This window comes from Paenibacillus glacialis (genome assembly GCF_001637205.1).
Taxonomy (GTDB): Bacteria; Bacillota; Bacilli; order Paenibacillales; family Paenibacillaceae; genus Paenibacillus_AQ; species Paenibacillus_AQ glacialis.
Genome location: NZ_LVJH01000021.1, coordinates 1 through 57671, shown reverse-complemented (window position 1 = coordinate 57671; position 57671 = coordinate 1). Strand labels below are relative to the sequence as shown.

At 40.0% G+C, this 57671-nt stretch carries 50 protein-coding genes and 2 pseudogenes; 14 read left to right on the top strand and 38 right to left on the bottom strand.

Annotation, left to right across the window (positions count from 1 at the left end):
• The first annotated feature begins 186 nt into the window (after nucleotides 1-186).
• A complete protein-coding gene (locus PGLA_RS12005) occupies nucleotides 187-1287 on the top strand; it encodes a citrate synthase/methylcitrate synthase (RefSeq protein WP_068532991.1) in 1101 nt (366 codons plus the stop codon).
• A gap of 182 nt (nucleotides 1288-1469) precedes the next feature.
• Here the strand turns inward: PGLA_RS12005 and PGLA_RS12000 are convergent, their stop codons facing one another.
• From PGLA_RS12000 to PGLA_RS11990, 3 genes are all read right to left on the bottom strand, one after another.
• On the bottom strand, nucleotides 1470-2249 hold the full coding sequence (locus PGLA_RS12000; protein WP_068532988.1) for a DUF4097 family beta strand repeat-containing protein: 780 nt from the start codon (nucleotides 2247-2249) through the stop codon (nucleotides 1470-1472).
• Between the two features lie 112 nt (nucleotides 2250-2361).
• Nucleotides 2362-3024, bottom strand: a complete 663-nt coding sequence (locus PGLA_RS11995; protein WP_068532985.1) for a TetR/AcrR family transcriptional regulator — start codon at nucleotides 3022-3024, stop codon at nucleotides 2362-2364.
• Nucleotides 3025-3328: 304 nt separating this feature from the next.
• Nucleotides 3329-4051: a ThuA domain-containing protein gene (locus PGLA_RS11990; RefSeq protein WP_068532983.1), complete on the bottom strand. Its 723-nt coding sequence runs from the start codon at nucleotides 4049-4051 to the stop codon at nucleotides 3329-3331.
• Nucleotides 4052-4250: 199 nt separating this feature from the next.
• On the opposite strand from PGLA_RS11990, the gene PGLA_RS11985 reads away from it, so the two are divergent.
• Entirely contained in the window at nucleotides 4251-5201 is a 951-nt protein-coding gene (locus PGLA_RS11985; protein WP_068532980.1) for a helix-turn-helix domain-containing protein, read from the top strand.
• A gap of 106 nt (nucleotides 5202-5307) precedes the next feature.
• Here PGLA_RS11985 and rbsB read toward each other — a convergent pair whose 3' ends face one another.
• The 6 genes from rbsB to PGLA_RS11955 form a co-directional block, all read right to left on the bottom strand.
• Nucleotides 5308-6225 carry a ribose ABC transporter substrate-binding protein RbsB gene (rbsB, locus tag PGLA_RS11980; RefSeq protein ID WP_068532979.1) on the bottom strand — a complete coding sequence of 306 codons (918 nt, stop codon included), beginning with the start codon at nucleotides 6223-6225 and terminating at the stop codon, nucleotides 5308-5310.
• Nucleotides 6226-6240: 15 nt separating this feature from the next.
• Complete coding sequence (gene rbsC, locus PGLA_RS11975) at nucleotides 6241-7209, bottom strand: ribose ABC transporter permease RbsC (protein ID WP_068532976.1); 969 nt, start codon at nucleotides 7207-7209, stop codon at nucleotides 6241-6243.
• Nucleotides 7210-7211: 2 nt separating this feature from the next.
• Complete coding sequence (locus tag PGLA_RS11970) at nucleotides 7212-8693, bottom strand: sugar ABC transporter ATP-binding protein (protein ID WP_068532973.1); 1482 nt, start codon at nucleotides 8691-8693, stop codon at nucleotides 7212-7214.
• 18 nt (nucleotides 8694-8711) lie between these two features.
• Entirely contained in the window at nucleotides 8712-9110 is a 399-nt protein-coding gene (gene rbsD, locus PGLA_RS11965) for a D-ribose pyranase (protein ID WP_068532970.1), read from the bottom strand.
• Between the two features lie 2 nt (nucleotides 9111-9112).
• Nucleotides 9113-9991: a ribokinase gene (gene rbsK, locus PGLA_RS11960; RefSeq protein WP_068532966.1), complete on the bottom strand. Its 879-nt coding sequence runs from the start codon at nucleotides 9989-9991 to the stop codon at nucleotides 9113-9115.
• 114 nt (nucleotides 9992-10105) lie between these two features.
• Nucleotides 10106-11086 carry a LacI family DNA-binding transcriptional regulator gene (locus tag PGLA_RS11955; RefSeq protein ID WP_068532963.1) on the bottom strand — a complete coding sequence of 327 codons (981 nt, stop codon included), beginning with the start codon at nucleotides 11084-11086 and terminating at the stop codon, nucleotides 10106-10108.
• 226 nt (nucleotides 11087-11312) lie between these two features.
• Between PGLA_RS11955 and PGLA_RS11950 the strand changes: the two genes are divergently transcribed.
• Nucleotides 11313-12089 (top strand): 3'-5' exonuclease, encoded by a 777-nt coding sequence (locus PGLA_RS11950; protein WP_068532960.1) that lies wholly within the window; start codon nucleotides 11313-11315, stop codon nucleotides 12087-12089.
• A 171-nt stretch (nucleotides 12090-12260) separates the two neighbouring features.
• On the opposite strand, the gene PGLA_RS11945 is transcribed toward PGLA_RS11950, so the two are convergent.
• Nucleotides 12261-12722, bottom strand: coding sequence for a DUF6985 domain-containing protein (locus tag PGLA_RS11945; protein ID WP_068532958.1), 462 nt, complete (start codon nucleotides 12720-12722; stop codon nucleotides 12261-12263).
• Between the two features lie 506 nt (nucleotides 12723-13228).
• On the opposite strand from PGLA_RS11945, the gene PGLA_RS11940 reads away from it, so the two are divergent.
• Nucleotides 13229-17824 (top strand): S8 family serine peptidase, encoded by a 4596-nt coding sequence (locus tag PGLA_RS11940; RefSeq protein WP_068532955.1) that lies wholly within the window; start codon nucleotides 13229-13231, stop codon nucleotides 17822-17824.
• A 376-nt stretch (nucleotides 17825-18200) separates the two neighbouring features.
• Here the strand turns inward: PGLA_RS11940 and PGLA_RS11935 are convergent, their stop codons facing one another.
• On the bottom strand, nucleotides 18201-19796 hold the full coding sequence (locus PGLA_RS11935) for an amidohydrolase (protein WP_068532952.1): 1596 nt from the start codon (nucleotides 19794-19796) through the stop codon (nucleotides 18201-18203).
• 456 nt (nucleotides 19797-20252) lie between these two features.
• Between PGLA_RS11935 and PGLA_RS11930 the strand changes: the two genes are divergently transcribed.
• On the top strand, nucleotides 20253-20852 hold the full coding sequence (locus PGLA_RS11930; protein ID WP_068532949.1) for a hypothetical protein: 600 nt from the start codon (nucleotides 20253-20255) through the stop codon (nucleotides 20850-20852).
• A 90-nt stretch (nucleotides 20853-20942) separates the two neighbouring features.
• Here PGLA_RS11930 and PGLA_RS11925 read toward each other — a convergent pair whose 3' ends face one another.
• Nucleotides 20943-21692 (bottom strand): aldo/keto reductase, encoded by a 750-nt coding sequence (locus tag PGLA_RS11925; RefSeq protein WP_068532945.1) that lies wholly within the window; start codon nucleotides 21690-21692, stop codon nucleotides 20943-20945.
• Between the two features lie 181 nt (nucleotides 21693-21873).
• On the opposite strand from PGLA_RS11925, the gene PGLA_RS11920 reads away from it, so the two are divergent.
• On the top strand, nucleotides 21874-22551 hold the full coding sequence (locus tag PGLA_RS11920) for a spermine/spermidine synthase domain-containing protein (RefSeq protein ID WP_068532942.1): 678 nt from the start codon (nucleotides 21874-21876) through the stop codon (nucleotides 22549-22551).
• On the opposite strand, the gene PGLA_RS11915 is transcribed toward PGLA_RS11920, so the two are convergent.
• On the bottom strand, nucleotides 22548-23057 hold the full coding sequence (locus PGLA_RS11915; RefSeq protein WP_245699823.1) for a GNAT family N-acetyltransferase: 510 nt from the start codon (nucleotides 23055-23057) through the stop codon (nucleotides 22548-22550). The two genes, PGLA_RS11920 and PGLA_RS11915, sit on opposite strands and share 4 nt — an antisense overlap.
• A 124-nt stretch (nucleotides 23058-23181) precedes the next feature.
• On the opposite strand from PGLA_RS11915, the gene xerS reads away from it, so the two are divergent.
• Nucleotides 23182-24267: a tyrosine recombinase XerS gene (xerS, locus tag PGLA_RS11910; protein WP_068532937.1), complete on the top strand. Its 1086-nt coding sequence runs from the start codon at nucleotides 23182-23184 to the stop codon at nucleotides 24265-24267.
• A 139-nt stretch (nucleotides 24268-24406) separates the two neighbouring features.
• Here the strand turns inward: xerS and PGLA_RS11905 are convergent, their stop codons facing one another.
• A complete protein-coding gene (locus PGLA_RS11905; protein WP_068532934.1) occupies nucleotides 24407-24967 on the bottom strand; it encodes a hypothetical protein in 561 nt (186 codons plus the stop codon).
• 289 nt (nucleotides 24968-25256) lie between these two features.
• Here PGLA_RS11905 and PGLA_RS11900 point away from each other — a divergent pair, with 289 nt between their 5' ends.
• Nucleotides 25257-26513, top strand: coding sequence for a DUF5050 domain-containing protein (locus tag PGLA_RS11900; RefSeq protein WP_068532933.1), 1257 nt, complete (start codon nucleotides 25257-25259; stop codon nucleotides 26511-26513).
• Between the two features lie 449 nt (nucleotides 26514-26962).
• Here the strand turns inward: PGLA_RS11900 and PGLA_RS11890 are convergent, their stop codons facing one another.
• From PGLA_RS11890 to PGLA_RS11835, 13 genes are all read right to left on the bottom strand, one after another.
• Nucleotides 26963-27868: an aminoglycoside phosphotransferase family protein gene (locus PGLA_RS11890; protein WP_068532928.1), complete on the bottom strand. Its 906-nt coding sequence runs from the start codon at nucleotides 27866-27868 to the stop codon at nucleotides 26963-26965.
• A gap of 265 nt (nucleotides 27869-28133) precedes the next feature.
• On the bottom strand, nucleotides 28134-28406 hold the full coding sequence (locus PGLA_RS29560) for a GNAT family N-acetyltransferase (protein ID WP_342671690.1): 273 nt from the start codon (nucleotides 28404-28406) through the stop codon (nucleotides 28134-28136).
• A gap of 98 nt (nucleotides 28407-28504) precedes the next feature.
• Nucleotides 28505-28723, bottom strand: a complete 219-nt coding sequence (locus PGLA_RS29555; RefSeq protein ID WP_342671689.1) for a GNAT family N-acetyltransferase — start codon at nucleotides 28721-28723, stop codon at nucleotides 28505-28507.
• 64 nt (nucleotides 28724-28787) lie between these two features.
• A complete protein-coding gene (locus tag PGLA_RS11880; protein ID WP_068532924.1) occupies nucleotides 28788-28982 on the bottom strand; it encodes a hypothetical protein in 195 nt (64 codons plus the stop codon).
• A gap of 333 nt (nucleotides 28983-29315) precedes the next feature.
• Nucleotides 29316-30578, bottom strand: a complete 1263-nt coding sequence (locus tag PGLA_RS11875; RefSeq protein ID WP_068532921.1) for a molybdopterin molybdotransferase MoeA — start codon at nucleotides 30576-30578, stop codon at nucleotides 29316-29318.
• A 156-nt stretch (nucleotides 30579-30734) separates the two neighbouring features.
• Entirely contained in the window at nucleotides 30735-31514 is a 780-nt protein-coding gene (locus tag PGLA_RS11870; protein ID WP_068532918.1) for a DUF4247 domain-containing protein, read from the bottom strand.
• An 11-nt stretch (nucleotides 31515-31525) separates the two neighbouring features.
• Nucleotides 31526-32032, bottom strand: a complete 507-nt coding sequence (locus PGLA_RS11865; protein WP_068532915.1) for a DUF4178 domain-containing protein — start codon at nucleotides 32030-32032, stop codon at nucleotides 31526-31528.
• A 30-nt stretch (nucleotides 32033-32062) separates the two neighbouring features.
• A complete protein-coding gene (locus PGLA_RS11860) occupies nucleotides 32063-32467 on the bottom strand; it encodes a DUF350 domain-containing protein (RefSeq protein WP_068532913.1) in 405 nt (134 codons plus the stop codon).
• Nucleotides 32468-32602: 135 nt separating this feature from the next.
• A complete protein-coding gene (locus PGLA_RS11855) occupies nucleotides 32603-33268 on the bottom strand; it encodes a PspA/IM30 family protein (protein ID WP_068532910.1) in 666 nt (221 codons plus the stop codon).
• 93 nt (nucleotides 33269-33361) lie between these two features.
• Nucleotides 33362-33709 carry a prenylated flavin chaperone LpdD gene (lpdD, locus tag PGLA_RS11850; RefSeq protein WP_068532908.1) on the bottom strand — a complete coding sequence of 116 codons (348 nt, stop codon included), beginning with the start codon at nucleotides 33707-33709 and terminating at the stop codon, nucleotides 33362-33364.
• 42 nt (nucleotides 33710-33751) lie between these two features.
• Nucleotides 33752-34684 carry a dihydroorotate dehydrogenase gene (locus PGLA_RS11845; RefSeq protein WP_068532905.1) on the bottom strand — a complete coding sequence of 311 codons (933 nt, stop codon included), beginning with the start codon at nucleotides 34682-34684 and terminating at the stop codon, nucleotides 33752-33754.
• Entirely contained in the window at nucleotides 34677-35372 is a 696-nt protein-coding gene (locus PGLA_RS11840; RefSeq protein WP_068532903.1) for a dihydroorotate dehydrogenase electron transfer subunit, read from the bottom strand. Before PGLA_RS11840 ends, PGLA_RS11845 begins: the two co-directional genes overlap by 8 nt.
• A gap of 264 nt (nucleotides 35373-35636) precedes the next feature.
• Nucleotides 35637-36659 (bottom strand): NADH:flavin oxidoreductase/NADH oxidase, encoded by a 1023-nt coding sequence (locus tag PGLA_RS11835; protein ID WP_068532901.1) that lies wholly within the window; start codon nucleotides 36657-36659, stop codon nucleotides 35637-35639.
• Between the two features lie 132 nt (nucleotides 36660-36791).
• On the opposite strand from PGLA_RS11835, the gene PGLA_RS11830 reads away from it, so the two are divergent.
• Nucleotides 36792-37649 carry a polysaccharide deacetylase family protein gene (locus tag PGLA_RS11830; RefSeq protein ID WP_068532898.1) on the top strand — a complete coding sequence of 286 codons (858 nt, stop codon included), beginning with the start codon at nucleotides 36792-36794 and terminating at the stop codon, nucleotides 37647-37649.
• 277 nt (nucleotides 37650-37926) lie between these two features.
• On the opposite strand, the pseudogene PGLA_RS26745 reads toward PGLA_RS11830, so the two are convergent.
• Both PGLA_RS26745 and PGLA_RS11820 read right to left on the bottom strand, forming a co-directional pair.
• Nucleotides 37927-38122, bottom strand: a pseudogene (locus PGLA_RS26745) (alpha/beta hydrolase); the annotation flags it as partial.
• Nucleotides 38123-38407: 285 nt separating this feature from the next.
• On the bottom strand, nucleotides 38408-39067 hold the full coding sequence (locus tag PGLA_RS11820; RefSeq protein ID WP_068532894.1) for a helix-turn-helix transcriptional regulator: 660 nt from the start codon (nucleotides 39065-39067) through the stop codon (nucleotides 38408-38410).
• Nucleotides 39068-39233: 166 nt separating this feature from the next.
• On the opposite strand from PGLA_RS11820, the gene PGLA_RS11815 reads away from it, so the two are divergent.
• On the top strand, nucleotides 39234-40616 hold the full coding sequence (locus tag PGLA_RS11815; RefSeq protein ID WP_068532891.1) for an MFS transporter: 1383 nt from the start codon (nucleotides 39234-39236) through the stop codon (nucleotides 40614-40616).
• A 397-nt stretch (nucleotides 40617-41013) separates the two neighbouring features.
• Here the strand turns inward: PGLA_RS11815 and PGLA_RS11810 are convergent, their stop codons facing one another.
• The 8 genes from PGLA_RS11810 to PGLA_RS11770 all read right to left on the bottom strand — a co-directional run bounded on the left by PGLA_RS11810 (nucleotide 41014) and on the right by PGLA_RS11770 (nucleotide 52046).
• On the bottom strand, nucleotides 41014-42873 hold the full coding sequence (locus PGLA_RS11810) for a cache domain-containing sensor histidine kinase (RefSeq protein ID WP_068532888.1): 1860 nt from the start codon (nucleotides 42871-42873) through the stop codon (nucleotides 41014-41016).
• Between the two features lie 14 nt (nucleotides 42874-42887).
• Nucleotides 42888-44462: a response regulator gene (locus tag PGLA_RS11805; RefSeq protein WP_068532885.1), complete on the bottom strand. Its 1575-nt coding sequence runs from the start codon at nucleotides 44460-44462 to the stop codon at nucleotides 42888-42890.
• Between the two features lie 783 nt (nucleotides 44463-45245).
• Entirely contained in the window at nucleotides 45246-46922 is a 1677-nt protein-coding gene (locus tag PGLA_RS11795) for an extracellular solute-binding protein (protein WP_068532880.1), read from the bottom strand.
• 68 nt (nucleotides 46923-46990) lie between these two features.
• Nucleotides 46991-47866: a carbohydrate ABC transporter permease gene (locus PGLA_RS11790; protein ID WP_068533235.1), complete on the bottom strand. Its 876-nt coding sequence runs from the start codon at nucleotides 47864-47866 to the stop codon at nucleotides 46991-46993.
• Nucleotides 47867-47929: 63 nt separating this feature from the next.
• Nucleotides 47930-48910, bottom strand: coding sequence for an ABC transporter permease (locus tag PGLA_RS11785; RefSeq protein WP_068532878.1), 981 nt, complete (start codon nucleotides 48908-48910; stop codon nucleotides 47930-47932).
• A 736-nt stretch (nucleotides 48911-49646) separates the two neighbouring features.
• Nucleotides 49647-50276: a hypothetical protein gene (locus PGLA_RS11780; RefSeq protein WP_245699821.1), complete on the bottom strand. Its 630-nt coding sequence runs from the start codon at nucleotides 50274-50276 to the stop codon at nucleotides 49647-49649.
• A 255-nt stretch (nucleotides 50277-50531) separates the two neighbouring features.
• Nucleotides 50532-51395, bottom strand: coding sequence for an alpha/beta fold hydrolase (locus tag PGLA_RS11775; RefSeq protein ID WP_068532875.1), 864 nt, complete (start codon nucleotides 51393-51395; stop codon nucleotides 50532-50534).
• Nucleotides 51396-51461: 66 nt separating this feature from the next.
• A complete protein-coding gene (locus PGLA_RS11770; RefSeq protein WP_068532872.1) occupies nucleotides 51462-52046 on the bottom strand; it encodes a TetR/AcrR family transcriptional regulator in 585 nt (194 codons plus the stop codon).
• 624 nt (nucleotides 52047-52670) lie between these two features.
• Here PGLA_RS11770 and PGLA_RS11765 point away from each other — a divergent pair.
• From PGLA_RS11765 to PGLA_RS11755, 3 genes are all read left to right on the top strand, one after another.
• Nucleotides 52671-53027: an MmcQ/YjbR family DNA-binding protein gene (locus PGLA_RS11765; protein WP_068533229.1), complete on the top strand. Its 357-nt coding sequence runs from the start codon at nucleotides 52671-52673 to the stop codon at nucleotides 53025-53027.
• A gap of 1220 nt (nucleotides 53028-54247) precedes the next feature.
• Entirely contained in the window at nucleotides 54248-54829 is a 582-nt protein-coding gene (locus PGLA_RS11760; protein ID WP_068532871.1) for a TetR/AcrR family transcriptional regulator, read from the top strand.
• A gap of 25 nt (nucleotides 54830-54854) precedes the next feature.
• A complete protein-coding gene (locus tag PGLA_RS11755) occupies nucleotides 54855-56057 on the top strand; it encodes an MFS transporter (protein WP_068532869.1) in 1203 nt (400 codons plus the stop codon).
• 44 nt (nucleotides 56058-56101) lie between these two features.
• Here the strand turns inward: PGLA_RS11755 and PGLA_RS27950 are convergent, their stop codons facing one another.
• Nucleotides 56102-56287: a hypothetical protein gene (locus PGLA_RS27950; RefSeq protein ID WP_161487878.1), complete on the bottom strand. Its 186-nt coding sequence runs from the start codon at nucleotides 56285-56287 to the stop codon at nucleotides 56102-56104.
• Between the two features lie 345 nt (nucleotides 56288-56632).
• Here PGLA_RS27950 and PGLA_RS28895 point away from each other — a divergent pair.
• Nucleotides 56633-57671, top strand: a pseudogene (locus PGLA_RS28895) (IS3 family transposase); the annotation flags it as partial.

The window sequence follows — 57671 nt, the reverse complement described above, 5'->3', positions numbered from 1 at the left end:
CCCTCTTAACTAGTTCCGTAAATGCAGCCCCCAACAATTGATATTTGGACGCTTGACCTCATTGGTTGATAAAAAATATTTATCACTTAGTTAAATGGTAATAATTATACATTATCATCAATCGGGTGTACACTAGTATTAAGTTATCCAATATTATCTATTACGTAATCAAAGGAGCAGACCATGATGGCTAAGGTTACTGGGTTGGAGGGTGTTGTTTCTGCAGAAACAGACATTAGTTTAGTGGATGGAGAACAAGGTCACTTGGTGTATCGAGGTTATTGGGCTAAGGATCTTGCTGTGACAAAGAGTTATGAGGAAGTAGCTTTTTTGCTTTGGAATGGGCGGTTGCCAGAGCGAGATGAATTAGATCAGTTAGAACAACGAATGGCTAATTTAAGGAATATACCGGAATACATCTGTAGGATTATCGATTTACTTCCATTATCGGTTCCAATGATGGCTGTATTGCAGACCACAGTAGCAGCTCTTGGGGAAACAGAAAGTTCAACTTGGCCACCAACATTGCAACAAGCAGAGCGTTTGTCGGCGATCCTGCCAACGGTCATTGCCTATAGATATCGTAAATCACAAGGTTTAGCCATTGTAGAACCTGATCCCAAGTTAGAACATGTCGCTAATTATTTATATATGCTGACAGATCATCTTCCCGATGAGTCCCATACAAGAGCATTAAATGCCTACTTAATTCTTGGTATGGAGCATGGCATGAATGCATCGACATTTGCTGGTCGCGTCATTCTCTCTACACAATCAGATATGAGCTCGGCCATATGCGGAGCAATAGGGACAATGAAAGGTCCACTGCATGGTGGAGCTCCCTATGAAGTAATTGCAATGCTTGAGCAAATAGGAACTAAGGATCGCGCTGAACCGTGGATTCGTAACATGTTGGACAATGGAGAGCGATTAATGGGATTTGGTCACCGGATTTATAAAACCAAAGATCCTCGCGCTGAAGCTCTCCGTATCGTCACTCTCAATATGACAGGACAAGATCCTTCCTTCGATTTGGCGATTCACGTTGAGAATACTGCCATTCGTTTACTTGAAGAATACAAACCAGGACGTCGATTGTATACGAATGTGGAATTTTATGCGGCAGCTATATTGCGTACAATTCAGCTCTCTCCTGATCTGTTTACACCTACATTTACAACGGCAAGAATTGTAGGCTGGACAACACATATCCTTGAACAAGCAAGCGTTAATCGCATTTTTCGTCCTGAGTCTGTGTATACCGGATCAATGCCTGCATTGGGGTAATAAAAGCTGTCAATGGAATGGATATTTTCCAAATGAAATCTAAGAAAAATATAAGAAGCTCAAGCATTATTTCGGATTGAGCTTCTTATAATTTACAAGTCTTGTTCGTAAATGTGGCTTCATAAGTCTAGCTTTTCACCATGTATTCAAAAAAGTTCTTACAATAAAGCTGTTAACTTAGTTCAAACTCTCTCCAAAGTGAACTTTCCACCCCTAACCTCAGCGTTAAATTGACTTAATCCGTTCTTATAGCTGTAACTTTCACCGTCACTGCTCAGAGGGAAGTCACTTTTAAAGTTACCCGAAACCTTTTTGAATTGAAATCTAAAACCCTCGTTTTCAGGAATAGATACCGTTACATTGGCAGCTGTCGAAATTGATTGTATCCGCTGTAACATCGTTGACGATCGCACAACTACACTCCTGCCGGTTGAATGGGCATTAAATTCTAAGAACTCGCCAGACAGATTTACTGGCGATGAGGTAGTATGTATATTGAGTTTCTCAATTTCTAAGTTATCACCTGAAATATGACATGCGGTTGCATGGATATCTAGCTCAATCATTTTACCTGAAAGCTTAGCTTTACCGGATGTTATGTTACATCTACATCTATTTACATCTACATGATGTATAGACAAATGGCTTCCAACGCTTTCGATATTCATAGCATTAAATTTCTTCTTTGGAAGATGAATTTCTAAATCTGTTTTGTGCACATTGAATCCAATGTTAATCTTTTGTTTTCTTCCATCGGTAATAGTTAATTCACCGTTATTCACATTAAACTGAAAGAGTTTACTTTCAGGAAATCTCGTACCCGCGCTCTGGATAATAACTATTTCTTCGTTCTCACTCTGAAGAATACGGATATCTCCCGTGATCCAGTTGATTGAAATGTCCCGGATCGTCTCTTGCATGCACTCCCTTTTTCGAACAATGGATTCTACCTGAGCGAACATACTCACCACTCCTAACTATTTATTTATGCTGACAATTGGACCTTCCCGATATTCCTATTAACCACCACTTCATAAGATGTGTATCACCGGGGTCGTACTCTTGAGTTTGATTTTATTGTCCATCTTGTCTGTAGGCATCGATATCAGAATGACGTTCGGTAATCCTCTGTATCAATTGATCACTAACGATATCAACACCCAACACCTTCATCATATATTGTAAGAACTTCAACCGATTGACTGTCTCAGAAAGACTACGTTCAAATAGAACCGGATTGATCCATATGTTCACAAGCAATATTAATACTTCCGCACATTCAGTAGGGTAATCTGTCGTAATTGACCCATCTACTTTCCCCTCCAATAGGATAGCTGCGATGATAGAGGCGTCTTTGTTTACACCTTCCTTCATTCCTGTCACCACAAATTGCGGATTTTTAATTTGCGTGCTTAAGACACGATCTAGGGAATGTGCATCTTGATCTGCCATAACATTCTCCAATATACTAATAAGTTTCTCGCGAGCGTTAGCTGCTTGCGTATTTTGAATCAGAACATTCATCATTTGTGCAGTGTAGCTAAATTGTCGATTCATTACTGCATCCAAAATTTCCTCTTTAGATTTAAAATGATGATAAATAGCACCCTTTGACATTCCCAACGCCTCAATAATATCTTGCACACTTGTCTTCTCATAGCCTTTGTCTGTAAATAACCTTGCTGAGACGGATAGGATTTGCTCTAACGTCTGTTCTGGATATTTATTTCTCGCCATATTGTCTCTCCTTTAAATACCAACCGTTGGTATGTATATTATCGTACACATTTATTAATGTCAAGATTAGGATGCGATGCGACTTATACTTTAATAGTTGATTTAACACTACTCGACCTAGAATCCAGTGATAGATGGAACGGAAAATGAGTAGCTAATACGCTTCACTTATACGCCGTTGTTGGGCAACTTCTGGGAATCAATTGTGAATTTATAATAACTCATTAAAAAATGCCAGTGTCCCCGATATATCAGGAACTCTGGCATTACATGTATGATTAAGGCTTGTATAACCTTGAATCGTTTATTTTGCTTGTATTGTTTCTAATGGCTGTGCATTTCCATAGACCGGACGATTGCGATCTACAGGCTGTGCCCATTTCACTGCATTCACAATGACGCGTTGAATGTCTTTGTTATAATATGTTGGATACGTTTCATGTCCCGGTCTGAAATAAAACACTTTACCATTTCCACGTGTAAAGGTACAACCGCTTCGGAACACTTCTCCACCTTCAAACCAACTTGTGAAGATAAGCTCGTCTGGTGCAGGAATATCAAAATGCTCTCCATACATTTCTTCTTTTTCTAGTTCGATAAACTCCCCAATTCCTTCCACAATCGGATGGCTTGGCGCCACAACCCAAAGACGTTCCTTTTCATCCGCTTCACGCCATTTCAAATCACAGCTTGTACCCATTAATGCTTTGAAAATTTTGGAGAAATGCCCAGAGTGAAGGACAATCAAGCCCATTCCATCAAGCACGCGCTGCTGTACTTTTTGGACAACTTCATCTGTTACTTCTCCATGTGCAAGGTGTCCCCACCAAATTAATACATCCGTATTGTTTAATACGTCATCTGTTAATCCATGTTCTGGTTCATCCAACGTAGCCGTCCCAGCTTCATATCCTGCTTCATTTAAAAAGCCTGCTATAGCACCATGAATTCCATTTGGATATATTTCCGCAACAAGCGGATTCTTTTTCTCATGACGATTTTCATTCCATACGGTTACTTTTACCATTGGTTGAACACTCCTTAATCTTCTATTAACTGTACTCATTATAAAAAATTTGAGCTGTTAATGAAATACTGAATCATGGCAATTTTATATTCAAAAGTGTCCTCAATTTCTTTAATACATCAAAATACAAGGTATAGATATCAATCATTGGATCATATATATCCAAAAGTGATATACTCCCAAAAGGAGGTTATGCTTCATGTCCTTATTAGAAACCAATATTGATACGCATTCCGATGCTATTAATGAAGAAGTCATCTATCAGAATCCGCTGCTGTTTCTAAAAATATGGGAAATATCCTTAGAGGCTCACTATAGCAACGTTGTGGAGAAACACCCATGGCACTACCACAAAGAGGTAGAATTTCTTGCTGTCATTGAAGGCCACTTAGGTGTTCAAAGTAAGGGCGATTACGTTGTTCTTGGTCCGGGTGATGTTATGGTATTGGGAGCTTCGCAGCCACACCGTTCCCATAAACCTCTTACAGAAGTACTGCACTATGTGGTGCTTCAAATCGATTTGAGCAAACATTTTGACCAGAGCACCATGCCATATCTATACTGCTTCTCGGAACTGACTCAACCACTGGATATTCTAAACTATATTTTTAAAGAAAATGAGTCTGCGAAACGGGAAACCCATGCTTTTATTATGGAAATATTTAAAGAATCTCAAACACGGATGAGAGGCTACGAAATTGCTGTCAGCTCTACGATCAAGAGAATGATGCTATTACTGTTAAGAAGCGATAGTCGCAACGTATTGAACTATACAGGGGAATCCGAATTGAATCGATTAAGACCCGTACTTGATTATGTAAACGAACATTTGAACGATAAACTCTGCGTCGAAGATGCTTGTACTTTACTTAATTTGAGCTATCACTATTTTATTAAATATTTCAAGAAAAGCATGGGCATCTCTTTCGTGGATTACGTCAATTATAAAAGAATCAAACGATCTGAGCTGTTATTACTTACAAGTGAACTTAGCATTATGGAAGTTAGCTACGAGGTCGGCATTTCGAACATGGCCCAGTTCTATAAACTGTTCAAACGCCATAATCAGTGCTCGCCTAGGAAATTCAAACAGCGCATGCGAAGCGAGTCCAAAGGTACGATGGAAGCCATGCCACAAATTAAATCATAGATAGCTATGGTTACCCGAAAATTAAAATAGCACTGCCCTCACCTATAAGGCGAGAGCAGTGTTTTTGATGAAAAACGACTTAACTTAACGTCAATTATAACTACATTTACTCTTTAACGACCAACTTAAGCGGTGCAGGTATCAACTTCTCCACCGTTTTACCTTGAAGAACATCTTTAGCCGCTTGCACGGATAGTTGTCCGATTAATTCGGGTTGTTGGGCTACGGTTGCAGTTAATTTGCCTGCTTGGATTGAGTTCAGCGCATCTATGTTTCCATCGAACCCAATTACAGCTATCTTCTTGCCTGAGCTTTGAATCGCTTCAATCGCACCGAGTGCCATTTCATCATTGTGAGCGAAGACAGCTTGGACACCTGGATTTCCTTGCAACAGATTTTCCATAACCGTTAAGCCTTTGGTTCGATCGAAATCTGCAGATTGCTTCGCAATCACATCAAGCTGTGTATCCGAAATTGCATGGAATCCTTTACCACGTTCACGAGTAGCTGATGCACCAGGTACACCTTCTAACTCAATAACTTTAGCACCTTTACCGAGTTGTTCTACGATATACTCTGCTGCCAATGTTCCACCTTTTACATTATCTGATGCAACGAGTGCTTCAACTTTCCCTTTTTCAGCGGAACGATCTAATGTAATGACTGGAATACCTAAGCTATTGGCTGTCTGTACTACCGTAGAGATAGCAGATGAATCCGTTGGATTGATTAACAGGGCATTCACACCTTGTTGCATTAAGTCCTCTACGTCATTACTTTGTTTGGCAGAATCATTTTGCGCATCGATTACGATGACTTCCATACCTTGCTTTTTAGCTTCCGCGACAACGCCATCTTTTAGAGATACAAAGAAAGGATTGTTCAAAGTTGAAATCGATAGTCCTAGCTTCATATCTTCCAAGTTACCACTTTTATTAGGCTTAGCCCACTCGGGTGGCTCTAAAGAACATCCTGTCATCAGTACTAGTAGTAAAGAAACAAGAATTAATGTACCTTTTTTCATGTTGGAATCCCCCTCTTATGCGGCTTTCTTACGGTCTATTAACACAGCAATCGCTATTACAATCCCTTTAACGACCATTTGGTAAAACGAAGATACGCCGAGCAAATTCAATCCATTGTTCAATATTCCGATAATTAGCGCACCAATTAATGTACCTACAATACGTCCACGCCCACCTGTTAAGCTCGTACCCCCTAATACAACAGCTGCAATGGCATCTAACTCATATGATGTACCAGCAGTTGGTTGCGCCGAGTTCAGCCTTGAGGTTAGAATCGCACCTGCCAACGCGGATAACATACCTACTAGGGAATAAATCATGACTTTAACGCGATCTACTTTAATACCTGAAATGATGGATGCCTTCTCGTTACCACCAATCGCATACGTTTTGCGACCAAATGGAGTTTTGTGCAATACCACCCATAAGACGAAGAATACGATAATCATCGTGATTGCAGGAACTGGAATACCTAAGAAATATCCACGCCCAAACAATTGGAACATCATGCTGTCTCCAAGACCTGTGATCGGATTACCATTCGTATAGACAAGGGTTAATCCGCGGAAAATAGTCATCGTTGCTAACGTTGCAATAAACGGAGCCATTTTACCTTTGGTAATCATGAGACCGTTGACCATCCCCATAACACCACCCAGTAAACAACCTATAACAATCGCTAATATCGGATCTAATCCCGAGAGCATAAGGTTTGCCATGATCGCACTAGATAATGCGAGAATGGAACCTACTGATAAATCAATCCCCCCTGTCAAAATAACAAAGGTCATACCGAATGCGATCAATGCATTAATGGCTACCTGTCTTAGCAGGTTCAATATATTAAGCGGTTCCAAGAAACTTGGATTTAACACGGTTACGATGATAATCAAGATAAGAAGCCCTAGTAAAGGACCTAGTTTCTGTGTTATTTGCCCGATCTGAAAGCCCTTTTTCAATTGTTCATCTTTGCTAGTCGTCATAACTATTGTCCCCCTGTAGCTAACGTCATAATGTTCTCTTGCGTAGCTTCCTGTTGTGAAACTTCACCACTGATTTTCCCTTCATGAACGACGATGATTCGGTCACTCATCCCTAATACTTCCGGGAGTTCAGAGGATACCATAATAATCGCGACACCACGTTCCGTTAATTCATTCATGAGTTGATATATTTCTCGTTTTGCCCCAACATCAACCCCACGCGTCGGTTCATCCAAAATGAGAACACTTAGCCCAATGCCGATCCATTTCGCGATAACCACTTTCTGTTGATTACCCCCAGATAGATTGCGAACTAATGTTGCGGAGGACTGTGTCTTGATCTGCAAACGTTGAATAAGAATGTCTACAAATTCTTGTTCTTTCTTATCAATGATTAATCCTTTGGGTGCGAAACTATACAGGTTCGTAAGTACCATATTGTCTCGAATAGAGAAATCAAGTACTAAGCCTTCATCTTTACGATCTTCTGTAACAAATCCTATGCCAGCCTTCATAGCATCATCAGGATTACGGATCGAAACCTTTTCGCCTCGGACCCAGATCTCACCTTGGTCTAATGAATCTAATCCGAATATCGTTCTCATCATTTCTGTACGTCCAGATCCCATTAATCCAGAGAATCCTATAATTTCGCCAGTCCGCACTGAGAAATTCACATCTTTGAATTGGCCCTTTTTAGAAGCATTTTTGACTTCAAGCACAACTTTTCCCGGATTTGATGTACGTTCAGGGTAACGGTCTGTGATTTCTCTACCAACCATCTTTTTGACTACATCGTCAAAATTAGTATCTGGAATAGCCTTTGTATCTACTGTCTTCCCATCTCGCATCACAGTGATTCGATCACATATCGCAAAAATCTCTTCCATCCGATGAGAAATATAGACGATCGAGACGCCTTCTTTTTTTAGTGAAGCAATGACTTCGAACAACTTCTGGATTTCTCTCTCTGTTAATGCAGCCGTAGGCTCGTCCATTACGATCACTTTGGCATGTGTCATTAAAGCTTTGGCAATCTCAATCATTTGCTTCTCACCAACAGAACATTCGCCTGCTTCACGATTCAAAGGAATCGTAACGGAGAGTTTTCGAAATTGTTCATTTGCTAACGCTTTCATTTCATTCATATTTAACAATCCAAATTTAGATGTCCGCTCCTTACCAATGAACAAATTATCTAGCACGGTCATATCCGGCCACACATTAAGCTCTTGATGAATAAAAGCGATCCCACTTCGTTCCGCCTCTTTCGGATTTGCAAAGTACGTTTCCTGACCATCTATTACGATCGTTCCTTGATCACGCTGGTGGAGTCCAATCAGAATGTTCATCAGCGTAGATTTACCAGCTCCATTCTCACCCATGAGGGCATGAACTTCACCAGCCTTAAGCTCAAAGTCCACACCCGTCAGTACACGGTTAGCACCAAAGGACTTATGAATACCTTGCATTGTAATGTGCATAATCGTAGATCCCCCTCATTAACCGAAATAGACACCGGCTTGTAAAATGCAGTTCGCGTAAGGTTTAGCCTCGCCCGTACGAATGATAACTTTGGCATTGTGGGTTAGTAACTTGAATTGCTCATGTGAAACGTCATCTATAGGTATTTCCTTGAATTTGTGATTTAAGTATTGCGATGTTTCTACGTTGGCAGAAGCTAACTCCTTGGCTACGATCACTTTTTCAATGACCATGTCCTCTGTGATCATATCGACAACATCTTGAAAGCTAGGAACGCCAAGTGTAAGTGCCAAATCAATCTTAGGAACACCTGCGGGAACGGGAAGACCAACATCGGCAATGACAATGGTATCGGTATGGCCTAAGTCAGTTAATATTTTGCAAATATGACTGTTCAATGTCCCATGTTTCTTCATAACTAGAGGCTCCCCTCTACTTCTGCACGTGTTGGCATACCACCTTGAGCACCGAATTTTGTAACGGATAAGGAAGCAGCTCGATTACCGAACTTCACACTATCCTGCAATGATTTCCCTTCAGCCAGTGCGACGGCAAATGCTGCATTAAAAGTATCTCCAGCTCCAGTCGTATCTATAGCATCTACTTTATAAGCGGGAACAAGGACTTCTTGCTCTCCATCGTAAAAGCGTACGCCATTACTGCCTTCCGTAATAAATAGCTTGTTAGGATATTTCCGTAATGCCTCTGTTGTACTCATTCCAGTAAATAAAACGGAACATTCATGTTCATTCGGAGTCAAATAGCTGGCATTCTCTATAATCGAGTCACTGATGGGACGTGCGGGAGCAGGATTAAGCAACATCGGTACATTGAATTCACGACAAATGTCACTCACATAGGATACTGTTTCTTCGGGTATCTCTTGTTGTATGAGTACGATATCCGCAACTCGGATAGTATCAAGTGCTTTCTCTACAAAAGCAGGAGTAACATGATCGTTTGCGCCTTTTACGACAATAATACTGTTATCGCCTTCAGCTAAAATGATATGCGCTGTTCCACTTTCCACACCTGTAACCGGTTCCACATACGCTGTAAGAACACCATTGGATTTGAAATTATCCAATAAAGCTTTACCATAATAATCGTCACCTATGCACCCGATCATTGTAACTTCAGAACCGAGACGAGCCGCTGCAACAGCTTGATTTGCTCCCTTACCTCCGGGAACTGTTTTGAAGCTTTCTCCAAGAACAGTCTCCCCAGCAGAAGGACGCTTCAATGAAGTCACTACCAAATCCATTGCACTACTTCCGATCACACAAATCTTAGCCATAGTTATCAACCTTTCTAATGATATTATCTATATAGATTGAACTAAAGTTTGCGTTCACAAGTTCAATCATTCCTAAAGAGAATCATGAATATGGGAGTTCGTCTTTAGTTCAATCTATATAATTGTTCTAGTCGTTTCCCGTTCTACGAAGCTTACGGGTAATTGAATGATTGAATCCTCTACCTTATCTTGTTCAATCAGCCTAATTAATAACCCAGCTGCTTCACGACCCATATCATACGCCGGTTGGCGAATGGTGGATAACGAAGGAGATAACAAGCTACTTAGAGGGGTATCATCATATCCGATAATCTGCACATCTTGTGGAACTGCTTTGCCTAAACGATGTGCTTCTTGAAGGATTGCTGTCGCCACGATATCGTTACTCGCAATGACACCATCCGTATCCGTATGTTTATCGAACAATTCCTTGGCCCATTTCCCAGCTTCTCCGTATGAAAAAGATGACGTCTGGATCACATCGTAAGTCATTCCCAATTCTTCGAGTACTTCTATCGCACCTTGAAACCGATCTTGGGCTGGTTTGATATGTGCCGGACCTTGTAATATAGTAATTCGTTTACTTCCTCGCAAAATGATTTCACGAGCAGCGATACGTCCGCCTTCTCTACCATCTGCGTATACGGAAGGACTTTCATTAGAAGTACGATCAAGAAATACGATCGGAATTTTCAATTTATGATAAGTATCGCTGTCTGGGAAATTGGTTGATGAAATGACTCCGATGACATTATTTTGCACAAAAGTTCGAATGTAATCCAATTCTTTATCTTCATTCTCATCGCTATTCCCAAATATTAACCGATAACCATTCTCTTGCAACAGATCCTCTACCCCTCGTGCTAACTGCGGAAAAAAGGGATTGGTAATGTCAGGCAATAGTAGACCGATTAATTTAGATTTCCGTTTATATAAAGAACGAGCTACTTCATTTGGTGAATAATTCATCACATTAATCGCTTCTTCTACCTTTTTACGCGTATCTACATTGACATAACCTGATTCATTGATGACTCGTGAAACAGTAGCCACTGACACGCCAGCAATTTTTGCGATATCTTTTATTGTTGTCATTCGTATTTTCATCTCCAAGTGTGTAACCGGTTACATTCGTTACTTTATTAAATTATCACATATTCATTTCATTTACAAGTTTTTATTAATTGGAACTATTAAATTGCTAATATGGTCCGCTGTTGTCTTCCTCTACTTCTTCTTATCATCGTTATAACTGATTAACCATAGACACTACCTATTCTCCCTGATAAAATAGAACAAGTTATAGAACGGAGGCACCATTGTGGATTATGTTATTTTAGATATTGAATTCAATGGCCGCAAATTTGCAAGCGACCTACCCATGGAAGTGATCGAGATTGGTGCTGTCCGATTGGACTCACAATTGCGTGTTGTGGATGAATTCTCTGCATTAATAAAACCCGTATATTTCTCTAAGCTAAATTCCTTTATTAAGAAGAAAACAGGAATTCCTCAAGAAGATATTGATCAAGCAGCTGGATTTCGAAAAGTCATTACTGACTTTATGAACTGGTTAAATCGTAGCAAATCCTTCCTTCTGTTCACATGGGGCGGCGAGGATTTAAAAAGAATTATATATGATACGCGTATGCACAAGATGGACGATGCTTTCTGGATGGCAGCCAACTACTTCGATTTATTGAAGGGTTATATACGTTATAAGAATGTTACGAATGATGTTAGTGTCGAAGGCGCTCTGCTAGATCTCAATATTGCTCCCTCAGGATCCGCACATCGTGCATTAGATGACGCCAAAATGACTTCTGAGGTATTCCGGGCTATATTCGATAAGTTAGACTTCGAACACACGCAACAGTTCAAAGATGTATATTCCAATGCGAAAGAACGAAGATTGGTTAAGAACTCGATCCGTTCGATGACATTGCAAAAAATACCGCTCACTTGGGAAAACCTCTTTGAACGATATCTTTTAAATAAGACATCTCTTGAAGATCCAAGAAAGCTTACAGAGTTACAAGAATATTTCAACATTGAGATTACGAAGATGCAGCAGTCGGCAGCGATCTCTGCGAAATAGTTATATGTTAAAAACCACTATGGGAGAGAATTCCATCGTGGTTTTTTTCTAATTTACAAGAATATCCGAGTAGACTAAAGCTACCCAATTTATCTATAACGTACTGCATGCAACTCTGGATTTACCTGTCTTGATGTGGTAAAGATCAGCCAATGTTCTGTGAGTAACGGTTTAGGCATAGTTCCATTCATCCTTTTCCGTATAATCACCCCACGGATCTTCACCGTTATAAGCACCTACATACAAAACCTTATCGTCTCTAACAATCCATTGCATGCCATGTTCTTCTTCCCATGTACAATTCAGTTCCATATCAATGACGGGCTTATCGCCCTGCTCGGGAGCGGAAATGTTTAGACTACTTGGATAAATAGATTTAAATACATCTCTAGCATTTTCAAAAACCTGCGCCTCTTCACCTATCATATCTAGGAACGCATTACAATATCGAATAGAAGCTTCGGATAATCCGTCGATCACATCATCAGGGAGTGCATTTAGATAATTAGCACATTTCTCAACATAATTCATGTCTACCTCATCCGCAGAGAAGCTTATATATTTATTGAAAATCTTAAAATAAACCTCCCCTTCTAATCCACCGTCAACGTTCTTTATATTTCTTAGTAACATAATACCGCTCCTTTCTTCATTTTGAAAAAAATAGATTCTTATCTTTTATAGTAGATTTCTATCCTGCATATTCGAATCCTCTTTTAAAATATATATTATCATCTTATGCTCGTTGTATAGCTCATGAATCGGATTCAAATAAGGATCTACTCCTCTTAATTCCTCATATTTTAATATATTTCGATATTCAACTAAGAATCTGGATATAAGTAGAAACACCTATATATTCACCCTATGAACAAGTTTTATTACGAAACACTTCGACTTATGCCGACGCCACACACTCTAAACTCCCTTATTACGACACGAATATCCGACGTGATCTTTAAAAACCCATAAATTAACAACTAGTTCTAAGGTCTCATATCAAGGGATTGTAAATTCTGTAAAATATAATATATAATTAACATTTTTTCATTTTTTTAATATAAAGGAGGATTAGGGGTACTCGATAAATATATTGTAAATTCAAACACAATTTCACTTATGATGAGGGAGGCTTTATTTTGAAAAAGGGTACAAGTATAATTCGTAGTTATTTCATATTCTTACTTAGTATATTACTGGTACTAGGGATTGGATTCTCCAATGTCTCGTATGCTATTGATGTTGAAGACTCTTCAAAGGTTAATGTACCCGTTCAATCAACACTCAAACCTCTTGGTAATTTAGACATTAAGGATCGGGTAAAACTACCAAAGCTCAAAAACCTTGAAACTTTTGGTCTTAATGCACAATCAAATTCAGAGTCTCCGCAAAATTATGTACTAGAGTCCGATAGTGATGAGCCTATTACGGTAATCGTGGAACTAGATACTGAACCAACAACGGTTTATGAAGCTACGGTTCCATCTGGAGCTAGATCTAGTCTATCTAGTCATACAAATGCGCTACGTAAGGAACATTCAGATTTCAAATCTGCGGTCAAAAGTAAATCTATCGCACAATTTAACCGCGAATACACGAAAGTATTTAATGGATACTCCATCACACTTCCTGCAAATCAAGTTGATCAATTACTTGATCTTCCAGGTGTTAAATCCATTTACCCTAACGATGAGTATCATGCGCTAGATATCGTTCAGTCAGAAGGGTTCACACCTTCCATGGATGTGAGTGCACCTTTCATTGGCGCAGATAAGATGTGGGATTCAGGTTATACCGGTAAAGGTATCAAGGTTGCTGTTATTGATACAGGAATTGACTACAATCATCCTAGTTTGAAAGATGCTTATAAAGACGGTTACGACTTTGTAGATGATGATAGCGATCCTATGGAAACCTTACCAGATGCAACGAAACCAATAAAAAATGGTAACACATATGATACATCTCACGGCACTCACGTCTCCGGTACAATTGTAGGACAAGGTGATCCTGAACATCCTGATGCAGGTAAAGGCTGGGTTAGGGGGGTTGCTCCTGGGGCTGATCTATATGTATATCGTGTTCTCGGACCTTATGGTACAGGAACAACAGAAAATATTATTGCAGCCATTGAGAAATCCATTGTCGACGGAATGAATGTTATCAATCTATCTCTTGGATCGAAACTTAATAATCAGTATAGCGCCGCTTCTAAGGCAGCAGATAACGCTTCACTCGCTGGTGTTACCGTTGTTCTAGCAAATGGTAATAACGGACCTAATGCGAGCACGGTAGGAAGTCCGGCATCTGCTCAATTAGCTATTTCTGTAGGAGCCTCCTCTCCTCCTGTGCATACACCCGTTTTCGAATCAACACAGGTAGGTCGAATTTATGCACAACTCGCAACTTACGCTCCAGAGTTAACACCAGTAGGTCAAGATCTAGATCTGGTCTATGCTAATCTTGGTTCAAAAGAAGATTATAAGAATTTAGATGTTACGGGTAAAACCGTTCTCGTATCTCGTGGCGTTCTTTCTTTTGGTGATAAGGCAATTAATGCCACTGCAGCTGGAGCAAAGGCTCTTATTATTCATAATAATACAGCTGGCGAAATCGCTGCTCAATTGGGTGCACCAGGAAATTATGTCCCAACTTATACGATTAATCAAGCAAACGGGCTTGCATTAAAAGATGAAATAACGAGTGGGAATACTCACATTACATTTTCAATGATTGATGAACAAGATCTAATGGGAGATTTCAGCTCAAGAGGTCCTTCGTTGCCTTCCTATTCTATTAAACCAGACCTTTCTGCTCCAGGTGTTGGTATCCGTTCTTCTATTCCTTCTTATACAGGTGACTATACTGATGCATATGAAGATCTACAGGGTACGAGTATGGCTGCTCCTCATATTGCAGGTGCAGTGGCTTTAATGCTTGAGAAGACAGCAGATGATAATCTAGACTTAAATCCAGATCAGATTAAATCACTACTAGCTAACAACTCGGTTCCTATTAAGAATCGCCAAGGCGAACCTTACGCAGTTAATGAGCAAGGCGCTGGTCGTGTTAGTTTAGTTGAAAGTTCAAAAGCAGAGGCTATCGTTAAAGTAAAAGAACCACTGCCGAGTCAGCTTCAAGGCGATGCTAATGCAACATATTATACAAGCAGTGCTTCATTTGGCCAGCAAAGAGCAGGAAGCCATGACTCCAAGCTCATCACGATTGATAACATTGGTAATTCTGAGCAACAATACGATATTAAATTGGATTGGTATAACAACAATGGGGTCATCGTGAACCCTGATGTGAACACATTAAATCTTAACCAAGGAACACCTAGCAATTCGTTCAACCTTGAATTAGATATCCCGGCAAATACTCCAGATGGTGAATATGATGGGCAAGTTGTTCTTACACAAAAAGGAAATGGTCATCAACTAAGAGTTCCATTTGCTGTTTTTGTAGGACGAAGCTATGATCGCGATGAGATTACAGACATCGACTTTTCCGAAGTTGTGTTTTCTCCTAATGGGGATAGTATCGTAGATACAACAGATATCTCATTTGCTGTTAATGAACCGTTAGATAACTTCTTTTTCATTGTTTACGACGGAAACACTGGTGCTCCCCTTGGATATACTTATTACTCACCGGACGTAAAGCCGATTCATGAAGTGGATTATCACAAATTCACATGGGATGGCACAATCTTCGATTTAGTTAATGATGCTAAAATATCGTTAACTGATGGTTATTACATCATTGCGCCAGCCCTCTTGGATACAAGTGAAATATTAGATGAATCTGCTTATGGATTCCTCGTTGACCTAAGTGCACCTGAAATCGACCTAGATAGCGTAACCCTTATTCCTAATACAGTTCAACCTGAAATAGGTACGATATCTGGAGATATAATTGATGATTTACAGTTTCAATTGATTGACCCAAATACACTCTTGTCAGAATTAGTCTCAGTAGGCGCTGTTATTGAGACCTCCGATGGATTGCAGCAAGTGAATGGTACTGTTGATGAGGATGGTCATTTCGAAATAGATGTACCCCTTCAACAAGGTGATACCAAGTATTACTTATTTGTATATGATTCGACTGGGAATGGCTTACGGACCCCAGCCAAAGTCATTCAATATCCCATCGTTCCGGACAGTAGTCAAGTGAACTTATCCGCTTCTAAGAAAGAAGTTCTTGTAGGAGAATCATTTGATGTTAACGTTAATTACGATGTGACAGAAGCTGTCTACTCAGCAGCATTTAAATTGACATTCGACTCCCAACTCGCTTTGAAAAAAGTTACTTCAACAGTTACCAACGATGTTTATACTGATGCAGACTTCTCACTACTAGACATCACCGATGTAGCCGGAACGGATAAGAAACAATTAAAATATAAAGTGTCTCTTCCGAATGGCGGAACTCAAGGTTCATTAGTACAGCTTACATTCGTTGGATCAAAACAAGGAACGTATCCCACTAGCATTTCAAATGTTGCACTACTAGATGTTAATAATATACCAGTCCAAGTATATGGTTTATCGCCAGCTGTAGTTAAAGTAACTAAACCGAAACAACCGGATCCAGATGGTTCAGGTTCAGGCTCAACATCACCATCCTATTCAACCAATGTTAATACTTCACCAACACCTAAGACACTGAAATTCAAACAAGGCTCCGTCGTTGAATCCGATAAGAGTGGGAAACATAATGCGGTCTTTACCGTAGCCGCCTCTGTTATTACTGAACAACTCAAGAAAGCAGATGCTAAAGTAGTTACATTAGATATTAGTGATGTTCCGGTAGATAGCTATGACACATTTAATGTTCATATGGATAGCCCCTTAGTGACTCAACTACAAACCGCAAAGAAAGATCTAGTCATTGTTGGAAAAGGCTTTGAAATTACAATTCCTTATCTATCCATCGCTAATTTCACTTCAAAAGATGGATTCAATCTATCTCTTTCTTTTGCAAAAGCAGATAGTAGTAAATCGATCAAAGCACCTGAGGGAGGAACCGCTAAGCTAACTTCCCCTGTCCTCACAATTCATGAAGCATTAACTAAGCTTACTGCACCAATCAAGATCACACTAAATCTTGATAAAGCGAACTACACTGATCTTCTCAAAGTGGGTGCATATTCCCTTTCATCAAGTAATGTCTGGACACATATGGGAGCTGGAAATCATAGCACATCCACTTCCATTTCGTTCTCTACGACAACGTTGGGATCTTTTACATCAGCAGAAGTACAAAAAAGCTTTACAGATGTACTAACTCATTGGGCTAAACATGAAATCGAAATTTTAGCGTCTCAGTTCTTAGTCACAGGGAAAGGCACAACAAGTACATTCAAGCCAAATGATCAAGTCAATCAAGCTGAATTCAAGACGATTCTTGATCGACTACTATCTTCAACTTCAACTTGGGCAGATCGAATCGCAGAACAAGGAGCCCGAGGTAATATAACACGTGAGCAAGCTGCAATACTTCTTGCTAGTGCACTTCGTGGGGATTCTAAGGATGCAACTGTAACTGAGCTTGTTTTCCAAGATACTGCAAGTATTTCTAGTAAAGCTCTCGAAGCCGTTGCCTTCGTAACTAGTAAAGGTTACCTTAAGGGAGATCCTAACCAGAACTTTAATCCAAAGGGTAAACTTACTCGAGCAGAAGTTGCTATCATCGCTTACAGAGTATTACTCGATTTACAAACGAAGTAGATGACGTTGCTATACTGATTGGTTTATGTAATGTAAAAAACGATCACTTCCCGGCCTCATATTCCGGTGGGTGATCGTTTTTTCGAATTATCATTAACTCGAGTCATCCCCTTGATATTTGAAAGGATATTTAGGATGATTCCCTTTAGTCAAATAGATACAACAATATGATGTATCTATGAGGATGAACTAGATGTAAGTTTGATAATGTAGTTCTGTTGTGAATTTTTCATATGATGAAATTTTATAATTATAAGGAAAAAGAAGACTCTCCTCGATCAATTTAATCTAAGAGAGCGTCGCAATTGTAGGGTCTATTTATAAGGTGTTTTTGTTGGTTCTACTTGGTTTGAATTAACGCAATAACAACTCTTCTTTAATCCCTCTGATATACGATGCATTCGTCAATCACGGTCATAGCTATTCCCTCTTTTAACCACGTATTTGGTGTATTGAGAAAAGGATCTATTTTCAAAATTGTGAAATCCGCTACAAAGCCTTCCCGTATCATTCCCCGGTCATGCTCATGCCCGCTCGCATAGGCACTTCCTGTCGTGTACAAGGATATAGCGTCGAACACACTTAAACGTTCATCTGGTTGATAGACAGTTTGCGTCAGATCAACTGAATTCATCCTAGTAACAGCCGTATACATTCCTAGAAGCGGTGAGACTTGTTCAATCGGTGCATCCGATCCCCCTGCACAATGGAGCCCAGCGACGAACATCGTTTGCCAAGCGTACATATGTAGGTCCGTATCTACACTTATTCGCTCCATCACCCATGGGTAATCAGATGACACAAAGCTTGGTTGAATATCAATCACGATCGGTAAGTTCTTCATTCGCTCAAGCGATTCTTGACTTAACAATTGTCCGTGAATCAATCGATCTCTTGTTCCTTCACATGCTGAGTACCGTTCAATCACTTCTAGGACCTTCTCCGCAGCTAAATCCCCGATCGCATGAACTGCAATTGGTAATCCATATGATCGTGCTTTTTGAACCAACTCACTGAGTTCCTCATCGGTATGAATCGCTATTCCATGGCTGTTAGGATCATCCGCATAGGTGCCACTTAACAGTGCTGTTCGACCACCTAATGCGCCATCTACGAAGATTTTCATCGCTCCACATTCCAAAAATGGTGAATCTATGTTCATGGCTAGTTCCGCGTTCCTCCACTCATCCACTACCATATGGTGTACAAGTAAGTGAGTTCTAAATTTCATAGGCTCTTCGTGAATAACGTGATTGAACGCGCTTATCGTTCTCGTGTAGCTCCCATAATAACTTAAATCTTCTGTATGAGCACCGACTAGCCCCTGACTCCAAGCATGTTGGATAGCTAATTTCAACGCTTCTTGTAGATACGTTTCCGATGCAGCAGGAACAGCATGAAGGATGATGTCTTGAGCATTCTCTTTAAAAATGCCATCGTGCGTCATACTGTCAGTTGTTGTTACACCATCCGTATTTGTTGTCTGCATACCCACTATCTGTGCCGCTTCCATCGCACGTGTATTCACCACTAATACATGTCGACAAATGCGCCTTAACATGACAGGGTGATGTGGGGCAACTTCATCTAGAAGTTCTCTCGTTATATGGCTAGTATCCATCCAACGGTTCTCATTCCATCCTTCAGCAATAATCCAAGACCCTTCAGGCATCAAGTCAACGCGATCCGCGACAGCTTGAAGCACCTCCTCTCTGCTGTTCATACTGGACAGATCTAACTTAAGAAAGGTTTCTCCAAGTCCAATTAGATGCATATGACTATCCACAAATCCTGGAAACATCGTATTCCCTTGCAGATCAATGACTTCATCGATATAATCTTGGAATCTACTCTCTAATTCTTCTTTGGTACCTGTAGCAATGATCGTGCCATGCTCGGTATAGACAGCCTGTACGATATGCTCTTTGTGTTCCATCGTATAGATGGTTCCGTTACACCAGATCTTACCCATGATCTATCTCCTTACCTGATATTTATTTGTTATTTAATATAGGATTATAGACATCCAGTGTCAAATAACGTCAAATTAACGGAAAATATGTTAATAACGAGAACTAAGTCAGTAACATTTCCAGGAGAATCAACAGTTACTATTTTTATTGACTAGAACACTTTTTGATTTTATATACCTTTTTTTCTTAAATCGTTGTGATTAGATACATGAGAAAGGTAAATTTAAGCGATTGAGTAACAAAATATATGAATAGATATACTGTTATGAATTTTTCATATGATGAGTTTTTATCTAAGTAATCATTAAAAAGGTTGGCCTTCGGAACATAAGGACCAACCTTTTAAATTAGAGCAATCTACTGAATACCATTGTTAATTGTCGAATTCTATCGTGGATATATTTTCCTAATTCTGATAAACTAATTTTTGACAAAATACGTCTTACGGAGGGCTTATGAACACTTTTACTAAAGTAGCATCATCTATATTTATCGCAGCACTATTGATCACCGGTTGTTCTTCTAACAATGCAGATGAATCTGTGACCAAGGTAAACGATACTAAGGCAGAAGATACTACTAACGTGAACACGCTAACTACTGTTCCAGCAGCTAACCCAGCAAAAGAAGTCAAAGAGACAAAAAAACCAGTCAATGAGAAAGAGAAAAAGAAATTAACTACAGAGGAAGCATTAGCTTTGAAGTATGTTACGGTCTATTTGAATGGGACAGACATTGAGAAAAAGAAACTGTTCGTTCAAGAAGATGTCCATCCTGATATGCAAGCATTATTTCAAATGGCCCAATCTAATATTACCGACGAAAAAAAACGATTTGTGAATCCAGAGGTAGTTGAATCAATTCCATTCGAAAACAAAGGTAAAAAGGGATCATATGTTCTAATCCAATCAACAGATGGCACGGGAAAGACAAAAGAGATTATTATCTTAACAGCGGACGGAAAAATTGCTTTCGGTTATAACAATTCTAATAACGCAAACGAGCAAAAGAATTTTGATACGATTAGAGCGGCTTTTAAAACATCGAAGAAATAAATATCTTTTCTGTTTTGAAATTTTTTATCTGTTTCCACATAAAAAAGGTTGGCCTTTATATTCCTAAGGCCAACCTTTTTCAGTATAATACTATGTTTTCCCAACCCAATCCTCGTGTTCTACCTCCTTCCAACGAGCACGAATATCTTTGTATACGTCTTGAGCAAGAGCCCCCCGCTTGAGAAATTCAGCGTTCTTCTCCCAACGATCCGGATTATTTGTATCCACAATTGCCGTAGCTACACCTACTGTACTTAATGCGAAACGCAGAGTAATGTCGATGCTTTCCTCCATGTTCTCAAGGAAATCATAATTCAATTCCCGAAGTCGTTCCCAATAAACATAAGGATAGGCAGTTGTAGGTAATTCATCATACCGCCATAAAGCATCTGTCGTATCTCCGCTATAACCGATAAATCGTGTCTTACCTTGTTCGTTAGCGCGCTTAAGAACCTCAATAACATCACCTTGTCGTAACACTTCCTCTGAACAGCTATGTAAGTGAATGACATCCACATATTCCGTATTTAATCTTTTTAAGCTACGATCAATACTTTTCTCTAGAAGTACTGGGTCCCAATCTGGATAATCGAACCCCGCTGCATATCCACACTTCGTAAATAAATAGAAATCATCTCGACGGGAAGCCAATGCTCTGCCAAAGAATTCTTCACTTTGTACGTAATATTCGGCGGTATCTATCACATTCACACCCGTATCTAAAGCGCTGTTCAACATCTTGTCCACTTTATTGAAATCCTGCTCCATCCCAAACGCTGCACCGCCCAAGCCAAGAGCACTTACTTTCATTCCTGTCTGTCCGAATAACCGCTGTTCCATCTTGTAACCTCCTTCATCTTTCAACCCTTGTCTATCATATTAAAGCTCATACTCCATTAACCAACTCCGTCGGTAATCTATATTTCAACCAGAGTGCAATAGCAATGTCTCACGTCATTGACTTTCAAAAAAATCTAATCATAGAATTAAAGTGTAACTATCCTACTAGGAGATGAAGTCAATGAACCATTATGATTTACCACTTGAAGTGATAGAGAGACATGCCACACCTCGCGGTGAAATACAACTCCAACGAAGAGGCACATTCTTTGAAATCATTAGTAACGGTACTTTTCTGATGGCTACATATAATGGTGAATCAGAGCGACTACTCCTTCGTGAGCCATTGAAGCGCACATCACATCCAACGTCCGTTCTCATCGGTGGGCTTGGTGTTGGGTATTCTCTACAAGAAGCTCTTTCAGATCCCCGTGTAGAGAAAGTCACCGTTATTGAGATTGAAGATACAATCATAGAATGGAACCATACGATACTATCCACCGTCTCGGGAGGCGCTGTTAAACATCCCAAAGCTCGCATTGTGCATGCCGATTGCTTAGAGTGGCTTAGACAAAACGATGAACATTTTGACCTTATTTGCTTAGATATCGACAACGGTCCAGACTGGCACGTGTACGTTCAAAATGAGACTTTATACAGTAATTATGGTCTTGCCTTGTTAGCACGTCATCTTCAACCAGATGGATGCCTATCTTTCTGGAGTGCCACTTCTTCACCTGAATTCGTTACAAGCCTGAAGCAGCACTTCAAGGTGGTCGATGTACTCTATGTACCACAGGAACGTGGAGAGCCAGATGCTATTTTCCTAACACAACATCCTATTGTTCAAGCGGTTTAAGATTTGAAATACTGACTGAGGTTTCCGTTGTCTGAACGCGTCTTTTGTATGAAATCACCACGAGTGTAAGCACTGATCACCTTTTGCCAGAACGCTTGCGCCGTGGTGTTATTACTCACTTGAGTCACTTTCCAATTGCCTTTATAATGCTCAAAAAGCTCATTCGCCGCCCAAGTTCCTAACCCGCTCCGACGATACTTTTTCATAATAAAAAATTCCGTCATATAATAATCCCCCTCTAGAGGATTCTGAAGTTGTTCAATTAATGCAAATCCCGCTGGGTTGTTTAGGCACGTGATCAGATAAGCAAATCTGCCATCCCTGTTATTTAAATAGGTGTACAGATCTGGATAAGCATTGAACTTCCCGTTAGATGTGACATCCATATCCAAGTAGCTCGTGAAATCATACAAATAGAACTGCATTAAGTGATCGATAACTTCCTTACGTTCAGGGGGAACCAATTCCATCTTCATTTCCACAGTATCACTCCATTTTATTATCACTATATTACTTTATACACCCTTCTCGCAATGTATACCCTTACACAACACTTTACACGACTAAGACAACTCTCTTTTCCTATGGTAAAATAGTATTTAGAGTTCTAACCAACAAGGGGTGATGTCAGTGAATATTCAAAAGATAAGTGATCGCAATAGACTAGATGAAAAGGTTCTTGACATGCCTTGGTTCGTGCAGCAATTCATAGATTATAAGTTGCCTGATCTGTCGCCATCAACACTACTAGAATATATTCGTGATTACGAAACATTCTTCAATTGGTTACGAGGGGAGCTTCTCTCTGAAGCCGATCATAATAGAAAGATATCTCTGACGGAACTGGAAATGTTACGTATGGAGAATATCGTGAGCTACAGACTTTATCTGACGACTCGTCGTGAAGGTGCCAATGCTAAAGTCACGATCTCTCGTAAGCTTTCTTCCCTACGTTCGCTGTTTCATTACTTAAGCCAGATTGCCGAAGATGAAGAATTCTACCCGCTCCTGAAGCGGAATATTATGGCGAAAGTAGAAGTCAAACGCATTCACAAACCCAAGGACACCGCCGCTAAGTTAAAAGGTAAAATCCTTGAAGATGAAGAGTTACTTGAATTCATAGGATATATTCTCGAAGGTTATGGGGTAGACATTGCCAAGAATAAACAAGCCCTATACTCATATGCGCTAAACAAGGAACGAGATGCTTGTATCGCTAGCCTTATCCTAAATTCAGGACTACGTGTCTCTGAGGTTATTAATCTGAATATGGATGATCTGGATTTCAACAATAAAATGATATACATATTCCGAAAAGGTAATAATGATGAAACATACAAAACACCCGTCTATTTCCGTGAACAAGCGAAGGATGATTTAGCCCTTTACCTTAGTCTTAGACATGTACGATATCATGCTCCTAAGAAAGAAAAGGCCCTTTTTCTTACCGTACCTAACGGACAACAAGAAGGTAAACGAATGACGAAACGCGCCGTTCAAGCCATGATTATTAAATACGCTACACGCTTTGGCAAACCCTTCCTTACCGTTCATAAATTACGCCATTCTTTTGCCACTGACTACTATCTTCAGAATGATATCTATAAGACGAAAGAACAGTTAGGCCATGCGTCTACTGAGACGACCGAAGTATATGCGCATCTAACCGATAAGACGATGTCTGAAGCGATTGAACGCCGGGCGGAGTCCACGTAGCGTTTTAGCGTATACGACATATATTGTCAGAAATAATGTTAACTGTCTTATCCGCAAAAGATGGATTGAGTCATCAGAAATATATCTGATGCTCAATCCATTTTTAATTTTTGCATATCGGTTCAACATACTCTCAGAACTAGGATTGGCGAATAGAGAGACGTGCAGCTACACCAGCCGGATTATCTATCGTTCTACGGCCGCCAAAGTTAAAGGCTATAATAACAATGTCGTTCTGACCTCTTCGCAAAAAGCGCCGTACGTCAAAAGTACGTCCAGGATTAAAGAAAGAAACCGTAGCCTGTGGAGTATCATATACAACGAATCGTCCATTGATAAGCACGATGGCGTAATTATCTACAGACAGTAAAAGGCTTGCGTTTCGAACTCTTCTTCTTGATGAGAGTGTGAACTGTTTGGAGACAACGGCAACCTCAGCGCCCAGATCACGCGAACTCCAAACGTAACTTGCATCAGGAACCTGAACCCAAGCCGGATTTCTATCAATTTCCTGTGCATTAAACCAAGTATCATCCGTACCGATGACTACATTACGCTGGGTGATGATAATGTTATTTCCGGCTTTATTCTTATGGAACCGGGATAATTGCTTTCTATACATCACCATTGCAGTAGATCTTGTAATTTTCTTTACACTGCGCACCGCTTTTTTGGTAATTGAAGATTTTAGTACTCTCATTTAATCCTCTCCTATCAATTTTGGATATAACACATTCATATCCTATGATCGATATAAAAAAATGCTAGTACACCAGCCTTTCGTTAGACGAACTTAATCAAAAATGAGCTAAAATCTATAGATAGATGCAACTTCCCAATATGTTGGAACGTCTTAATAGAGCCTGGAAAGTAATATATAGGTGGTTACCTGAACAATTGTACGAACATCAACACTACTTTCGATTTCTCAACGTATGTAACTACCAATATGACATTACATAACAAATTCAAGAAAGAAGGTCTCTCTTTTGAAAAAATGGATGTTGGTTCTACTTTCCTCTTTTTACTTGTTAGGTTCAGCTACAAGTTTCGTTAATGCGGCTGAAACTCCACCAATTACTGTCACTGTAAATGACCATCTGATTACATTCGATGTGAAGCCGATTCATGATCACGGTATAGTTCTTGTTCCCCTTAGATTTGTAGTGGATGAACTTGGCGGCAATATAACCTCATTGAATAACAACGAGTTGATCTTATCCAAGGGAACCACAACGATTACATTAAACATTGGCTCTAAGATCGTTAAGAAGAATCAAGAGCAATTCACGCTTACGAAGGCACCCATATTAGTAGACAGTAGAACGTTAGTACCCCTACGATTTCTCTCCGAAGCATTTGGTGCAAGCATAAAATACAGTAATAATAACGTGTCCATTGTTACTCATGAGTCACCTATTCTATCCCCTGCTATCCGTGGTAATTCTATCGGAAACCTTAACAACGGGGGATGGTATGCAAGTTACGAAGATTGGATATTTTTCAACAACCCACTTGACCAAGGCACACTTTATAAGGAAAAGTTAGATGGAACTGATCGGCACAAAATAAACGATGATGTATTTGTTGATAACCTAAATATGATTAACGAAAAGCTATACTACGTAAGTGGAAACACTATTTATAAATCAGATATAGACGGGACTAACCGAGAGATTGTGATGGAATTAGGATTGGGAGGACCACACTTGATGTCTGTTGTTGGCGACTGGATTTATTACACAAAAGGCACTTCTATGTTTATGCCACTGTACCGCATCCAAACTGACGGAACATCTAACCAATTACTTGAGAAGAATGAAGTATCAAGTATCGCAGTGGTAGATGGGAAAATCTATTATACTATGTATCTCAGTAAACTATTTATCATGGATGTTGACGGAAGCAATAAAAAGAAATTATTGGACGGTTCTTTCTCTAACATAGTTGTTAAAAATAATACGTTATACTTCAATTACAATAAAAATATTTACACGATGGGCACAGACGGAACATCCCTAACAAAAATATCAGATCACAATGCTCAAAATATTAACGTGAGTGGTGACTGGCTATATTACAGCAATTATTCCGAATACAGCAAGAAGTTATATCGAATCAACCTTATTGACCATACAACACAAAAACTCGGAGATGATAAAATATCTAATCTTCACATCTTAGATAACAAGATTTTCTATGCTAATCCTTTTGAAAGAAAAATGAAAGAAATTACTATTGATTGATTGTTTCGTTAATAGCTGCGCATAAAAATACGGATCTCCTTTTTAATAGAAGATCTGTATTTTACCATTTCTTCTTAGTCTAATTGCCTTTTGGAGATTTTGATTTAATCAAACATCTAGTTATCCAATATCCAATTGTCCAGATGAATACATACACGAACACGTATATAAATGCTGAACTATTTAAGAATACAAACATGATTACTAAATAAGTTATTATGGAGACTGATAACGATAAAATGACATTCGTATGTGTTATTGCACATGAGACCCCTTGTAAGATAAATACTACCGGAAAAATTATGACTAATCCGTCGATAATTAATGACTTAGCCTCTAGGTCTGACAAACTGAACATATTTGTAGAAGTCATTATGGAGATAATAGCCATTACCAATGCAGGAAATAAAGTAATTATGATATTTTTCTTCTTCATAATTAATCCCCCTCTATTTCTCTCCGATTATTTGATCTAACTGACTCAGAAAATCTTCCGTAAGTTCTAGTTGTCTAGTTGCAAATTCCAAATCTCCATGACCTGAAAGGGCGAAATCCAAATTACCTAAAGTAGACATCAGTATTCGTGCGGTGATAGCAAATCCAAAAGCTTTTAGATCGGAACTACTATCGATATGTTCCAACAAGTAACTAAAAGTTGGCTCTTCAAATCCGTTAAACAACACAAGATTACTAACAAATGATGCTACGTCCCAATAAGCGGGCATCAATGATACATCTTCAAAGTCCGTCCATATCCAGCCTTCAGGACTCGGTAATAAGTTTCTCGCATGGGCATCTCCATGACACGGCACTAACAATTGGGGCTCGACTCGCATCTGTTCATCTACGCTTACAAACATCTTTAATAAGGTTTGTATCCGCTGGTCGGAATAATTCCTCAATCTAACAGCCGATCGGCATGTCTTCTCCCAAACACCAAGTACTGGAAGTTCGTCAGAGAAATCCATCATAGCTACTGAAAGTCTGTTAATCAGTCCAAGAACCTCACTCGTTGTAGGAGGATGTAATTGAACAGGGGGTACATAGTTCCAATACGTCATCCATGTCCCACCTACGTCGTACGGTCGTGCATCGGTATGGTTAGAAGGAAGTAACACGGGAATTCCTTTGGATTGAAGGTGACGTGCTACCCGTAACTCCCGATCAAGTATCATGTATGCGTAGTCTGCATTTTCTTCTGATATGATAGTGGCTATTCGGGCCACAATTGGATATGGAGCCAAGTGAATGATCATGTTCCCACCATCACTAAGCTCAATAGGAATAATATTAGTTAATCCTATTTCTTCTGCAGTTGATAACACTTTTGAAAGAAGTTTGCTTTTATTCGACACTAGCACAGCTCCTTAATTAACATATAAAATCATCTTAGCGGAATGGGCTATGTATAGGTATACATCTTCCTATGAATCGAGCAATACTTAGTCGTACAGTTTGAGCTCCTTACTGTTGTTCTGTCCACAAGAGTAAGAAGTCCAGATTTAATGGGGTGGATGAGAAGAAAATCATCTGTAACAGTTTCAACGAAATAGGTGTCATCTTCACCGCCATTTTCCCTCCAAAGCGATAGTTACCTTTTCCTTCTGCCTAGTAATCTATCTACTCTTTTTTACGCTTAGCTAGTTTATATATATTATATTCCTCGATATCTAACTCAATGATGTCCAGAAAATCAAATCCGCTTTTTTGTATGACTCTATTGGATGAAATATTACGAATTAGAGCTAAAGCAATGAGTTCTTCCACGTTGGTATTCTCAAACAGATATTTAACTACGCCTTGTACAGCTTGGGTGGTATACCCTTTATTTGTATGTTTATTCGATATTGCATACATAATTTCTCTATTAGGAGGAGGCAACTCCTCTTTGATCCCTGTACAACACCATCCGATAAATCCACCGGTTTTCTTCGAAATAATGGCTAAACGAAGACGGAGTTCTCCGATGTTCCCACCCTCTGCTACAACGTTTAAAAACTGCTGTTTTCTGCTATTTCATAATGAACTAACCAATCTAACCTTTGCTCTTTAGGTGCATTCCAATCAGGCAGGAATTCAATTACTTCTGGTTCATGGGTGATGGCAACCATTTCGTCCAAATCCTCAACTTTATACTCACGCAAAATAATATCTTTACAATCAATCGTTAACTGATTGTTGCTTAAATCGAGGTGCTTATATGTATTCATTTCTGTCTCCTTCTTTATTGAAGTTAATCAGCTTAATGAATTTGATTTAATTTCTAATTCTTCTTTAGTATAATTTCAAAGTTAACCAAATAGCTACACCTATTGATATAAGGGCAGCTAATGATACAAAGATGACATAACCTGTTTTAGTATTATTAGCCGTATGATTATCATAAAACGTAGGTTTTCTACCGACCCCAATCCATAACTCACCAATTAAGTTCACTACGACAAGAGCAAAATTTCTAATCATTTTCACCCATACCACCTCCGATTATTAATCCCAATTATAACATAATATCCCTACCATTGGCATTCTGATGGCAATGTATTCCTATCAACCATTCAACCTAACTTCGGTAAGCAACATGCTCGATTTGAAGTTCCACCAGGTAGAAGTGCTTCATTATCTCAACTTATTTTTCTTGCAAAACCAGGCTCAACCAATTCGTACAAATTAATATTCTCTTCTAATTCTCAAAGTACTTTAGTATAAGCTTAAGTAATCTCTTTTCAAACAGAAGAAGACTACCCATCAATATTATTGACGGTAGCCCACTTTCATGATCCATTATATCCACGTGAAGCACATTTATCTCAACATCAACATTTGAACTTTATCTCCACTCTTCATCCCTTGTTGTCCTGGTGGTACGACGATTAGGCAATCACTATCCTTAATTGTTATCATGACACCAGATTCATCTATACCTGATGGCATGGCGTAAACGACACCTTCTCTAATCTCAGTCTTTCCGCGAACGTACCGTGTGAAATTGTTTACCTTAGAATAATCAGCACCCAATATCCCACTCCACTCCGTTAAATAGGGCTTCTGATCACCCATCATACCTCTGATGCTAGGTCGAACAAATAATTCACATCCAACGAAGCAAGCTCCCGGATTTCCGGAGAGAGCAAATAGTAACTTGCCATCTTTAACCGCTGCTGTTGTCACGCTACCTGGACGCATTGCGATTTTGTTGTACAACATTTCAACACTATCACCACGTACGAGGTCACCCATAATATCAAAATCACCAACCGATACACCACCACTAGTTACGACCATATCATACGCATGAAGAGCCTCTTCCACTTTCTCACGAGCTAGAGACAAATCATCCATAATAGCATCTAGAATAACGGGTTCCCCTCCAGCCTCGATCACTTGAGAAGCGAGCATATACGTGTTGCTGTTACGAATTTTCCCTGGTTGTAAAGGTTCATCTACCGATAACAATTCAGATCCTGTTGAGAAAATAGCTACCCGAGGACGACGATATACAGCCACATGATGAATGCCAAACGTCGCTAATACTGAAATTTCACCTGCTGAAATCGTAATCCCTGGACTAAGGATCAATTCTCCTGCCTGAAGTTCCAAACCGATGGGGGTTAAATTCTTCCCGATTTCAATATAACGTTTCAATCCGACAACAGATCCACCTTCATCCTCACGTATCTCTGTCATTTCGAACATCACGACCGCATCTGCCCCTTCTGGGACTTGTGCACCAGTCATAATACGTGCAGCCGTTCCTGGAATGATTGTTTTGTCAGATACCGTACCACAAGGAATCTCATCGATCACTTGAAGCCATATCGATTGATCATTGCTACAGCCCTCTGTGTCTGCAGAACGAATGGCATACCCATCCATTCCAGACCGGCGAAAATGCGGATATGGATGAGGCGCTGAAATCTCCTGCGCTAAAGTTCTTCCGTGACTCTCTTGCAATGTAACCATTTCGGTCTCGCCCACACTTATATATTGCGAAATCATGGATTGAGCAACGTTTACCTGAAGTGCTTTACGCTTAAATTTAGAGTTATTATGTATATCATCAGCCATGGTGTAACCTCCGATGGGAATTGTAGTTTCTTCTATAACATATCATTTTCACAAAAGATAAAAAAGACAGTATACGAAAACATGCTTCGTACACTGCCTATAGATGGAACAGTTCATTTATCAAAAGTTAGAAATCAACAAAACATTGTCGACTCTTTACCTTCTTTTACTTCGCCTACTAATTTTACCTGAACCAGACTTGGTCTTAGGCTTACTGATCGATTTCTTGGACTTATTAGAGCTGCTAGATGAACCAAAGATACTGGACCCTCCGCTATCGCTCCCTCTCTTTATCGTTCCCCTACTCGTATTGGAATCGTTGGCACCTCGGCTGAAGATCGTATCATCTTTACCACTAGAAGTGCTACTATTGCTCTTTCCACGACGTGTAATCGAACCTTTTTTCTCAACGGTTAGTGGAGGCGCGATTTTCTTATCATCCACCGTTGCCTTACGATAGGTGCCCTGTTTCGGTTTATAGACATTTTTACTTGAATATCCTCGATAGGAACCACTACCACCCATAGAGTCGAACAAATTCCCTATGATACTTGCTGCTATATAGCCTTGCAAGAAGCTCGAATCATAGTTTTTCTGTACATATTCTTTGGAATCCACTTCGATGAGCGTATCCTCTTTTTTGTCTGGGTCCTGTTGCAAATGATACCATTCTTTATCGTAGACAAGGAACATTCGCTCAGGATCTTCTGGTGAGATCTGATCCGGCTTACGTTCATCAGTAAGATCTTTAGCTACTTCGGGTACCGTCTGTCCTACAGCTCTATATACATATGAGGTTGCCGTACCCTCTTTATTCACAGATTCAAGCGGATAGGTTTTCGATAAATCCCCCGATGATCCACAACCACTTAATAAAGATATAAGTAAACTAAGAACAATCAATAATTTCATCGAAAGAACTGAGCGTTTCTTCACATGATCCTCTCCTAGCTTGCGCGAATGACTTTAACATCTGCTGAAATTAAGCTTTCACCTTCATACATCATGAAACGCCCATTCTGCCATTCAATACGAAGCAGAAAATTATCATCAGATTGGTACTGCCATACGTGCTGCTCTCCGCCTTGCATAAATGGTGCTCTTCCAGTAACTAACACATTTCCTTCGTATTCTTCCTCAAGATGAAAAGATCTTTCATCCAAATCAATGATACTTGGAACCTCGTTAGGATTATCTAACCTACCATCAATGGGTTTATACAACGCATACTGTAAATTCTCTCTTTCTTCAATATGAAGATAAGCGAGGTCCTGACCATCCTGTAACGTAAGTACTACGGCATTACGACTTCGATTGTGGACTCTACCCACAACTTCATATGTCACAAGAGATACTTCACATATATCACCAGGTGCAAGCCCTAACATGCTTTTCTCCTTCACAGGAGGTTCTGTTTTATTAAATAAGTTTCCAATTCGTTTAAACATACTCATCTTTTATGACTCCTCTCCTATTTTATTCTTTTACAAACAAGCAGTAATAATTAAAGCCCCTACAACGTGAAGGGTCCCACCAAATAGGCCATAACCAAGTTTTCCTTGCTGCGTTCCTAGATCTAAATCGAGTTTAGCCCATGCTCGTAAGCATACACGTACGATACTCTCCAATACAAGTAGAACAAGAAAAGAGATGATCGATACTACGATCGCTTCTAATAGTTCATTAGAGGAAGAGATGGATACTGATAGGATATATCCTTGTGCTAGTAGTTTCATCATCATCCGTGATGTAACTGCCATATTTCCTGCTTTAACCTCTTCAAAATCTTTGTATTTCGTAAATAAGGAGTCTACATAGAGTAGAACAAACAATAACACTGAGCCTACACCTGTCCAGACCAACACTCTTAGAACATACTCAAAATCCATTAAACTCGTCACCCCATATCATCAAATTACACATCAGACTTATTTTTATTCATATAAAAGCGAAGGAGGCCTATTTGATAAATTGGCTCCTTCGCCTGTTGAAACCTCATATTCACACAATGGATAAGAAGATTATTATTTCTCGTATTGTTTCATAAGTGCTGCAAGCTCATCTTCTACCGCTTGGTCTTTATTTAAGCTTTCGAACTCAGCATCCAATGATTTCTCACTTGAAGCTAATTCATTACTTGCTTCAGCTTGTGCTTCCATTTGCATCATCTTATCTTCCATGCGTTTAAGACCACTTGCTGCAGAATCAGTACTGAATCCTGTCATCGCTTTGTTAATTTCAGTCTGTGCTTTAGCAGCATTATAACGAGCTACCAACGTTTCACGCTTATTTTTCATCTCTGTCAATTGCTTGCGCATATCATCAAGCTTACCACGCAAGTTGTCAGCTGCTGCTTTGTTCTGATCATAATTCGTTTTGTATTCGTTCATCTTCACTTCCGCTGCTTTCTTCTCTTCCAAAGCACGACGAGCAAGATCAATGTTCTGAGCTTGAGCCGCTGTAGCTGCTTGTTGACCACGCTTAGCCACTAGTGCTTCTTGTTCTTCATAAAGTTGTTTGAATTTCTTCTCGATTGCAATTTGTGCTGCTACAGCTTTCTCAGCATCCTCAAGATCTTCATGCATATCTCTAATGTACTGGTCTGTCATTTTAATTGGATCTTCTGCTTTATCGATCATACTATTAATATTTGACATCGTTAAATCGCGTAATCTTTTGAACATAGACATAATTTGTTTCCTCCTAGGAAAATGTTTGTTTTTTATAATAAGGTTTACGCATTAAAAAAAATAATGTTTCATTTTTTTTAATATTTTTCCTTATTAGGCTCGAAGTTTGGATTCCTGCCGTAAAAAAACATCCATTTTACCGTTCACGATTGCAATGATATCCATGATTTCTTCTTTCGAAATATCATCATAATGAATTCCCATAGCTACGGTTACGGTTCGATTGAGCACCCGTGCAGCTTTGAGTGCTAAATCTTCACTTATGGTATGTTCTTTGTGTCCTGGAAGCTCCGATGTTTGTACTTCAACCTCACCGCTCAGACCTACATATGCCGTAGACACAGCGCCAATATGTGCAGCTCCTCCTGTGATGATCAACATCATATCACGTCCGATTGGAACTTCTGTTACTACAATATCCTCAGGATTGTATTCGTGCATACTTCTTCAGCCTTTCTTGTTCGGCAGGATCTATATAATATTCTATAATATTCCACGTATTTCGTCCAAAGATTTTATATTCTCAACTTGCATAAACTGTACTAGTCCCTCAATAAGATCTTGTCCTGCTCGAAGATTCATGAAATTATAAGTTCCAACCTGCACCACTGACGCGCCAGCCATGATGAATTCAATGACATCCGTTGCTGATACAATCCCACCCATACCCATAATGGGAATATTCACATGTTGAGCCACTTGATGTACCATTCGTAGTGCGATCGGTTTAATCGCTGGCCCCGACAGCCCTGCATAGAGGTTACGAAATACACTAGACCGACGATGTACATCTATTTTCATACCTGAAATGGTATTGATTAGAGAAAGTGCATCTGCCCCTTCATCTTCACACATCATGGCCATTTCTACGAGATTCTCTGCTCCTGGGGACAATTTAACCGTAAGTGGAAGAGACGTAGCTTGTCTAACCTGACGAACCACTTCGCGTGCAGCGCATGTCTTCACACCATAAGCTATACCTCCTTCTTTTACGTTAGGACAGGAAATATTCAATTCAATCATATCCACCGCTTGGCGTCCTAAAGCTTGTCTTCTATCATAATCTTCTTGAATAAGTATGGCACCCATCACATATTCGTCGATACTATTACCACCAAGATTAACGATTCGCACCGTGTCCAACGTCTCCCAATTCTCACATTCATGTTCTAAGAAATAGGGGATGCCTGGATTCTCTAACCCTACACTGTTTAACATTCCTGATGGCGTCTCAAATACCCTTAGTCCATCATTACCCGCCTTGGGATGTAAGGTGAGTCCTTTCCCACTAATACCACCAAGCTTGGAAATATCATATAACTTACCGTATTCTCTTCCAAAACCAAAAGTTCCAGATGCCATTACGATAGGATTCTTAAAATCAATATTCCCTACTCGACACGTTAAATCAATCATGGAACAAAACCTCCTCTGCCGCGAACACAGGCCCATCTGTACAAGCTTTTTTACGACGATCTACACAAGACACACTACATACTAGACAAGCTCCAATGCCACAAGCCATTCGATTCTCTAATGAAACATAGACACGGCTTAAGCACCCTGTTGTTTGTTGTTTCGTTTGGACCGCTCTCATCATGCCATGGGGTCCACAAGTTAGAATGGTATCGTATTGATGGAAATCAACATCATCCACGATATATCCCCCCACATTGGTATAAAGGTTACCCGCTACAGAACTGAAACGATCTAATAAATAAGGCTCCTTACTGAACCCTAGATAGATATCGGCATTCGGGATTTGTTGTGCGCAGTAATACAGTGGTGCTATTCCGATTCCTCCACCAATCAATGCTACTCTACCTTGCGTCTCAGGAAATCCATTCCCAAATGGACCTTCCAATGTAACCGGATCTCCAGGACGAAGTGCCGCAAGAAGTTCCGTACCTTCTCCAACCACTTGAATTAGAAACTCGATTCCTTCATCACTTTTATTGAAAATACTTATTGGACGAGAGAGTAACGGGTAGTTCCCCCACGCACGTAACATATAAAATTGCCCCATACGGCATTCATCATTTCGTTCTACCTTCAACAAATACACTTGTTCGCTTACACGTTCGTTAGATATTACTTTCCCCATGGGAATAAGCCTCCTTATCAACCACAATCCAGTTACTTAAAGATAGCTTATGAATTTATGAAAACAAATGACCTTTTTCACAGCACAGCAAAAAAACGTTACGGATGAGGTATTCTCTACCGAGACGTTTCATTTGTTGTAGATATTAAGGTGAAAGATAAATAATAGTCAGTTCCACACAGCGTTAATGAGTAAGTGAATTGAACACCTGATTTTGGGTCAGCTCCTATTTTTCATCTAATGTGTCTCTATCAATTAAGAATCCTAGAATCCTCTCAAGTATTGCTTAGGAATCTGCCCAGAGATATTTAATGATTGTGCTGCATGTAATGCCCAGTAAGGATCTTTCAGCATCCCACGTCCAATAGCGACTAACTCCGATCTATGAGCTTCAATGACTTGATTAGCATCTTCGAACGATTCCAGTCTTCCAACCGCAATAACGGGAACATATAGTAATGACCGTAAGCCTTCTGCTAATGCGACTTGAAATCCTTGGATGGCATTAGGTCCACCATTCGATCCAATGAGTCCCTCTCCACCTGAAGATACATGAAATAAGTCCACTCCAGCATCACGATATCGCGCACATATCTTTGCGCAGTAAGCCAGATCATAGCCTCCTTCAACATACTCGATCGCAGATACACGCATGATGATGGGCATTTCAGGAGGTGTAACTTGCTTCACAGCTTTAACAACTTCTTCTCCAAACAATGCAAGATCGGCTCCATATTCATCTTCTCTATGATTCGTAAGAGGCGAATGGAATTGATGGATCAAATAACCATGTGCACCGTGAATTTCAATCGTGTCATAACCTGCTTCTACAGCACGCCCTGCAGCATCCTGAAAATATTGAACTTGTTCTTTCACTTCTAATGTCGTTAGTGCTCTAGGAGTCTTTGATCGCTCGTCAAAGGGGATGGGTGATGGCGCAACAGGTGGTAGTGCATCTTGAGCTTTACGCCCCGCATGACCTATCTGAATACCAATTTTGCCGCCATTGTCGTGAACGCCTCTAACGATCGACTGGTGTGCTGGGATTTGTTCGTCATTCCACAACCCAGTATCTCGAGATGAAATACGCCCATCAGGTTCTACCCCCGTCATCTCTACAATAATCAAACCTGCACCTCCAACAGCACGACTAACATAATGAACTTCATGCCAGGAATTCGGAATTCCATCTTCTGCATGTACAGAATATTGGCACATCGGAGGCATCACAATTCTATTTTTCAATGTCATTCCTTTTAGCTCATAAGGTGTAAATAGATCCGTCATCGTCTATATTCTCCCTTCCCACTCTCCATATCTGTAACTATTATAATCTTTGCAAGCATAATTTCAACACGCTACGGAAATAACAACAAAGATTGTTCATCGCAGTTTCGATTCGAAGGGAGTCCCTTTTAAATGTTAAAAAAAATAGCCCTGTGTTTCATGTTCTATCTAATATTAGGCGGAATCCCCCAAGATCAGACTGAAATACGGGGTACGTCCATTCATACGTTAACGAAGTTATGCGTTGCTTCCGAGCCTATATTACATAAACAACAATCTAAACAGCACTCTAAAAAAGTGAACTCTACCCATCGAAATCAACAAAAGAATAAAGGTTTATCATTATCACAGCTTTATCGTAAATTCCCGGAGACGATTGTTACCAAAGGACCTAGAAGTAAAAAAATTGCGCTCACGTTCGATGATGTCCCAGATCCACGCTTCACACCAGCTGTGTTAAATGTACTCTCTAAATATCACGTAAAGGCTACCTTTTTTGTCGTTGGTAAGCGTGCAGAGGAATATCCCGGTCTCGTCTCTCGTATGAAACGCGAAGGTCATGCCATTGGTAACCATTCCTATGATCATCCTCTATTCACCAAAATACCTTTATCACAATTTCAGAAGCAGATAATAACGACAGACATGATCATTCAACATATCGTTGGTTACAAACCAAGGATCATACGCCCTCCTTATGGGGATATTACAGAAGAGCAGTTGAAATGGGCCAAGAAACAAGGCTACAAAATCGTTAACTGGAATGTGGACTCTCTAGACTGGAAAGGACTTCGTAAAAATGAAGTGAAAAAGAATATTCTTTCCTCTGTAGGACGAGGTTCAATCATTCTTCAACATGCAGGGGGAGGGGTCGGATCAGATCTGACTGGCACCATCCAAGCTTTACCCGAAATCATTCAGATTCTAAGGAGCAAAGGTTATACCTTCGTGACCGTTCCAGAATTATTACATATACCAGTTAACAAATAATAAGGTGGGTTTGTATAACCCAATTTATTTAAGGTGACTCCAAGTTGTATTCAACCACTCAAAGAATTTCTCCTCTTCCTCGAACTGTGGATAATGAGCCGATTTCTCAAATAAGACAAATTCTTTTACGGGAGGCTTTCAGCACATCAAAGCCTCTCAGTTGTTCTAGTCTTTCCACATCTTTTATGTTACCAGCTGTCTTTGCCTGACCTAATGAATACTCAAAAATTATCTCGTTCACTTTTCGCAATGTCGGCAACCTGTCCGATTCCAATATCTTCCCACTCCCCCGTTGATCATAACGAACGATCGTAAAATTCTTCTCAAGCAATCGGATTGCGTTTATCCACTCCCCTAATCATCACTTCTTGTCCAGTGCCATTGATTTGTATCTGTTCTAATGTACTTATACTATGATCTCCTTTAATTGAGGGTGTCCATGTAGGAAAGATTAATGCAACCACCACAACCATCACAATTAACAATTAATTTTTTTCAATATTTTCATCCATTTTCTTTTCAATAGTCTGCTCCTTAGGCAAGGGTTATTTTTCCAAATCGTAATCATACATGATTTTTATGCGATTTCATACTAGAAAAAGTCATAAACAGCGTTTACACCAGAATTAACAAAAAACCACGTCCTATGACGTGGTAATATCCGTTTGTAGTGCAATCTAGGGGGATTGAATCCTTGACCTCATCGCAAACCCGAGCTGGAACCGTACAAAAACCACTATTTTAGAAGGCCTTAGTATCTAATTGATTCGTTCACTAACCCTATAGACACAGTTTCTTCCGCCCACCAAAATATGCTCAACCCGTTCGACAAGAACACTATTTCCAAGGACGGTTTGAAAGAGATTTAACTCATTCTTACATAACCCGGCACAGGTAGCAGCAGCTTCACAGATCGGACAATGCTTCTCAATAAACAACAGGCTTCCATCGCCTTGATCCTTTACCTCAGCCATATAACCTTCATTTGTTCGAATATCGGCTAGTTTCTCCATTTTCCCCCTTAAGTCCGATGCGTCACTAAGGTGCAGAAGATATTGGTCAAGCATATTCTTATTCCGGACAGCCAGTAGCTTATCTAGCCCCTCGTTTCCGAAAGCCTCTCTCATTGAATTAATCAGACTGACTGACAATTCCGAATACCCGCTTGGAAAGTACCGATTAGCCTCAGGAGTTAATCTCCATAGCTTTGCTGGCCGGCCCATAGGGCGAGCTTCTTCTTCATAAGTAACTAATCCTTCTTCTTTCAGCGCATTTAAATGCTGACGAATGGCCATCCCAGATAGAAAAAACTCTGAGGAAAGTGCGTTGACATCCATTCCCCCCTGCTGCTTTAGCAGATCAATGATCCCTCTTCGTGTCTTTGTTGAGGTATCCTTATTCGTTTGATTTCCGCTCATAGGGCCCCTCCTTTTAAAACAACGTCTCTACATCACTCTCTACATTTTAAATAAAAATGTTGACAAAGTCAAAGCCGAACTGTAGCTTAAACTTTATAAATAAATATGTTTACTAAGTATCCGGATATGGCGTATACATAAAAAACTTTCTTGGAGGTTACATCCAATGTCTAACAATCAAAGCATTTTCAGTCCGCGTTATGTTGCACTATCGGTAGGAATTATTCTGTCAGTGATGGCAGTAGGATTTGAAGGTTTAGCTGTAACTACGATCGCCCCTTCCATCGCAGGTGATTTGAAAGGCATTCATCTGTTTGGATGGATATTTAGCACTTATCTGCTTGCCCAGATTGTTGGCACCTTGGTGGTAGGTCGTATCATTGATAAAAAAGGACCTGCAGCACCATTTACTTACGCACTTGTTTTGTTTATCGTGGGGCTGATCGTTGCCGCGACTGCAAGCGACATGTATATGATGATATTAGCACGAGCGATTCAGGGCCTTGGTGCTGGTGCTATGATGACTTGCGTGTACACCGCCATATCCTTAAGTTACCCCGATGAATTACGTGCCAAAATACTCGGTGCATTCGGGACAGCCTATGTTCTTCCATCCATGCTAGGTCCATATGTTGCCGGTTTAATTGCTGGGCAGTGGTCTTGGAGGTTTGTTTTCTGGGGTATACTACCAATCATAATTCTATCAGCACTACTTAGCCTACCAGCCTTTAGGAAATTAAAGGTACATAGTACACAAGAGGGGAATGGAGCCACCTCTACTTGGTTGGCCTTATTGTTAACGATGGGAACAGGGATTTTCTTAGCTGGACTTGGCATGCTACCGAAAATTACAGGGGTTATATTAAGCATTGTTGGCTTAGCAATAATGTCATATCCACTTCGCAAGCTACTACCAAAGGGAACTCTTACATTCCAAAGAGGTATGCCAGCTATTCTAGCAACACGGGGACTGTTCTTCGCAGCATATGTCAGCACGCAGAATTTTCTAGTACTAGGTCTAATAGATATAAAAGGTATTTCCCCAGCTAATGCTGGATTAATTGTGGCTAGCGCCGCACTAAGTTGGTGTCTCTTTGCTTATCTACAAGGACGGTGGGATACGGCGGATCAGGGTCTTGGGCGTAACAAAAGAATTATCCTAGGCGTGCTGCTACTTACACTCGGATTTGCAGTCGTGTTTTGGATTCCAACCGTAACGCCTACTTTAGCGGTTATTGGGCAAATCATAGCGGGGATCGGAATGGGATTAGCCCATCCAACGAGCGGTGCGGTGGCATTTGCTCATACTCGAGAAGAAGGGGCTGGCGAGACCTCAGCAAATCTGCAATTTGCGGATTCTTTTACACCAGGTGTCGTCATTGGTATAGGCGGTGCCATCCTAGTTGTTAGTCAGGCTGCAGGATTGACGATGCAATCTGGATTAATTGTAACGATGGGATTCAATCTTGTGTTAATACTAATGAGTTTATTCGCAAGTATTCGTATCACATCTGAAAGTTCAATAAGTATACAAAGCGGAATCAAGTGAACTCTTTGCTCAACCCAAACAATAAAAGCCACTTCTTAGGAAGTAGCTTTTATTGTTTGGGCGGAGCCCTAGGGAATCCCACCCCTGACCTCACAACGATAGCATAGCCGAAATTAGCTTCCCAACATGATACTTCATCTCACACGCGTATCCACTGCTATAAAACCATGGAAGTGCGACGCAACGACAACTATTCTATATCATATTCTTCTTGTAGATTTTCATCTGCGATGCGAATGGTAATGGACTGACATTTCCAATACTCACTAGTACAAAAAGCAATCCTAGTAACCTGACTCAAATCACAGAAACGACTCTGTAAACAAACCACAGCCTACCATAATCTCTACATTCGAGATTCCGTCAAGCATTGCAAAATCTTGAGGCATATTGTTCTCTACTTCTCGATCGATGCTTGTGTTTCCACCACAAACAGCCTGCGTTTCCTTGCCGGAATACGTATATTGACAGAAGTACCTATGCCCTTACGGCTAAATATAGACACACCGTATTCCTCACCATATTGAAGTTGTACGCGCTGATGGATATTTCGGATACCAAACCCAGTCTCGCTTTCGCTCGAAGTATTCAAAATCTCTGCAATGCGTTCCTGCCTTACACCCATGCCATCGTCAATCACGCGATACAGAATATCGTTCCCCTCTAGCAGAGCGACAATTCGAATATGGATACGATCCCCGCCACTCCATGCATGATTAAGTACATTCTCGATGAAGGGCTGGAGAATAAGCTTGATCGTCTCATACTTCCACACTTCAACATCCACATCCAAAGTCACTTCAAGCCTGTGCCCGTATTTAACCTTTTGGATATTCAGATACGCATTGGCCTGCTCAACCTCTGACGAGACGGGAATTAACGTTCTACCGGAATTCAGGGTTAATCGATAGAACTTAGCCAGATCTACGACCATATTCTGCAACTTCTCATTTTCTCCGAACTTGGCCAACTGATTGATGGATGAGAGTGTGTTGTAGAGAAAGTGCGGATTAATTTGCGTCTGCAACATCTCAAGCTCCGCTTCCTTCTTCTCTAGCTGGGTTAAGTATACTTTCTTGATCAAGGCTTCAAAATCTTCCCCCATACTATTTAGCGCCGTGGCAATTTGCGAGAATTCATCTTTTCCTTTGTAAGAAATGCGTTTATGTAAATCTCCTTCTCGGAAAGCGTTCAGAACAGAAATAAATTTCGTAATCCTTTTGGAGAAGTAACCCGACATAAATATGCCCATAAAGGTAAACAAAATAGAACACAGGATACATATACCTATAATGTATGCCCGCACGCGCACGGCTTCTTGTTGAATCGTCGTTAAAGGAACATACGCAACAATGGACCAATCTTGCTGAGGCAAATACTCTTTTAGCGTCAAGTATTCCCCATCCGAGTGGAAATCCTCTTGGAATGCCATACTCAGATCGAGCTCACTCTCCTTCGTTACATCATGCCGCTCTTCGTCTGAAGCATAGATGACATTCCCCGTACGGTCTTGGACGATTAGCATCGCTCCTTCGCCAAGCTTTCGATAATCCACACTTTCAAAAAACTCATCTCTACGTACGCTGAACCTCATCACTCCCACTTCCGTAAGGTTTAGCGGGTTTTGTATATCTACTATTCGGCGAATCATAGATATACGGTTACTGTGTGCATCATCCTCCACTTCGGTCCATAACTTCGTAATGCCGTATTCCTCATCCGGAAGTAAATCGTACCACGGATCCTGCTCAATACGGGCCCTATGATAAATATTAAACGTTTGTTGACTAGTGTTCGAGGCGCCCCGTTCGTAGATATCATAATTCTTTCGTTCATAATTGTAATAATGCTCCGGTATCGTCTCATTCTCCACATACAAGAACAGTCTTAGATCAATGCCGATCGACTTCGATGCGCTCGCTAGCTTCGGTTTGATCACGTCATCAAAACTCGAGTTGGCATCCATGGGATTATCGGTTTTTAGCTTTAACTTTTCAATGAAATTTTCATCGTCATATAACGTTGATGAAATTCGTACCATATCATCGCTTTTATAGGCTACATTGTCTCGAATTTGAACCAGCGTGCTTTGGATATTACTACTTGTCTGCTTGCGCATGGAAGAATCGTACATCGAATGGGATACATAGCCGTTTACGGTTACAAGAACAATAATAAATACAAGATAGGACATCATCAGCTTATACCCGATTGGGATATACCTACGATTTTTTCCTTTCTTCCAACCCAGTCTCATCTTTACCTCCACTGCTACTTCTCTTTCTTCCGATATTCAAGCGGTGTCATGCCGAACTTTTCTTTGAATTGCCTGCTGAAATAAGGCAAGTAACGGTAGCCCACTTGATCCGAAATCTCGTAAATTTTCATTCCTGGCGCTTTAAGAAGTTCACAGGCTTTCTCCATGCGCAGCTGTACAAGCAACTCGTTGAACGTATGTCCTGATTTCTCTCGGACCAGAAATCCAAAATAGCTAGGCGAGAATGAAAAATGCTGAGCGATATCCTTGACTGTAATATTTTCATTCATCCGTTCTTTGATCGTCTTCACCACATTGCGGATAAACTGGCTGTCATTCGTGCTGTTCTTCTGGTGGAGCTTCTCCGAAATTTGAAATACGTGATTAAGCATCCATTTGCGTATATCATTGATCGTCTCGAATTGTAACAACATATCAAGTTTGCGGATATCGATATCAAGTAGTTCGAAGAGATCCTCGTTCATCGAGCTTAAATATTGATCCAGCTTCCAAATGATATAACTGGTCAAATTATGCACCGTGAACTTGGAACGCAAGTTCGTAACGGCACAGAATAAATTCTCAAGCTCATCATAGATCTGAACAAGCTCATACTCTTTAATCGCGTTCACCAAAGCATTCATATGCTTATCCAGCATACGGTAATCCAACATGGCCGGCTCGATGCTTACTTCTTCAAAATGAATGATGCCTCCTTTCCCAAAGAACATCTTCCCTTCAACGGCCTGAATTGCCTGTCGATACGATTCATACAGTTGTTCCGACGTATGTACGGGTGATCCTAGTCCAGTTGTGACCATAAGGGACAGTCTCCGCTGCGCGAAATCGATCAGCTGTGTGATCTTATCTTCGATTCCATTTGCTTCTAGAAGCAAGGCAATTCGCTGTGGACTCAGCTTGCAATAGGGAACGACGTCCCCTCGATTCGCAGCTTCATGAAGCTGCTTCAGAAATGTTCTGGATTCTTCAAGCCTGGATGGAGCGTTGTCATCCACTCTCGACAGCATATCCAATTCCATGACAGCAACGCGAACGGGCCAGTTCAAGCGGTGTAGTTCATGTGTTTTCATTAATTTATCCATAAATTCACGATCCGTCGTATCTTCGCCTTCGAAGAGCCGCAGAAGCATGTCGCTTTTGGCAATTGGAATCATATCCTGATACGCTTCTTCTACTTCACGATATTTCAGTTCCTCGTCTAAGTCCCGCTTCACTTTCATCAGTGAAGCGATAAGCTCGCGATCCTCCAAAGGCTTCAGCACATAGCTATAGGCCTTTAGCGATAGCGCTTGCTGCACATAACTAAATTCTTGGAAACCGCTTACAAAAATGATTCTTATTTTGGGCTTGCGTTGCAATGCGATCCGTGCCAACTCGAGCCCTGACATGTAAGGCATATTTACATCACTTACAAGAATATCAATGGCATGTTGATCCAGTATTTCACAAGCTGACAACGCATTATTTACACAACCCTTCACTTCCATGCCTAGTTCAGACCACGGAATAAATCTTTTCATTCCTTCCAAATCAAGTTCATCATCATCCACCAACAAAACATTATACATAGACTCTTCCCTCCACAATCGTATCAATGCGAAATGTTCGTTGCTACTCGTTATTCAGAACCCTCATATTTTCATGCATCTTATCGTAATATAGTCCAAATATTTCTTAAAACCGACTTCCATAGAAGCACGGTGCGCTTCATCCAAGATGCTTAGCACCTCAGATAGCCAAGCGCCTATATATTTTTTTATTTAATACATAACCAGCATTGCCATAAGGTCTATTCGTATAATAATTGGGAAAATAGTATATTCTCCCATCTGCGATGTCTGGAAGCTGTTTGTTTACGATCATCTTCCGCAATGTCAACTTCGCATTTCCATCCGCGCTTATCCCACTGATATGTATATTCAAGTTGTCTTGAATCCATTTCGATGAAGGATCTGTACCCCATTGTGGCATAGTATAGTAACTATAATGACCATAAAAACTGATGTGAAGGGGTCCCAGCCCTAATGGATACAACTTCTGCTCATCATCTCTATTTTGTAAATCAAGTTGATTAAGACAACTCCGACTAGCATTAACCGCAGGAACCTTTCTCTATGTTCATTCAAAGTCTAACATTCCCATACAACTCGCTTATATAAAGGTGTTTTTGTAAAATTATATCAATATATTCGATAACAATACACAACAATTTAAAAATTAATACATCTGATTCTCCATTACTGAGGTTAGCATCAAATTTAGTCTTTGACGCTAACCTTAGTAATTGATAGAGTCCATCCCAAGGTTATACTATCTCTTCCCAGGGATGGACTCTATCTTACAATTGAAAATTACTGACCAAGCATTTTCTTATTCTCTAACCATCTTTCAGTACGCCACTCAAGCAGTTCGTTATAACCTAATGCCTGAGCATCTTTTTCTGCTTGATCTAGAATCTTATCAACTTCTTCATCACTCTTAGCTGTTGAAGATGCGGATAATGTTTGCAAGAAAATATCAAGTACATTCACACTTGTATCCGCCAGTTCTGTGCCAGGATCTGGCGTCAAGTGTGTCGCTAAAGCGGTCTGGTCAATATGCGTTTTCCATGTCACCGACTCTTGATAACGAGCAAGCCAGTTGCGTTCTTCCACAGGCTTAGCTAATTCAAACTTCATCTTAGCTGGGTCAATATATGCCGTGTTACCTGCGATCATAACCGGATTGTTGGCTGCCTGAATTTCAGATACTTCTTTCGCATTATATTGATCTGTTAAAATAGGTTGCTCATTCTCATCCAATCCGTTCCAGTTACCGCCTTCTGGTCCATAATATTGAATAACCATGCCTTCTGGTCCTGTTATATAATCCAAGAATGCAAAGATTTTCTCAGGATCTTTAGCAGCAGTAGTTATGACGTTTACGTTCCAACCTAGTAGGTCATAACCGCCTGGATAAATTTTGTTTTTGTCCAGACCCGCTTTATGGAATGGCCAAATCATGAAATAACCTGCTTCAGGATCTTCTTTAGAAAGAGCCAAATGTGCTGCCGAAGCATAAGGCATTGGATCCGAACTACCGAATACTGCAACTCGACCAGACATTAATTTCTCTTGTACCGGTCCTCTATCCGTAATCGTAAACATATCCTGAGATATCAATTTTTCACGATACAACTTAGAAACAAACTTTTGTGATTCGTGGAAAGCTGGGTCTGTAAACAAGGAAGCCAGCTTATTGTTTGCCTCATCAACAACGGCAAGCGTGTTTCCATTTAAAGATCTATAATAAGCATTTTCTTTGAAGCCCGTATAAATTAGACCCACACCTTGACCGTCTACTGCACGGTCTGCTTCGTAAGGAATAACTTCTTCACCGTACTTTTCTTTTACTTTAACTAAGTAATCATAGAGTTGGTCCATCGTTTCTAAAGTCGGTGAGCCAAGTTCTTTGTAAATCTTTTTATTCACGACATAGCCTGCGCTTCCGTTTGGTCTAGATGTGTACCAATTCGGGAATTGATATAGCTTTCCATCCGGGAAACGAAGCATATCCGCGCTTTTTGTATCGAGCCATTTCTTAAGGTTTGGATATTTCTCCATGTAATCGTCGAGCGCAACGAGCTTACCAGCTTCATAAAGTCTCATAATATCTGGATCATAACGATTTCCAAAGATCATATCAGGAAGGTCATCATCCGCCATCATTGTCGTCATGAGCTGAGAGTGATTACCTTGTGCAGCTATTGTCTTAATGTTTACTTTTTTATTCTCTTTCAGATACTTCCAGAATGGAACATCCTCCATCTTCGCTGGAAGATCGAGCCATCCATAGTGAGCATAGGCTGAGAACTCTAGATCGCTTGAACCCAATTGCCATACATCTGCTGGCTTTTCATCTGTACTGACATTCGAGTTCTTCGGTGTGCTAGGCTTCGGATCGTTAGTTGATTTGCTACAGCCCGCGAACACAGTTGTCAGAAGGAATGCGGTTGTAACGACCAATAGCATCTTCCTCATTATTTTCATCCCAATATTACCCCTCTCATTCATATTCTATATGTCTAAAGCGCAAGCGCCTCACACCAAAGCCACAACTACTCTTTCAAGGAGCCTACCATGACGCCTTTGACAAAATACTTTTGAACAAATGGATATACCGCAATAATCGGAAGCGATACAACCATGATGGTAGCACTTATGAGTGACTTCGAGGTTAAACTCTTCTTACTTGCCGTCTCCAATGTCAAACTATTGATAGTGCCGGTGCTGTTCCCGCTTGCTTCGTTAAAGAGGTTAGCATTTAGAAGTCGTCTCAGTACTGTCTGAACAGGCATCAAGTCTTGATTTGTAATATAAATCGTTGGCGCGAACCAGTCATTCCAGTGTGCAATAGCTGTAAATAAACCGAGCGTCGCAATAACGGGACCAGACAGCGGAAGTATAATTTTCAGATATACCCCCCAGTTACTGCAACCATCAATTTGAGCCGACTCTTCAAGACCAGCAGGCAAACTTTTGAAGAATGTTCTGAATATGATCATATTCCATACACTGATTAGCCCAGGAATAATAAAAACAAGAAAATTGTTCATCAGTCCTAAAGATTTGATTAGTAAGAAGGTGGGAATCAACCCGCCACCAAAATACATCGTGACGATAAAAAATATGGTAAAAAATTTACGACCTATCAAATAGGATTTACTCATCCCATAGGCAAGCATCGTTGTCATAAATATCGCGGAAATGGTACCAATAACGGTTCGAAGTATAGTAATCATAAATGCATTAAGTAACTTATCGTCTGCAAAAACAGTTGAATAATTGCTCAAGGTGAATGCTCTTGGCCAGAACGTAACGCCACCCTTCGCTGTATCAAGACCTTCATTTAAAGATACAATCAGTGTGTTCCAGAACGGATATAGAGCAGTAAAAGATAACAAAATGAGAAACACATATATCGCTACAATCATAATGCGGTCAGTATATCCTAAACGCTTGAAAAGCACTGTATCCCCCCCTTAGTGTCGAATGTTCTACCAAAGACTGTTACCGGTTCTTCTCGCCAAATAGTTAGCAATGGTTAACAACATAACGCTTACAACTGCACGGAATAAACCAACCGCAACCCCGAAGTCATACCTTTGATTTTGCAAACCTACTCGGTATACATACGTGTCAATAACATCAGACACGGGTCGTAGACTTGGATTTTGCGCAAGGATCAATATATCCTCAAAACCAGCGCTCAGCAGACTTCCCATGGCCAAAATCATAAAGATAATGATGATCGGCATAATGGTCGGAATCGTAATGAGATACATTTGTTTGAAACGACTCGCACCATCGATTTCCGCTGCTTCATATAGGCTCGGATTTACCCCCGCTATCGCAGCCATAAAGATAATGGAGTTGAACCCGATATCTTTCCATACATTCGTTGATACGAGTATCGCCCAGAAATAGTCTTTCATAGAGAGGAAGTTAATCGATTCATCGATAGCCCCTATTCCTTTGAGCAACATATTGACACTCCCGTTCTCAGTCGAGAGCAAACTCATAACAATGCTACCTACGATGACCCATGACATGAAATACGGCAAATATGTAATCGATTGAATAACACGTTTGAAATTCCTATGACGAACCTCATTCAACATCATCGCCAACAAGATCGGAGCCGGAAAACCAACAAGCAATTTCAAAAGACTGATCACGATCGTATTTCTCATAATCGTCCAAAACTGCGGAGCATTAAAAAAATCCTCAAAGTGTTTGAATCCGACCCATGGGTTCTCAAAAATATTTGCTCCCGTAAAAATGTTATAATCCATAAACCCTGTAAGCACGCCATACATCGGAATGTATGCAAAAATAAATATTAGTAAAACCCCTGGCCAGACCATTAACTGGATGTCCATTTGCTTCCACAATCGCTGAAAAAAACTTTTTTCGTTCACGGATCTCCGTTTAGGCGGAATCGAAGAGTAGTGTTCTTTCGCCGTTACCTGCGACATAATCATCCTCCCTGCTAATTTGTTGCAACCCCTTTCAATTCATTACGAAAAAGTTATTACTTATGGATTGATTGGAATTTATCGTCTCCCTCTTACAAACATTCTACTTCCTTCAAATACATGAAACGAGATAATAGATGCATGATTTTTTGCACTTTCACATTAACTTTTTTTCGATAAATGATACAAATCCATGATTCGATAGCATGATTTTTATTTTTTGATAAAAATACAAGATCTATAACGTGCGACAGACCGAAGAGTCTCTAATATCAAATCGACGTATATTACCCATTGCTCTTGCCTTTACAGGTATGAACATTCTCTCCCTCGGCGCTTACAGAATACCCAATTTCATTCCCGTTGGGGCTTTCAGCATACAAAAAAACCACGTCCGAAGACGTGGTTTATATTCGTTTTATGGTGGAACCTAGGGGGACCCTCACCTCTGACCTCATAACTGCCAGTGATGCGCTCTACCAACTATCCGTATTTCACGATCAAAAGGTTGATGTTAGTCCAACTAACTTCGATCGAGACGGAGGGATATATAGTTTAGTGGATAACATTGGAATAGTCATAGATGAATTATAATGATCGAAGTCATTCATCCGACTAATCCTGGTTAGCCTTCTCTGAGACTAGATAAGACAAAAAAACCACTTCCGAAGAAGTAGCTTTTTTGTCTTGTGTAACCTAGGGAGAACTTCATACTTGAGCTCCATATTAGCACATCTTAGTCCATACCATGTTCTTTGCGAATCTTGTACAAGCCTTGAAGAAGCAGCTCTGAAGGATCCCGATTCAACTGCAAATGTGTAAACAATAGATGTAAAGGGAATGCACACACGTTATTTCCTTCTTTTATCGCTGGGAATCCAGCTTCGAAGATCGGACCGTACTCTTGGTTCCAGCCTAGCCCCGCTTGTACTTCCTCCGGAGCAAATTCCTGACGTACTTCTTCTATACATTTGGGAACTAACACCTTGTCTATGATTGCTTTCGCTTCGTCTTCGTTTGAAGCTGGTTGTGGAAGGGCTTTACCTCCCTTAATCTTCATCAACTCAAAGAAGAAGGAAGCCATCCAAATTGCCGGATCATTGCCTGACTGGAACCTTGCGACCAACTCTCGCAGAAAAAAACCACAGGAATATACATCATTGGAATCGTCCTTCACATGATAAATAAAAACCGGACCATAGGCTTCCAGGTGCAGCACTTGGCCTTGGACTTCCTTAAAGTGCTTGTTCAAAGATACGATGCCGTTATGGTGAACAGCCTTTAGAAGCTCAACCATGTTTTCTTCGGAAATAGTTTCTTGATTATTGTTTACTTCCTCGTTTGTTGTCTCATTATTCATATTCATCTTCACCCCACTTCCTATCATACCATTCAGTAGCTTGAACTTAAATGATAGAAATAGATAACAATATTCTAACCATGACTTTTTTGGAAAATCGGCATCTACAGTTTGGTATAAGGTGTTCGTGGAACATAGGGGATCATCACCCCTGAGCACGTCGCTGACAGCGAAGCGCTCTCCCGAAGTGGTTAGTTTCACTTCCATAGCATTTAATATATTTTTGGACTCAGATCTAATAGACTTGCATGGTAATGATGATTAACCTTGTTTTTCCAGAAAAGCAAACAAATTATGATACATTACATGGGCACCTTCTCCAAGCCATATCAAATGACCCCAAGTATCTAACTCGCAAAGTTGTGCATTAGGAATATGTTGATGAGCATGCCGTGCATGAACCACGGATACAGCCGCATCGTGAATGCTATGCATAATGAGAGTTGGACACTGAATGGTGGATAAAACGGGATTTAGATCATGTCCTGTCTGCTCTAAATCAATAAAGAAACCAGATCCTGAACGCTGACGATTCAACATTTGCTTGAACAGATATAGATCTTCTTCACTAATGTTCTGTAACACCTCTTTTCTCGGAAATGTACTGAAGGATGCAATCATGCTCTTGAAAAGTAAACGAGGAAACCATTTATTCATGAACCTCATCATGGCCCAAACGTATTTTTCATTAGATGGGCGAAATATGAGTTGGGCAGATTTATACAATTTGTTATCGGGGATCAACCATCTATGGGAAACGGCCGACTGAAGGATTAGGCTTCTTACTCGCTGAGGATATTTTGATGCAAAATGAATACCGCTTGGACCGCCGGCAGATATGGAAATGATATGAACTTGAGGGATACACAAATCGTCTAAAAGGTTCAGGTATGCTTCGCACGCGATGCTAATATTCTCCCCTAGCTCCTTGGAGGTCTTCCCATAGCCCGGCCTCGAGGGGGTGATGATAGAATAGCCTCGGTCTGTTAATTTGCTGTAACCAAGTACCTCATTGCAATTGGAATGCCCACCGTGCATGATCAGAACGGGTTCTCCCTGTCCAACAACGGTATACTCCACATTAAATCCTTCTTCGGTTATGTAGTTACGAGTCATTCTATTCATATTATCCCCTCCTCAAAAATGAATATATATTCATTATTAAACCAAGAAAAAGCCTGCCAGCACAGGTTAAAGAAATGCTCGCAAACCTTGGTACCAAAATAAGACGTACTGGCGAACCATACTATTACAATCATCAGTATTCGGATGTCGCCGAACGATTTCAAAGTAACCTTGCATAAAAGCAACAGAAATCGGCCAAGCTGCCTGCTCTGTGAACACTTTCCGCCCCTGAGCACTGTTGTATGCCTCCAAATGGCTTGCGACATTGTCTACCATCATCTTATGCAGCTTCAGTACGGCATCTTCGTGCTTTGTCCCCTTACTACTGTCGATTAAAATTAATAGCGGTTTGCGTATACTTCCGATAATATCGGTCAACGCATGAACAACAAGTTCAAATATATTCCCTTCGTTCGAGGGCTCCTTAACGTTGCTCCTGATTACCAATTCCAACTCATGGAATACGGGATTAACAACGGCATCGAACAATGCTTCCTTACCTGCGTAATATCGATAAAGATTGCCAGCGGACATGCCTACTTTGTCTGCAATGCGTTTTATGGAAGCTGCTGCATACCCATATTCCATAAATTCATCTTGAGCGTTTCGGAGAATCGCTTGACGCAATTCATCTTTCAATACTTGGACCATAAATGAACATCCTTTCACTTTTGAAGTATACAGGAGCTAGAAGACTCTCACAAGTGTTTTTTACATTGTTTGTAAAATTCCGTATCCATGCCCGTCCAGGTCAAGACTGATCAAGGAACTTAGGATGATAGCATATCCTCTTTAAGCAGTATGTAGCTGTCTTTTTAAAGGCCAAAATATGGTGGAGAATAGAAGGATTCACATCACTCTAATTTTAGGCTTATGAAGCTTATTCCGGTGTAAACTTTTAGCGGTCGTTTCAGACACCATGCTCTTCCATTTGAAGCATTTCCCTCAATCCCATCCCTCTCTGAAGTAAACAAATAACGCGTTGGAAAGAGAATGGTTTTCTTCTCTACCAGCGCGTTAAATAGTTCAGGTAAGTAAAATGAGCTTACGATTGCTTACAGCTTTCATTCATGGCGAAATTACCCTTGTAATAGTTAAAATATATCTGACTCAAAGTGTTGCTTGATTTAGTCTATTTAAACAATGTAAAATTAGAAAATCTATTCATTGCATGCTATCTCTTCCTCGCAGAATATTAGCAAATAATGATGTGATACTCTTTTGATTGAATTGTACATTTGGCAAATAAATTAACTCAAGGAGAAATAGATGATCATGGACATTAAAGCATTATCCAGTTACTGCTTGTCAAAAAAGAACAGCCTGGAGGATTATCCTTTCGGTAACGATGTTCTTGTAGTAAAAGTTGCCTCAAAAATGTTTGCATTGATTAACGAGCATAACAATCAGCTAAAAATCAGCTTGAAATGCGATCCATTTATAGCGGAAAGCTTAAGACAACAATACTCTTCGATTACTCCGGGATATCACTTAAACAAAAACCACTGGAATACCATCTTGATCGATGGAACTATTTCAGAACAAGAATTATTCGAAATGATTGATCATTCTTACGAATTAGTCTTTAAAGGATTAAAAAAATCGGAGAAAGACGCAATTATCCAATCGTAACCAAATGCATCAATTGTATAGCCCCAGAACATTCCCCTCCCTTAACAACATTAAATAGAGGTATAAAGAAGATTGGGAATCACAGATATGGATGCTAATACTCTCTCTTTTCCAATCTTTCACACCATATCCATATGGTTCTTCATCAAAATTTCGGACCATCATTAATCTGTCAGCAAGTGTTTGTTCGCATATAAAAACCTCCTCACTAGAAATACGAGAGGAGATTTATGTATAGCTGCTTGGCTTCAATCCTACCCTTGTTAACTTTAGTCACAAGAAGAAGACCCACTATCAGAACTCGATGAATCATAACCACCACTATCGTTGCTTGAAGATGAGCTATCATTACTGCATGATGATTCGCTGGTGTTTTGCTGTGGATTATCGCCATAATAGTTACTTTGATATATAGGACTGATTGGACTCAAGGGATTTAAAGGATCAAGTAGATCATTAGTATTAGAAGTTGATCTACCAATTTTAGTCTTGTTCGATGAAGGGTACGATGCATAAATGTCATGAATGATGAAGCCTTTTCCGATGCACGTATCGCACTGTTTACTCCTTAGAAACTTTTTGATTCTGCCGATCCCATTACATTTAGTACATTTCTCCATAAGAACATTCTCCATTCAAATAGGCATTATCTAAAACTATCATCTCCTATATGTTACCATAACTATGTGACATCCGTCAGGAAGTATGACATGCTCACATAATAAGTAGGTGTTTCCTTGGCTCCATCACTGCCCGAAGGGATATTTTAGCTTCGCGGCCAAAGAGCGTGACTTTATGTTCCTAGCCCGCTGAGATAGAGCTCAGATTCGTACAACTCGCTTAGCTGAACCCCTGTCCTCATCGTTGCTAGCGAAGCGCTCTCCCACGCAAGCTAGTTACACTACCCAAAAATTATTCTATCATTCATTCGCCACTGACCTTCCCTCAATAACGGCTCTACAGTAGTTATCTACCTCTTATTGTCCAGTTTGGAAACAATCAAGGTTCAATTTACATCCTCCAATAACAGAATGTTCTTTTTATAAACACAAAAGTTCCCTTGGCAAGAAAAAGAGAGCTTCTGTTCTGTACATTAAAAGGGTGTCATGAGTATAGAATAACCTCTCGACCTTAAACACTGATAACAATTTATATTTGCATTAAAAAGTTAAATTTGATAATATAACTGACGAACGTTCGTTAATGTCGAGGTGATTATATTGAAAAGAAAAGAAATTAAAGACGTCGCTTTAAAATTTTTCACAATTCATGGGTATGAGGGAGCATCTCTGTCTCAAATTGCTGAGAATGTCGGTATGAGAAAGCAGTCTCTCTATGCTCATTTCAAAGGGAAAGATGATCTATTTCTACAAGTTTTACAAGATGCCAAAGAGGCAGAAATCTCATCGAAACTACAATATTTGAGTAAAGTGGATACCCATAATCCCAAAGCAGATTTATTTGGATATTTGCAATTGGTCATTGATTTGTTTCAAAAGAGCGAGCAGTTAAAGTTTTGGCTACGTATGTCTTTCTTCCCACCTCTCCATCTGGCATCAGCAATTAATGAGGAAGTCATTGATACGGAGACAAAGATTCAAACCGTTCTAGAAAGCAAATTTCAAGATTGGATTGATGCCAAAGGCATCATGGAAGATACCGCCTCCATCCCTACTCTTGCCTTCTTAGGTGTTGTTGATTCGATCATGTTAGAGCTTGCATATGGGAATAATGAACAACGTTTAAACGATAAACTAAATGCCTCATGGACCGTATTTTGGAGAGGTATTTCACAGCTATGATTTTACAAAAGAGAGGTATTACTTCATGAAGAAACCATTGAAAGAACAAAAAACAGTCTTACTCATTCTATTAAGTAATATATTCATTGTTTTTCTAGGCGTCGGGCTCATCATCCCTGTTATGCCATCCTTTATGAATATGATGCATTTATCAGGCCAATCGATGGGTTATCTTATGGCGGCCTTTGCATTCGCACAATTACTCATGTCTCCCCTAGCAGGACGATGGATTGACACTTATGGCAGAAAGAAAATGATCATCATCGGATTATTTATTTTTAGTCTATCCGAGGTGATCTTTGGTTTAAGTACACAAGTATCCGTTCTTTATTTCTCCAGAATTCTAGGAGGCATTAGTGGTGCATTTATTATGCCAGCCGTTACTGCCTATGTTGCAGATATTACCTCAATAGAGGAAAGGCCAAAAGCGATGGGCTATATTTCTGCCGCCATTAGTTTCGGTTTTATTATTGGTCCAGGCATTGGAGGTTTTATTGCTGAGCTGGGTGTGCGTGCACCCTTCTACTTTGCTGGTGGCTTCGCTTTAATAACATGTATTTCATCCCTATTTATTTTAAAAGAGCCACTAACCAAACAGCAGCTTTTGGAAACCACACAGCTTAAAAAAGATACAAACTTTGTAAGTGATATCAAAAGATCATTTCATCCACAATATTTAATTGCCTTTATTATTGTGTTTGTACTGGCCTTTGGTTTATCAGAATATGAAACTGTATTTAGTCTGTATTCTGATCATAAATTTGGTTTCACTCCGCGAGATATTGCTACCATTATTACAATAAGTTCAATATTTGGAGTTGTTGTTCAAGTCTTTATGTTTGGTAAAATGGTAAATAAACTCGGTGAAAAGAAACTCATCCAGTTATGCTTAATCACTGGCGTGGTATTAGCAGTAGCATCCACCATGATCTCTAGCTATTTAGCCATTTTGCTAGTAACTTGCTTCATCTTTCTCGCATTTGACTTGCTACGACCAGCATTAACGACCTATTTATCAAAATCGGCCGAAAAAGAACAAGGATTTATCGCTGGAATGAACTCAACCTATACAAGCTTGGGTAATATTGTCGGGCCCGCATTAGCCGGTATATTATTTGATGTAAACATCAACTATCCATATCTCTTTGCTGCTGTCATTATGTTTATTGGTCTTGTCATTACAATGATGTGGAAAGAAAAACAATCAGCTAGCAGCTTGGTAAAATAATGTGAGTAAATATGTACGCCTTAAAAAAAGAGAAAGCATACGCTTTAGACGCAATAATTCAATCTCAGGTAGCTTTCCAACCAACCTTGCTTGCTCATTAAATCGTTCATCGAACGAGGGTTTTGCCCATGCTGGTAGTTGAAGTTGTTCCAATAAAATACCTCTCTCTTCATAACAAGCTCAATATTTTGCGATTCTTTCAATTGATCAATAAGAACATGCTTTGCCATGCTCGAGGGCAAGCTTGCAGTGGAGCCTTGCAATTTCTAATAATTGAGCCGAGGTTGCATCGTCTACTTCTAGTCCGATTAAGGAATAATTGTTTAGAATATCAACGTCATTTGTTAGCTTCGATACAGTCATTTCAACTACTACACTCACAAGTTGATTATACCCAATTTTGGAGTTTGTTGCATGTTATCTCGAATAGGGAGATTACTCAAGTATTTTCTTTGCATAAAAAAGCCCAAGCTTTATCTAAAATGTACCCTATAGAATAGACACTTTAAAAAAGTCTATTCTATAGGGTGTTTTTCTGTATAATGAGAAAAAATATAATGTTGGAGTGATTCTTAATGAGTCAAAAATTATTTAATAAGAATGAAGTCAAACGATTAAGTACGAATTCATACGTGAAAACCGTAAGCGAAAAAGGTATCACTTACACAGATGAATTTAAACGCCTATTCATCGCTGAATATGAAACAGGAATGCTACCGAGACAAATCTTTGAAGTGTGTGGTTTCGACGTCGAAATCCTGGGGATGGATCGCGTTCACTCAGCAGCGAAGCGTTGGCGTTCTGCGTATCGAAGAGTAGGATTAGTGGGTCTTCAAGATACACGAAAAGGTAATTCAGGTAGACCAAGCGAAAGTGAACTTTCTTTAGAGGAGAAATACGCACGCTTGGAGGCGCAAAATAATTTACTTAAAGCTGAGAATGAATTACTAAAAAAGCTCGAAATGGCAGAGAGGCGGATGAGAAAGAAATCAAAATAAGGGCGGGGGAGAAATTTCAACAGATCCAATCGGTTGTCACGAAATACAATCTAAAGAATAAAGCCAGGTATTTATGTGAAGTAGCTGGTGTGTCGCGTTCTGGCTACTATAACTACTTCTCTGCCGCATCACAAGAACGTAAAGCGAAGCGAGAGAAGCAGGATAGGCTTGTTAAGGAAATCGTACTTAAAGCCTTCTATTATCGTAGACGAAAGAAAGGTGCACGCCAACTAAAAATGACATTAGCAGGTCAATTCAACATAGTATACAACTTAAAACGTATCCGACGTATTATGAAAAAATATAATATCATTTGTCCGATTCGCCAAGCCAATCCTTATCGTCGAATGGCGAAAGCAACGAAGGAACACAGAACATTTCCGAACCTATTAAACCGTCAATTCAAGCAGAATATACCTGGGAAGGTTTTCTCCTAACAGACATTACTTATTTATTCTATGGCAAAGGCAAGAAGGCCTATCTATCCACTGTAAAAGACGCATCCACAAACGAAATACTATCTTACCAAGTATCAGATCGTATCACGTTAGATATCGCGACCGATACTTTATTGAAGTTGAAAAAAAATCTCCGAGTCCAATTCGTAGACGGAGCC

Bases quoted from the DNA above. Each gene is read 5' to 3' on its own strand.
- PGLA_RS12005 (WP_068532991.1), top strand. From the start codon at position 187: ATGGCTAAGGTTACTGGGTTGGAGGGTGTTGTTTCTGCAGAAACAGAC.
- PGLA_RS12000 (WP_068532988.1), bottom strand. From the start codon at position 2,249: ATGTTCGCTCAGGTAGAATCCATTGTTCGAAAAAGGGAGTGCATGCAA.
- PGLA_RS11995 (WP_068532985.1), bottom strand. From the start codon at position 3,024: ATGGCGAGAAATAAATATCCAGAACAGACGTTAGAGCAAATCCTATCC.
- PGLA_RS11990 (WP_068532983.1), bottom strand. From the start codon at position 4,051: ATGGTAAAAGTAACCGTATGGAATGAAAATCGTCATGAGAAAAAGAAT.
- PGLA_RS11985 (WP_068532980.1), top strand. From the start codon at position 4,251: ATGTCCTTATTAGAAACCAATATTGATACGCATTCCGATGCTATTAAT.
- rbsB (WP_068532979.1), bottom strand. From the start codon at position 6,225: ATGAAAAAAGGTACATTAATTCTTGTTTCTTTACTACTAGTACTGATG.
- rbsC (WP_068532976.1), bottom strand. From the start codon at position 7,209: ATGACGACTAGCAAAGATGAACAATTGAAAAAGGGCTTTCAGATCGGG.
- PGLA_RS11970 (WP_068532973.1), bottom strand. From the start codon at position 8,693: ATGCACATTACAATGCAAGGTATTCATAAGTCCTTTGGTGCTAACCGT.
- rbsD (WP_068532970.1), bottom strand. From the start codon at position 9,110: ATGAAGAAACATGGGACATTGAACAGTCATATTTGCAAAATATTAACT.
- rbsK (WP_068532966.1), bottom strand. From the start codon at position 9,991: ATGGCTAAGATTTGTGTGATCGGAAGTAGTGCAATGGATTTGGTAGTG.
- PGLA_RS11955 (WP_068532963.1), bottom strand. From the start codon at position 11,086: ATGACAACAATAAAAGATATCGCAAAAATTGCTGGCGTGTCAGTGGCT.
- PGLA_RS11945 (WP_068532958.1), bottom strand. From the start codon at position 12,722: ATGTTACTAAGAAATATAAAGAACGTTGACGGTGGATTAGAAGGGGAG.
- PGLA_RS11935 (WP_068532952.1), bottom strand. From the start codon at position 19,796: ATGGGTAAGATCTGGTGTAACGGAACCATCTATACGATGGAACACAAA.
- PGLA_RS11930 (WP_068532949.1), top strand. From the start codon at position 20,253: ATGAACACTTTTACTAAAGTAGCATCATCTATATTTATCGCAGCACTA.
- PGLA_RS11925 (WP_068532945.1), bottom strand. From the start codon at position 21,692: ATGGAACAGCGGTTATTCGGACAGACAGGAATGAAAGTAAGTGCTCTT.
- PGLA_RS11920 (WP_068532942.1), top strand. From the start codon at position 21,874: ATGAACCATTATGATTTACCACTTGAAGTGATAGAGAGACATGCCACA.
- PGLA_RS11905 (WP_068532934.1), bottom strand. From the start codon at position 24,967: ATGAGAGTACTAAAATCTTCAATTACCAAAAAAGCGGTGCGCAGTGTA.
- PGLA_RS29555 (WP_342671689.1), bottom strand. From the start codon at position 28,723: ATGAATACATATAAGCACCTCGATTTAAGCAACAATCAGTTAACGATT.
- PGLA_RS11875 (WP_068532921.1), bottom strand. From the start codon at position 30,578: ATGGCTGATGATATACATAATAACTCTAAATTTAAGCGTAAAGCACTT.
- PGLA_RS11865 (WP_068532915.1), bottom strand. From the start codon at position 32,032: ATGAGTATGTTTAAACGAATTGGAAACTTATTTAATAAAACAGAACCT.
- PGLA_RS11860 (WP_068532913.1), bottom strand. From the start codon at position 32,467: ATGGATTTTGAGTATGTTCTAAGAGTGTTGGTCTGGACAGGTGTAGGC.
- PGLA_RS11855 (WP_068532910.1), bottom strand. From the start codon at position 33,268: ATGTCTATGTTCAAAAGATTACGCGATTTAACGATGTCAAATATTAAT.
- lpdD (WP_068532908.1), bottom strand. From the start codon at position 33,709: ATGCACGAATACAATCCTGAGGATATTGTAGTAACAGAAGTTCCAATC.
- PGLA_RS11845 (WP_068532905.1), bottom strand. From the start codon at position 34,684: ATGATTGATTTAACGTGTCGAGTAGGGAATATTGATTTTAAGAATCCT.
- PGLA_RS11840 (WP_068532903.1), bottom strand. From the start codon at position 35,372: ATGGGGAAAGTAATATCTAACGAACGTGTAAGCGAACAAGTGTATTTG.
- PGLA_RS11835 (WP_068532901.1), bottom strand. From the start codon at position 36,659: ATGACGGATCTATTTACACCTTATGAGCTAAAAGGAATGACATTGAAA.
- PGLA_RS11830 (WP_068532898.1), top strand. From the start codon at position 36,792: ATGTTAAAAAAAATAGCCCTGTGTTTCATGTTCTATCTAATATTAGGC.
- PGLA_RS11820 (WP_068532894.1), bottom strand. From the start codon at position 39,067: ATGAGCGGAAATCAAACGAATAAGGATACCTCAACAAAGACACGAAGA.
- PGLA_RS11815 (WP_068532891.1), top strand. From the start codon at position 39,234: ATGTCTAACAATCAAAGCATTTTCAGTCCGCGTTATGTTGCACTATCG.
- PGLA_RS11810 (WP_068532888.1), bottom strand. From the start codon at position 42,873: ATGAGACTGGGTTGGAAGAAAGGAAAAAATCGTAGGTATATCCCAATC.
- PGLA_RS11805 (WP_068532885.1), bottom strand. From the start codon at position 44,462: ATGTATAATGTTTTGTTGGTGGATGATGATGAACTTGATTTGGAAGGA.
- PGLA_RS11795 (WP_068532880.1), bottom strand. From the start codon at position 46,922: ATGAAAATAATGAGGAAGATGCTATTGGTCGTTACAACCGCATTCCTT.
- PGLA_RS11790 (WP_068533235.1), bottom strand. From the start codon at position 47,866: ATGATTGTAGCGATATATGTGTTTCTCATTTTGTTATCTTTTACTGCT.
- PGLA_RS11785 (WP_068532878.1), bottom strand. From the start codon at position 48,910: ATGTCGCAGGTAACGGCGAAAGAACACTACTCTTCGATTCCGCCTAAA.
- PGLA_RS11780 (WP_245699821.1), bottom strand. From the start codon at position 50,276: ATGAATATGAATAATGAGACAACAAACGAGGAAGTAAACAATAATCAA.
- PGLA_RS11775 (WP_068532875.1), bottom strand. From the start codon at position 51,395: ATGAATAGAATGACTCGTAACTACATAACCGAAGAAGGATTTAATGTG.
- PGLA_RS11770 (WP_068532872.1), bottom strand. From the start codon at position 52,046: ATGGTCCAAGTATTGAAAGATGAATTGCGTCAAGCGATTCTCCGAAAC.
- PGLA_RS11765 (WP_068533229.1), top strand. From the start codon at position 52,671: ATGGACATTAAAGCATTATCCAGTTACTGCTTGTCAAAAAAGAACAGC.
- PGLA_RS11755 (WP_068532869.1), top strand. From the start codon at position 54,855: ATGAAGAAACCATTGAAAGAACAAAAAACAGTCTTACTCATTCTATTA.
- PGLA_RS27950 (WP_161487878.1), bottom strand. From the start codon at position 56,287: ATGGCAAAGCATGTTCTTATTGATCAATTGAAAGAATCGCAAAATATT.